The 41983-nt window shown below is 70.7% G+C and carries 39 protein-coding genes (1 of these 39 cut by a window edge); 24 read left to right on the forward strand and 15 right to left on the reverse strand.

The window, feature by feature from the left end; genetic code table 11:
* On the reverse strand, nucleotides 1–1655 hold the 5' portion of the coding sequence (locus QSK17_RS16475; protein ID WP_285705648.1) for a nickel-dependent hydrogenase large subunit. The gene continues 142 nt to the left of window position 1, outside the view; 1655 of the gene's 1797 nt are visible here — the first part of the coding sequence; it begins with the start codon at nucleotides 1653–1655; its stop codon lies off the left edge, out of view.
* Between the two features lie 17 nt (nucleotides 1656–1672).
* Complete coding sequence (locus QSK17_RS16480; protein WP_285705650.1) at nucleotides 1673–2719, reverse strand: NADH-quinone oxidoreductase subunit B family protein; 1047 nt, start codon at nucleotides 2717–2719, stop codon at nucleotides 1673–1675.
* 368 nt (nucleotides 2720–3087) lie between these two features.
* On the opposite strand from QSK17_RS16480, the gene iolD reads away from it, so the two are divergent.
* A complete protein-coding gene (iolD, locus tag QSK17_RS16485; RefSeq protein ID WP_285705701.1) occupies nucleotides 3088–4962 on the forward strand; it encodes a 3D-(3,5/4)-trihydroxycyclohexane-1,2-dione acylhydrolase (decyclizing) in 1875 nt (624 codons plus the stop codon).
* Nucleotides 4963–5358: 396 nt separating this feature from the next.
* Nucleotides 5359–6135: an NERD domain-containing protein gene (locus tag QSK17_RS16490; RefSeq protein ID WP_285705651.1), complete on the forward strand. Its 777-nt coding sequence runs from the start codon at nucleotides 5359–5361 to the stop codon at nucleotides 6133–6135.
* 59 nt (nucleotides 6136–6194) lie between these two features.
* Here QSK17_RS16490 and QSK17_RS16495 read toward each other — a convergent pair whose 3' ends face one another.
* Complete coding sequence (locus QSK17_RS16495) at nucleotides 6195–6440, reverse strand: hypothetical protein (protein WP_285705652.1); 246 nt, start codon at nucleotides 6438–6440, stop codon at nucleotides 6195–6197.
* A gap of 397 nt (nucleotides 6441–6837) precedes the next feature.
* On the reverse strand, nucleotides 6838–7275 hold the full coding sequence (locus QSK17_RS16500; protein ID WP_285705653.1) for a PepSY domain-containing protein: 438 nt from the start codon (nucleotides 7273–7275) through the stop codon (nucleotides 6838–6840).
* Nucleotides 7276–7623: 348 nt separating this feature from the next.
* Here QSK17_RS16500 and QSK17_RS36160 point away from each other — a divergent pair, with 348 nt between their 5' ends.
* Both QSK17_RS36160 and QSK17_RS16505 read left to right on the forward strand, forming a co-directional pair.
* Complete coding sequence (locus tag QSK17_RS36160; RefSeq protein WP_352231807.1) at nucleotides 7624–7752, forward strand: DUF4158 domain-containing protein; 129 nt, start codon at nucleotides 7624–7626, stop codon at nucleotides 7750–7752.
* The gene (locus QSK17_RS16505) at nucleotides 7746–8081 is read left to right on the forward strand and encodes a Tn3 family transposase (RefSeq protein ID WP_285705655.1); all 336 of its coding nucleotides are present in this window, start codon (nucleotides 7746–7748) and stop codon (nucleotides 8079–8081) included. The genes QSK17_RS36160 and QSK17_RS16505 overlap by 7 nt, the downstream gene beginning before the upstream one ends.
* Here the strand turns inward: QSK17_RS16505 and QSK17_RS16510 are convergent.
* A complete protein-coding gene (locus tag QSK17_RS16510; protein ID WP_285705656.1) occupies nucleotides 8042–8998 on the reverse strand; it encodes an oxidoreductase in 957 nt (318 codons plus the stop codon). The two genes, QSK17_RS16505 and QSK17_RS16510, sit on opposite strands and share 40 nt — an antisense overlap.
* Nucleotides 8999–9055: 57 nt before the next feature.
* Between QSK17_RS16510 and QSK17_RS16515 the strand changes: the two genes are divergently transcribed.
* Nucleotides 9056–9709 (forward strand): TetR/AcrR family transcriptional regulator, encoded by a 654-nt coding sequence (locus QSK17_RS16515; protein WP_285705657.1) that lies wholly within the window; start codon nucleotides 9056–9058, stop codon nucleotides 9707–9709.
* A 1-nt stretch (nucleotide 9710) separates the two neighbouring features.
* Here QSK17_RS16515 and QSK17_RS16520 read toward each other — a convergent pair whose 3' ends face one another.
* The 3 genes from QSK17_RS16520 to QSK17_RS16530 are packed head-to-tail and all read right to left on the reverse strand — an operon-like array spanning nucleotide 9711 to nucleotide 11941.
* A complete protein-coding gene (locus tag QSK17_RS16520; RefSeq protein WP_285705658.1) occupies nucleotides 9711–9935 on the reverse strand; it encodes a helix-turn-helix domain-containing protein in 225 nt (74 codons plus the stop codon).
* A gap of 42 nt (nucleotides 9936–9977) precedes the next feature.
* Nucleotides 9978–11255, reverse strand: a complete 1278-nt coding sequence (locus QSK17_RS16525) for a sensor histidine kinase (protein ID WP_285705660.1) — start codon at nucleotides 11253–11255, stop codon at nucleotides 9978–9980.
* The gene (locus QSK17_RS16530) at nucleotides 11252–11941 is read right to left on the reverse strand and encodes a response regulator transcription factor (RefSeq protein WP_285705661.1); all 690 of its coding nucleotides are present in this window, start codon (nucleotides 11939–11941) and stop codon (nucleotides 11252–11254) included. Before QSK17_RS16530 ends, QSK17_RS16525 begins: the two co-directional genes overlap by 4 nt.
* Before the next feature lie 162 nt (nucleotides 11942–12103).
* On the opposite strand from QSK17_RS16530, the gene QSK17_RS16535 reads away from it, so the two are divergent.
* The 3 genes from QSK17_RS16535 (at nucleotide 12104) to QSK17_RS16545 (ending at nucleotide 14028) form a co-directional block, all read left to right on the forward strand.
* Complete coding sequence (locus QSK17_RS16535) at nucleotides 12104–12988, forward strand: hypothetical protein (protein WP_285705663.1); 885 nt, start codon at nucleotides 12104–12106, stop codon at nucleotides 12986–12988.
* Nucleotides 12985–13395 (forward strand): GntR family transcriptional regulator, encoded by a 411-nt coding sequence (locus QSK17_RS16540; RefSeq protein WP_285705665.1) that lies wholly within the window; start codon nucleotides 12985–12987, stop codon nucleotides 13393–13395. Before QSK17_RS16535 ends, QSK17_RS16540 begins: the two co-directional genes overlap by 4 nt.
* 120 nt (nucleotides 13396–13515) lie before the next feature.
* On the forward strand, nucleotides 13516–14028 hold the full coding sequence (locus tag QSK17_RS16545) for a hypothetical protein (protein ID WP_285705666.1): 513 nt from the start codon (nucleotides 13516–13518) through the stop codon (nucleotides 14026–14028).
* Nucleotides 14029–14123: 95 nt separating this feature from the next.
* Here QSK17_RS16545 and QSK17_RS16550 read toward each other — a convergent pair whose 3' ends face one another.
* Together QSK17_RS16550 and QSK17_RS16555 are read right to left on the reverse strand one after the other, a co-directional pair.
* On the reverse strand, nucleotides 14124–15209 hold the full coding sequence (locus QSK17_RS16550) for a M20 family metallopeptidase (RefSeq protein ID WP_285705667.1): 1086 nt from the start codon (nucleotides 15207–15209) through the stop codon (nucleotides 14124–14126).
* A complete protein-coding gene (locus QSK17_RS16555) occupies nucleotides 15206–16237 on the reverse strand; it encodes a LacI family DNA-binding transcriptional regulator (RefSeq protein ID WP_285705668.1) in 1032 nt (343 codons plus the stop codon). Before QSK17_RS16555 ends, QSK17_RS16550 begins: the two co-directional genes overlap by 4 nt.
* A 264-nt stretch (nucleotides 16238–16501) precedes the next feature.
* Between QSK17_RS16555 and QSK17_RS16560 the strand changes: the two genes are divergently transcribed.
* The 6 genes from QSK17_RS16560 to QSK17_RS16585 all read left to right on the forward strand — a co-directional run bounded on the left by QSK17_RS16560 (nucleotide 16502) and on the right by QSK17_RS16585 (nucleotide 22237).
* Nucleotides 16502–17455 carry a substrate-binding domain-containing protein gene (locus QSK17_RS16560; RefSeq protein WP_285705669.1) on the forward strand — a complete coding sequence of 318 codons (954 nt, stop codon included), beginning with the start codon at nucleotides 16502–16504 and terminating at the stop codon, nucleotides 17453–17455.
* A gap of 50 nt (nucleotides 17456–17505) precedes the next feature.
* Nucleotides 17506–18333, forward strand: a complete 828-nt coding sequence (locus QSK17_RS16565; RefSeq protein WP_285705670.1) for an ATP-binding cassette domain-containing protein — start codon at nucleotides 17506–17508, stop codon at nucleotides 18331–18333.
* The gene (locus tag QSK17_RS16570) at nucleotides 18330–19331 is read left to right on the forward strand and encodes an ABC transporter permease (protein WP_285705671.1); all 1002 of its coding nucleotides are present in this window, start codon (nucleotides 18330–18332) and stop codon (nucleotides 19329–19331) included. The genes QSK17_RS16565 and QSK17_RS16570 overlap by 4 nt, the downstream gene beginning before the upstream one ends.
* A complete protein-coding gene (locus tag QSK17_RS16575) occupies nucleotides 19328–20422 on the forward strand; it encodes a phosphotriesterase family protein (RefSeq protein ID WP_285705672.1) in 1095 nt (364 codons plus the stop codon). The genes QSK17_RS16570 and QSK17_RS16575 overlap by 4 nt, the downstream gene beginning before the upstream one ends.
* Before the next feature lie 122 nt (nucleotides 20423–20544).
* Entirely contained in the window at nucleotides 20545–21294 is a 750-nt protein-coding gene (locus QSK17_RS16580; protein ID WP_285705674.1) for a glutamine amidotransferase, read from the forward strand.
* Nucleotide 21295: 1 nt separating this feature from the next.
* Complete coding sequence (locus QSK17_RS16585; RefSeq protein WP_285705675.1) at nucleotides 21296–22237, forward strand: nucleoside hydrolase; 942 nt, start codon at nucleotides 21296–21298, stop codon at nucleotides 22235–22237.
* Nucleotides 22238–22462: 225 nt separating this feature from the next.
* Here QSK17_RS16585 and QSK17_RS16590 read toward each other — a convergent pair whose 3' ends face one another.
* The gene (locus QSK17_RS16590) at nucleotides 22463–23338 is read right to left on the reverse strand and encodes a trypsin-like serine peptidase (protein ID WP_285705676.1); all 876 of its coding nucleotides are present in this window, start codon (nucleotides 23336–23338) and stop codon (nucleotides 22463–22465) included.
* Nucleotides 23339–24201: 863 nt separating this feature from the next.
* Here QSK17_RS16590 and pgm point away from each other — a divergent pair.
* Nucleotides 24202–25842, forward strand: a complete 1641-nt coding sequence (gene pgm / locus QSK17_RS16595) for a phosphoglucomutase (alpha-D-glucose-1,6-bisphosphate-dependent) (RefSeq protein WP_285705677.1) — start codon at nucleotides 24202–24204, stop codon at nucleotides 25840–25842.
* Nucleotides 25843–25991: 149 nt separating this feature from the next.
* Here pgm and QSK17_RS16600 read toward each other — a convergent pair whose 3' ends face one another.
* Nucleotides 25992–27830, reverse strand: coding sequence for a bis-aminopropyl spermidine synthase family protein (locus tag QSK17_RS16600; RefSeq protein WP_285705678.1), 1839 nt, complete (start codon nucleotides 27828–27830; stop codon nucleotides 25992–25994).
* Between the two features lie 313 nt (nucleotides 27831–28143).
* Here QSK17_RS16600 and QSK17_RS16605 point away from each other — a divergent pair, with 313 nt between their 5' ends.
* The 8 genes from QSK17_RS16605 to QSK17_RS16640 all read left to right on the forward strand — a co-directional run bounded on the left by QSK17_RS16605 (nucleotide 28144) and on the right by QSK17_RS16640 (nucleotide 37947).
* Nucleotides 28144–29190 (forward strand): PP2C family protein-serine/threonine phosphatase, encoded by a 1047-nt coding sequence (locus QSK17_RS16605; RefSeq protein WP_285705679.1) that lies wholly within the window; start codon nucleotides 28144–28146, stop codon nucleotides 29188–29190.
* Between the two features lie 138 nt (nucleotides 29191–29328).
* Nucleotides 29329–29772, forward strand: a complete 444-nt coding sequence (locus QSK17_RS16610) for a CBS domain-containing protein (RefSeq protein ID WP_285705681.1) — start codon at nucleotides 29329–29331, stop codon at nucleotides 29770–29772.
* The gene (locus QSK17_RS16615; protein WP_285705682.1) at nucleotides 29769–31061 is read left to right on the forward strand and encodes an ArsB/NhaD family transporter; all 1293 of its coding nucleotides are present in this window, start codon (nucleotides 29769–29771) and stop codon (nucleotides 31059–31061) included. The genes QSK17_RS16610 and QSK17_RS16615 overlap by 4 nt, the downstream gene beginning before the upstream one ends.
* Before the next feature lie 114 nt (nucleotides 31062–31175).
* The gene (locus tag QSK17_RS16620; RefSeq protein WP_285705683.1) at nucleotides 31176–31751 is read left to right on the forward strand and encodes an MFS transporter; all 576 of its coding nucleotides are present in this window, start codon (nucleotides 31176–31178) and stop codon (nucleotides 31749–31751) included.
* A gap of 826 nt (nucleotides 31752–32577) precedes the next feature.
* Nucleotides 32578–33228 (forward strand): copper chaperone PCu(A)C, encoded by a 651-nt coding sequence (locus QSK17_RS16625; RefSeq protein WP_285705685.1) that lies wholly within the window; start codon nucleotides 32578–32580, stop codon nucleotides 33226–33228.
* Between the two features lie 5 nt (nucleotides 33229–33233).
* Nucleotides 33234–34481, forward strand: coding sequence for a Dyp-type peroxidase (locus QSK17_RS16630; RefSeq protein WP_285705686.1), 1248 nt, complete (start codon nucleotides 33234–33236; stop codon nucleotides 34479–34481).
* A 59-nt stretch (nucleotides 34482–34540) separates the two neighbouring features.
* Nucleotides 34541–36472 carry a cytochrome P450 gene (locus tag QSK17_RS16635; RefSeq protein WP_285705688.1) on the forward strand — a complete coding sequence of 644 codons (1932 nt, stop codon included), beginning with the start codon at nucleotides 34541–34543 and terminating at the stop codon, nucleotides 36470–36472.
* 59 nt (nucleotides 36473–36531) lie between these two features.
* A complete protein-coding gene (locus QSK17_RS16640; RefSeq protein ID WP_285705689.1) occupies nucleotides 36532–37947 on the forward strand; it encodes an FAD-binding oxidoreductase in 1416 nt (471 codons plus the stop codon).
* A 35-nt stretch (nucleotides 37948–37982) separates the two neighbouring features.
* Here the strand turns inward: QSK17_RS16640 and QSK17_RS16645 are convergent, their stop codons facing one another.
* The gene (locus tag QSK17_RS16645; protein ID WP_285705690.1) at nucleotides 37983–38231 is read right to left on the reverse strand and encodes a hypothetical protein; all 249 of its coding nucleotides are present in this window, start codon (nucleotides 38229–38231) and stop codon (nucleotides 37983–37985) included.
* Nucleotides 38232–38440: 209 nt separating this feature from the next.
* Here QSK17_RS16645 and QSK17_RS16650 point away from each other — a divergent pair, with 209 nt between their 5' ends.
* On the forward strand, nucleotides 38441–39472 hold the full coding sequence (locus tag QSK17_RS16650) for a sigma-70 family RNA polymerase sigma factor (protein ID WP_285705691.1): 1032 nt from the start codon (nucleotides 38441–38443) through the stop codon (nucleotides 39470–39472).
* Nucleotides 39473–39619: 147 nt separating this feature from the next.
* On the opposite strand, the gene QSK17_RS16655 is transcribed toward QSK17_RS16650, so the two are convergent.
* A complete protein-coding gene (locus QSK17_RS16655) occupies nucleotides 39620–40099 on the reverse strand; it encodes a VOC family protein (RefSeq protein WP_285705692.1) in 480 nt (159 codons plus the stop codon).
* Nucleotides 40100–40325: 226 nt separating this feature from the next.
* A partial coding sequence (locus QSK17_RS16660; protein WP_502889226.1) for an HNH endonuclease signature motif containing protein occupies nucleotides 40326–41983 on the reverse strand: 1658 nt, incomplete at its 5' end.

The following is a 41983-nucleotide window of genomic DNA, read 5'->3' on the forward strand; positions in this document are numbered from 1 at the left end:
TCCGGGCCGTTCTCCTCGAAGATGTGCATGCCCTGCACCGCGTCCTCGTACGGCCCGGGCGTCCCGTAGATGTCCCGGGGGCTCGCGTTCCACGGCGTGGGCGGGTACGGATGGTAGTTCGCGATCTTCCCGTCGCGGATCACCATGTGGTGCGAGAGGACGCCGCGGACCGCCTCGTGGAAGCCGCAACCGATCCCGTCCTCGGGGACGTCGAAGTCGGTGAAGACCTTGGTGCGTCCCGCCCTGACCTCGCCCAGCGCCTGCTCGACGAAGTGGACCGCCATCGCCGCCGCGTACGCGATGAAGTAGGCGCGGGCGCGGTCCCGCTCGATGGTGTTGGACCACTGGGGGATCTTCCACTCGAACTGCATCTCGGGTAGCTGCGCGCTCTTCGGGAGGTTGATCTGCACGCTGTGGCCGGTCGCCTTCACGGTGCCCGTGTCCACGAGGCCGGCCAGCGCGGTGGTCCAGAGCCGGGCGATCGGGCCGCCGCCCGTGTCGAGCGCGAGGTATTCGCCGCTGCGGGAGTCGTACCAGCGGGGGCTCATGACCCAGCTGTAGTTGCCGTTCTCCAGGTCGCGCTTCTGCGGCCGGGGCAGCGTCGTCTGGTTCCACGGGTGCCGCTGGTCGACCGGGTTGCCGAGCGGGTCGTGGGTGACGAACGTCTCCTCGCCCTCCCAGTCGTCGTAGTACGAGCTGCCCAGCAGGATGCGGATGCCGAGATTGATGTCCACCAGGTTCGTCGTCAGCAGTTGGCCGTCCAGGACGATCCCGGGGGTCACGTACATCGCCCGGCCCCAGTCGTTCATCGTGCGGTAGTCGTAGTCGACCACGTCGGGGTTCTGGAAGGTGCCCCAGCAGCCGAGCATGACGCGCCGCCGGCCGACCTCCTCGTAGCCGGGCAGCGCCTCGTAGAAGAAGTCGAAGACGTCGTCGTTCATCGGGACGGCCTTCTTGATGAAGTCCAGTGCCCGCAGCAGCCGCACCAGGTAGTCGGTGAACAGCTGCGGCGTCGCGACCGTCCCCACGCCCCCGGGATAGAGGGTGGACGGGTGCACGTGCCGCCCCTCCATCAGGCAGAACATCTCGCGGGTGAGCCGGCTCATCTGCAGCGCCTCGCGGTAGGCCGCCCCGGTGAACGGGTTGAAGGCGCGCATGATGTCGGCGATCGTGCGGTAGCCGTGGATGTGGCCGCGCGGCGCCTCGGTCGTCTCCGCCCTGCGCAGCAGTCCGGGGTTCGTCTCCTTGACCATCTGCTCACAGAAGTCGACGAACACCAGGTTGTCCTGGAAGAGCGTGTGGTCGAACATGTACTCGGCGGCCTCGCCGAGGTTGATGATCATCTCGCCCAGTGGCGGGGTCTTGATGCCGTACGCCATGTTCTGCGCGTAGACCGAACAGGTGGCGTGATTGTCGCCGCAGATGCCGCAGATCCGGCTGGTGATGAAGTGTGAGTCGCGCGGGTCCTTCCCGCGCATGAACACGCTGTAGCCCCGGAACAGCGACGATGTGCTCTTGCACTCCACGACTTCCTTGTTGCTGAAGTCGATCTTCGTGTAGATGCCGAGGTTGCCGATGATCCTGGTGATCGGGTCCCAGGACATCTCGACCAGCGTCCGCTGTTCCTCCGGCGCCTTCTCCGATCGGATTGCCACCGTGTCGTTCCCCTCTACTACCGTTGCGGCCAGCGCGGGGCGTACCCGCTCGTGAGCTTGGGACGGTTGTGGCGCCAGCGGGGCTCCTCGTTCACCGTCGTGTTCGTGATCCCGCGCAGCCTGCGGATCATCCGCCCGTACACGCTGGACATCGCCGAGGACACCTTCCCGCCGGGCGGCTCGTCCATGAACGGCATGAACTTGTCCGGGAAGCCGGGCATGGTGCAGGCGATGCAGATGCCGCCCACGTTGGGGCAGCCGCCGATGCCGTCCATCCAGCCGCGCTTGGTGACGTTGCAGTTGACCACCGGACCCCAGCAGCCGATCCGTACCTGGCACTTCGGCGAGTTGTAGTCCTTGGCGAAGTCGCCCTGCTCGTAGTACCCGGCCCGGTCGCATCCCTCGTGGACCGTCTTGCCGAACAGCCACGTCGGCCGGAGCCGCTCGTCGAGCGGGATCATCGGCGCCAGGCCGGCGGCCTGGTAGAGCAGCCAGGTCAGGGTCTCCATGAAGTTGTCCGGCTGCACCGGGCAGCCGGGCACGTTCACGATGGGCAGCCCGCCCGCCGAGCGGAAGTCCGCGCCGAGGTAGTCGGCGAGTCCCATGCACCCCGTCGGGTTGCCGGCCATCGCGTGGATGCCGCCGTACGCGGCGCAGGTGCCGGCCGCGACGACCGCCCACGCCTTCGGCGCGAGCCGGTCGATCCACTCGTTGACGGTGATGGGGTCGCCCGTCACCGGGTCGTTGCCCATCGACGTCCAGTAGCCCTCACCGTTGATCTTCTCGTTGGGGATCGAGCCCTCCATGACGAAGATGAACGGGCCCAGCTCTCCGCGCGCGGCGCGGTGGAAGGCCGCCATGAACTCGTCGCCCACCTGCGGGGACAGCACCTTGTTGTGCAGGTGCACCTTCGGCAGGCCGGGGACGAGACCGAGCACGACGTCCTCGATGCTCGGCAGGGTCGCGGCGGTCACCGAGACCGTGTCCCCGTCACAGCTCATTCCCTCCGAGGTCCACAGGATGTGCACCTCGTCCAGGGCAGCGGTAACCGCTGGTGCGCTCATGGCCTACCCCCCTCTTGGCCACAGCGGGCGTCACGCCGTGTGCATCAACGTCTATCAACCTCCGGCGGCCTTGGTAAGTGCGTCCCGCATCTAGTGTGTACGCGCTGACCTGCGGTTATTTGATGCGCGATGGCGCTCTTCATACCGGTGGCGGGGTTTGCGCCGAATCGGCTGGACGATGATGATATGTCAGAATGTCATGACAAATCGTGGCATTGCTGGACGCCGGCGTCGAGCTGGCGATCGTCAAGCGCGGATCGGCCGGCGTGCTGGGCATGACCAGGAGGGAGACCGTGGAGGTGCCGCCGGTCCCGGTGGACGTCGTCAACCGCGGCGAGCCTGCTGGAGATATCGGGAGGTACGTCATCATGAGACTCACCACGGCCCAGGCGCTGGTCTGCTTCCTGTCCCGGCAGTGGAGCGAGCGGGACGGCGTGGAGCGGCGGCTGATCGAGGGATGCTTCGGCATCTTCGGCCACGGCAACGTCGCGGGAGTCGGCCAGGCGCTCGCCGAGCAGGGAGCCGGCACCCGGTCAGCGCTGCCGTACTATCCGGCGCGCAACGAGCAGGCCATGGTGCACACCGCCGTCGGGTACGCGCGGGCGGCGAACCGGCTGTCGACCTTCGCCTGCACCACCTCGATCGGCCCCGGGGCGACCAACATGGTCACCGGGGCGGCGCTGGCCACGATCAACCGGATCCCGGTGCTGCTGCTCCCCGGCGACGTCTTCGCCACCCGGGCCGCCGGCCCGGTGCTCCAGGAGCTGGAGGACCCGCGCTGCTACGACGTGACGGTCAACGACACGCTGCGCCCGGTCTCCCGCTTCTTCGACCGGATCAACCGGCCCGAGCAGCTCCCGTCCGCGCTGCTCGCCGCGATGCGGGTGCTGATCGACCCGGCCGAGACCGGCGCGGTCACGCTCGCGCTGCCGCAGGACGTGCAGGCCGAGGCGTACGACTGGCCGGACGAGCTGTTCCGCGAGCGGGTCTGGCACGTTCCGCGCCCGGTGCCGGAACCCGCCGCCCTGGCCCGGGCCGTACGCGCGATCGAGTCCGCGGAGCGGCCGCTGATCGTGGCGGGGGGCGGCGTCAGGTACAGCGAGGCGTGGGAGGAGCTGCGGTGCTTCGCCGAAAGGCACGGCATCCCGGTCGGTGAGACCCAGGCGGGCAAGGGCGCGCTTCCGCACGACCACCCGCTGGCGGTCGGCGCCATCGGCCACACTGGCACGGAGGCCGCCGACACGCTGGCCCGCGAGGCCGACCTGGTGATCGGCGTCGGCACCCGCTACAGCGACTTCACCACCGCCTCCCGGACGCTGTTCGGCGGCGCCCGGTTCCTCAACGTCAACGTCACCGCGTTCGACGCGGCCAAGAACGCGGGCGAGATGCTCGTCGCCGACGCCAGAGAGGCGCTGCTCGCCCTCGACGCGGCGGTCGGCAGGACGGTCGGCGCGGCCGCCTGGCGGGCCGATCCCGAGTGGAGCGCGCGGGCGGCCCGCCTGGCGGACGGCTGGCGGGCCGAGATCGGCCGGGCCGTCGGCGGGGACGAGCTCACCCAGCCCGTGCTCCTCGGCATCGTCAACGACGTGGTGAACGACCTGCCCGAGGGCGGCGTGGTCGTCAACGCCGCCGGCTCGATGCCCGGCGACCTGCACAAGCTGTGGCGGGCGGCCGACCCGGAGCAGTACCACGTCGAGTACGGCTACTCCTGCATGGGCTACGAGATCGCCGGAGGGCTGGGCGTGAAGCTGGCCCGGCCCGAGCGCGAGGTGGTCGTTCTGGTGGGTGACGGGTCGTACCTCATGATGGCCCAGGAGATCGCCACCGCCGTGCAGGAGGGCGTCAAGCTCGTCGTCGTCCTGGTCGACAACCACGGGTTCGCTTCCATCGGCGACCTGTCGGAGTCGGTGGGCGCGCGGCGGCTCGGCACGGCCCACCGCCTGCGCGGGAAGTCGGGCGAGCTGGACGGCGATCGGCTCCCCGTGGATCTGGCCGCGAACGCGGCCAGCCTCGGCGCGGACGTGCTGACGGCCAGGGACTCGGAGGGCCTGCGGGCCGCGCTCGCCCATGCGGTCGCGGCCAGGACCACGACGGTCGTATACGTCGAGCCCGTTCCGGGCGAGGGCCCGGGCGCGCAGGCCTGGTGGGACGTCCCGGTCGCCGAGGTGTCGACCCTCCCCGAGGCGCGGGCGGCGCGGGAACGCTACGACGAGCACAAGCGCGATCAGCGGCTCTACCTCTGACGGCGTGACCGCCCGCGTTCGCCGCGGGCCGTCACCGACGACCCCGGCGACCTGGACATGATCGCGACGGCCGGGCCGGGGGCCGCGGTCGGGAACGGGCATCCGGACGTCCGGCGACGATCGGCGTCGCGGTGGGCGCCTGCGTGGACGGCACAGTGGGCGCGTTCGACATGTGCGGTGCTGTGGTGGTGCGGGGCGATGGGAGTCGCTTCGCCGTGCGGTGGTGTCATACGGTGCCGATGGTGTCGCTTTGAGCGATGTGTCCAATGGTGACCGATTCGGCATGATGTGTATGGCTTTGCTGGGTTAATTCCCTAACCTGCGTCGAGCGGTGGAGATCTACCGGGTATTGCGTGATCAAGCGCATTTCTCCCACTTCACTCTCGGGGGTGCCTGGTGCCCAGTAGGTCCATCTATGTCGTGCAGGATGAGAAGTTCAAGGGAAGTTCCCCTCAGTGGTGGTACGAGCAGTTCTGGGTCGAGGCGCGGCCCGCGCGGATACGACGGCGCCGCTGGATCGCCGGCGTCGGCGCCGTGGCCGGGCTCCTGCTGTCGATGCGGTTTGCGCTCTCCCCGGTCCTGATGGCCCTGCTCGGCGCCGCCGTCGCCGCCGGAGGCGACCTGCTATTCGTCTGGTGGGATCACGAGTCGACCGCCGTGTGGAGGGGCAAACGCCGCGGCGAGGTCCGCGCCGGCAAGCTCCTCCGGCGCGGCCTGCGCCGGCGCGGTTACAACGTGCTGGACGGCCGCGCCGTACCGGGCGAGGCCTCGATCGACCACCTCGTGATCGGGCCGGGCGGCGTGTGGATCGTGGACAACGAGGCATGGGGCCCCGACGTCTACATCGCCCGGTACGGCGACAAGCTCTTCTTCGACGAGAAGTTCGGCAGTTCGGTGGCCAAGGGCCTGACCGACGCGGCGGCCACCATGTCGACGCTGCTGACCCGCGAGTCCGGCGTCGACGTGACCGTCCGGCCGATCCTCGCGGTGCACGGCGGCAGGCTGTTCACGCCGGACGGGCCGCGCGGGGTGGTCGTCGCCGAGGGGCTCATCCTCGCCTACCCCCGTGTGGTGCCCCGGGTCGTCCTCGCGGGCGGTGACGCGAGCTTCGACGAGAAGGAGGTCGAGCTGCTCACCCGCACCGCCGCCAGGATCTTGCGCCGCGTGTTCTGACGCCGCTCCGTGGTTCTGCAACGGTTCTACGGCGGTCCTACGGCGGTCCTACGGCGGTCCTACGGCGCCGACGCGTCCGGCTCGTCACCCGTTGCGGCGAGCCGGTCGAACAGCTCGATCGCGGCCCGCCGTACTTCGTCGGGCGTGATTCCGTCGAGCGCGACGCGGGCCTGGTCGATATCGCGCGCGGTGGCGCAACTGATCGCGACCGACGCGGCCGCCGCCTGGTGCAGGGACCCGGGCGGCGCGTTGTCCGCCATCTCCCTGGCGCTCGTGGCGACGTCGAGGTTGTCTCTGGGATTCACGGTTCTCCTCATGAAGGCTGGGCGCGTCAGGCCATTGTCAGGCACATGCGGGCCGCCAGAGGTCCGTGCGGCCGAAGTGTCGCGGGTTCGGTGCGTGCGGCCCGGGCGCGGGCACGGCACGCCCGGGACGAGGCGGCGGGTGGTGTCCCGCGCGCCCCGAAGCACCTGATTGACCTGCGGCGACTCCGCTCCGATGATGCCTACCCAGGAGCCGCGCTCCCACGCGCGGCACGCCGGCGGCCCCAGCGCACGCTGGCGGCCCCAGCGCACGCCGGCCCCGGGCCGCCCGGTCAGCGGGGGAGATCAGGGGAGATCAGGGGAGATCGCGTGGTGAGGAACGCCGGCCGCCTCCGCCGCCGGCGGTGACCGTACGGCGGTGAGGGGAGGCGGGAGGACCTCAGTCGTCGTCCCTGCCGTCGTCGTCGCCGGCATGACGGTGGTGGCCGTCCTCGTGGCCGTCCTTGCGCTCGGTCTTGTGGCTGGCCTTGTCGTCGTCCTCGCGGCCGGCCCTGTCGTCGGTCTTGTGGCCGGTTCCGTCGTGCAGGACGGAGCCCTTGACCGCGTCGACGGTGATCTCCCGCTCGGCGCCCTTGGCGGTCCGCACCTCGATGTCCCAGACCTGGCGGCCGTGCTCGTCCTCCAGCTCGGTGGCGGTGACCCAGCCGCCGGGTACCACGGCCAGGGCCGCCCGTACGGCCTGCTCGTTTGAGACGGCGGGAGCCTTCGGCGCGGACGGAGAGGCGGTGGGCGGCTTACCCGCCGCGAAGGCCGCGGTTCCCCCGGCGGCGATGGCGGCCGCCGTGGCGAGTCCTGCGACGATCGTAAGCTTGCGCATTCTGACCTCCGGTGCGAATCGGTGTCCGTGCTGACACCAGAAGACTGCCGGGAGTCGTCATAGCGGTGCGCTTCGGGAGCCCTAACGGCACGTTAATCCGTACGGGTCCGGCGGAACCCCCCGCCCGAGCCCGGTGCGCCGAGCCGGGCGCGGGCAGCGGCCGGGGCCGGTGACGAAACACTCCCTAATCGGGGCATGGCGAGCATCCGAACGAAAAGTCCCGTTAGCGGGTGGCCACAGCTAGCTATTTGATCTTCCTCTCGTCCTGCTTGCCGGGCCTGCCCTACCTTCGGCGTCTATGCCGGTTGAGTTCTTGAGTGATGGTGAGGCGGCCGCGTACGGCCGCTGATCGCCGAGCGACGTGGGGCACACGCCCGCCTCGGCGTAGCCCTCCAGCTAACGACAGCCCGGTACGTCGGTCGCTTTCTGACCGACCCGCTGGACGTGCCCGACGAAGTGCTGGCGCGCCGATGGTGAAGGCGGGCACGCCCGCGCTGGAACGCGGACGGTTATCGCACGTGGTGCAGAACTACCTGTCGGCGGAGACCTACACTCTGGCCAATGGTCCGCTCATCGACGAGCAGGGCAAAATCGGTTTCGCCCAGGCGCTCGGCGGCGGGTTGGTCGCGGCGATCGACGGGATGCGGTTCGTGGTCCCGGTGCCCTCGATCTACACACGCCCGAACAAAAAATTCTTCGATCGCTCGCGCGGTGTCACGTGGCTCAACATGATCAACGACCGGCCGACGTTGTACCCCGATGAACGCTATGGCAGGTGTGTCGCTCTAGCGGCGGATAGGGCGTAGGTGAGGCCGGTAAGCCGTTCGGACATCTGCCAAAGGCGAGCGGCTGTGGCGGTGTCGCGGATGGCGCGCTCGCGAGTTCGACGAGTGGGCTCGCCACCCAGTTGCAGTACACCGTTGGGAACGATGTAGCTGCCGCCGGGCAGGTCCGGCACGGTCGCTGCGTACAGGGAGGTCTTTGCCCCTTCCGGGGTGGGACGGAAGGCCACGCGCACCATCAGGCGCGTGAGGGTCGCATGCAGCCGTCCCCTGCTGCTGTTGGCGCCGCCGGTGAGCACGTTCGTGCGGGTGAGTCCAGGTGCGACGGCCATGCTGCGGAGCTTCTGCCCGGCGGCGTCGGCTCGGCGCTGCAGTTCCATCGCGAAGTAGAGGTTGGCCCGCTTGGACTGCACGTAGGCGAACGCCGTGCGGTAGCGGCGTTCGGCGTTGAGGTTCTCCAGGTCGAAGCGGGCGAAGCGCTGACCTTCGCTGCTGACGGTGACCACCCGTGGATCGGGCGCGGCGAGCAGGTGCGGCAGGAGCAGGCCGGTCAGGGCGAAGGTGCCCAGGTGGTTGATGCCGAACTGCGATTCGAACCCGTCGGCGGTCCGGGCGTAGGGCACCATCGCCACTCCGGCGTTGTTGACCAGCAGATCAAGCCGGCCGCGGTCCCAGCCGGCGGCGAACTCCCGGATGGAGGCCTGACTGCCCAGGTCCAGACGCCGCAGTTCCAGGTGAGCGCCGGACAGCTCATCCTGCATGCGGGCGAGGGCGGCCTGGCCGCGTCTGGGGTCACGGCAGGCCAGCACGACGTGCGCGCCATGGCGGGCCAGCTCGCGGGCGGTGACGTAGCCGATGCCGCTGTTGGCTCCGGTCACTACCGCGACCCGTCCGGTCTGGTCGGGGATGGCGTGGAAGGTCCAGGGGCGAGAGTTACGCATGATGTGCCACCTCAAGGGGACGAATGTATCGCAACTCCGAGTTGCGATACATTCATCTTGTCACCCGCCCTGCGGATATCGCAACTTGGAGTTGCAATGCAGTCTGATCAACCCTCTGCCCGGCCGATCGGCCGCGGCGCCAAAGTACGCGCCGCCGTCCACGCCGCCACGCTCGCCGAACTCGTGGACAAGGGCTATGCCGCGTTGAGCGTCGAGAACGTCGCACAACGCGCCGGGGTCCACAAGACGACGGTCTACCGGCGCTGGGAGGATCGCGAGAGCCTGCTCACCGATGCCCTAGCTGAGCACATGGCGATGGACATTCCTGTTCCCGACACCGGAGCAATCGAGACCGACCTGCGAGCGCTGGCACGCTCGATCGTCCAGACGTTCACCAGCCCGACCGGGCAGGCCATCCTCGCCGCAATGTTCACCGGAGCAGGTCATCTCCCGGAGATCGCCGCAGCACGGCGCCAGGTGTTCGACGACCGCCTCGCCAGAGCCGAACCCGTAGTCGCACGCGCCATCCAGCGCGGTGAACTTCCCGGAGACACCGATCCCGCCGAGCTGTTGAAGACCTTGGTCGCGCCGATCTACCTGCGCCTGCTCATTACCGCCGATCCAGTCGACGAGACGACCGCCGACCAGGCGGTGCACGTCGCCCTGACCGCCGCGCGCGGCGGCGCCCTGCGAACAGATCGCGGCCGCTAGGTCAGGAGCCGTCGCGCCTCTCGATGGACAGGTAGCGATGGAGCGAAGTCTTGGGGATACCGGTCTTGGCGGCGATCTGCGCCAGCGAGTCGCCTTCGGCCTTGAGCAGGCGGGCGTAGTCGATCTTCTCGGCGGGGTGCGCGACGGGGCGCCCCACGTGCTTGCCCTTGGCCTCGGCCACACTGCGGGCGTGCGCGGCGCGCTCGGCGGTGAAGATGCGCTCCATCTCGGCGAACAAAGCCAGCAGGAGGAAGAGCTCGTCAGCCCCCTAATCCGGGGGAGGCCCGAGTTCCACGGTGACCCGGGCGCCCCCGGTCGGCCCGGTCGCCGCGTCGAGGGAGCCGCCCGACCGCTCGGCGGCCCGCCGGGCGATGTCCAGCCCGAGGCCGGTGGACGAGCCTCCACTCACGCCGCGCCGCGCCGGATCGTCCCCGCCGAACCCCGGCCCGTCGTCGGCGACCACGAGCACCGCTCCGCCACCCTGGCGGCGGTCGAGTCGTACGGCGAAGGCGGTGCCCTCGGGCGTGTGCGCGAACACGTTCTCCAGGAGGGCGTCCACGCCGGTGGCCAGGGCCTCGCCGGTGAGCCCGACGGGGAGCGGCGGGCCGGCCAGGTCCCGGGTGACCCGGCGATCCTGGTCCCGGGCGAGCATCGACCAGTAGTCCAGTCGTTCGGAGACGACGAGCGCCGCGTCGCACTCGCCGGAGGCGTCCTGTCGGGAGCGCCGTGCCTCCTTGATCACCTGAGTGACCATCCGCTCCATTGACTCCACCGCGGCGGCCACCCGCGCGGCCTGCTCGCTCTCCGGCAGCGCGTCGGCCTCCAGCCGCAACGCGGTCAGCGGCGTGCGCAGGCGATGGGACAGGTCGGCCACCGCCTCGCGCTCCTGGGCGAGCAGCACGCGGATGCGTCCGGCGAGGTGGTTGAGCGCGATCGCGACCTCGCGCACCTCCGGCGGCCCCTCGACCGGCACGCGTGCGGACAGCTCGCCGGCGGCGAGCCGGTGCGAGACCCCGGCCAGCCCCGAGATGACGCGTACCTGCGAACGGGCCAGCCGGTCGGCGACCACCAGACTGATCAGAAGCAGCCCCAGGCCGAGCAATCCGAGGATCGTCCGGGCCCGGGCCACGCCACGGGTCAGGTCGACGTCGGACACGAACGTGCGGATGACGGCCGTGCGCGCCGAGGTCCCCTGGATGGCGACGAGGATCTCCCGGCCTCCAGGGGCCTGCGCGGTCAGGCTGCGTCCGGTGAAGGCGAGCCGTACCGCGTCCGACTCGGCCGCCGGCGCGCCCAGGACGCGGCCCGAGGGCAGGAAGACCGTGAGCGGGAAGCCGCCCCCGCTGTTGGCCTGCTCCACCGCCAGCTCCAGCCCGGCCTGACCGCCCGCCGAGACCACGGGCACCAGCGACTGGGCGCGCACGAGCGCGTCGGCGGTCGCCCGGTCCGCGGCGAGCACGCCGGCCAGGAACGCCAGCGGCGCGAGGAAGGCGACCAGCGCCAGGGAGATCGTGGAGGCCACCAGGACGAGCAGGCGCCGCCTCATGCGCCGGGATCCACCAACTTGACGCCCACACCTCTGACGGCGCGGATGTAGCGGGGCTCCTGCGCGGACTCGCCGAGCTTGTTCCGCAGCCACGACAGGTGGACGTCCACGGTCTTGTCCGCTCCGCCGTACGGCACCTGCCAGACCTGGGTGAGCAGCTCGCGCTTGCTGACTACCTGGCCGGGACGCGTGGCCAGGTAGCAGAGCAGGTCGAACTCCTTGGGGCGCAGATCCAGCGGCCTGCCGCGCATCGTCACCTCGCGGCCGCGCGGATCGATGCGCAGCTCGCCCACGGTCAGCGGCCGCATGCCGTCGTCCTCGCCGCTGTGTAGGCGGCGCAGCACGGCGCGGATCCGCGCGTCGAGCTGTACGGCGCCGAACGGCTTGACGAGGTAGTCGTCGGCGCCGGCATCGAGCACGCGGGCGATCTCCAGCTCGTCGTCGCGCGCGGTGGCGACGATCAGTGGCACCGAGCTCACCGCGCGGAGCATACGGATGATCTCGTAGCCGTCCACGTCGGGCAGGCCGAGGTCGAGGACGACGAGGTCGGGACGGTTCTCCACAGCCATCCGCAGGCCGGCCATCCCCGTGGAGGCGGAGGTCATCGCGTGGCCGCGCTCGGTGAGGGTTCGCATCAGGGCGGACCGGACGGCCGGATCGTCCTCCACCAGCAGCAGTTGCGCCACGGTGACCACGCTAACCGGGACGCGGCGGTGTATCTGCCCCTTTCCTCCTCGCGTTGAGGCGGAGTTAGGGAACCGTTAGCGTCGCGGTTTGTATCAAAGGGTTGCGACAAGTGGCCGGATCGGGCAGTCTTTGTATCGCTCGGTTGATACAAAGGAGAAAGCATGGGCTCTGTGGTCCCCCTTGGCCTTGTGGCGCTGCTGGTGCCGGTCGCCGGGCTCCTCGCGGTGCTGATATCGCTGAACCGCGTGGTCCGGGTGCCGGTTGGCACTGATCTTTCTGCGCTGCGCGTCACGACGACACGGCTCTTCTGGGCGCGGCTCGCCGGGCTGGTGGCCGGCCTCGCAGCTTCCGGGCTCGTGTTGAGCTGGGACGGCCTCGGCCGGGGGCCCATGCTGGCCGCCCCCGTCCTGAGCATCGGCCTTCTGCTCGGCACGCTGGCGGGAGAGCTCGCCGCGCCACGCCCCCACGGGCCGATCAGGGGTGCGTCACTGGAGATCAGGAGGGCGCGTGACTACCTGCCGAGGTTCTCCGCGTGGCTGGCCGGCGCGCTCTCGCTGGTCGCCGCCGTGTTGCTGTCCGTCACCTCCGTCACGGCGAGCGCCGACGACATGGGGCGTGCCGGGCGGGCGCTGGCCATGAGCAGCCCCGACGGCACGGTGCGCAGCGTGACCGGTCCGTGGCCCGGCTGGTTCTACGCGTGGCCCATGCTGGCTGTGCTCGCGACCGCGTTCCTGCTCTCCGCGTTGGTGGTGCATCGCGTCGTGCAGCGTGGACGCCCGGGCCTCGACGTGGCGGCGAGGGCCGTGGACGACGCGCAGCGGGCCCACTCCGCCCGCGTGGTCACCGCGGCCTACGGCCTCTGCGTGGCCCTGCCGCTGATCGGTGTCGCGCTCGTCGCCGCTGAAGCCCTCTTCAGACACAGCGACTTCGCCGGCTGGGTCGCGCCCGCGGCGTCCGGTCTCCTGGGGGTCGCGCTCTTCGCCGCGGGCTCGGCCACCTGGTACCTGGCCGAGTTGCTCTCCCGGCCCACGATCAGACCATCATGATCGAGGTCGATGTCACCAGTCCCTCACCTCCGTACGAGCAGATCCGGGCACAGTTCGCAAAGCTGATCAAGTGCGGGGTGCTGGCCGTCGGCACTCGGCTGCCTCCGGTGCGTCAGCTCGCCGCCGACCTCGGCCTTGCGACGGGCACGGTGGCGCGGGCGTACAAGGAGCTGGAGCAGGCTGGATACGTCACCGGAAAGCGCGGGGGCGGCACCCGCGTTCTGCCGCAACCCGAACCTCGGATGGCGCGAGCGGAGCTGATCAGGAGCCAGGCCCGCGCCTATCTCGCCGAGGTGATCCGCCTAGGGGGATCCGCCGAGGAAGCGATCGCCACCCTGTCCGAAGTGGTCGCCCTGTCAGACACCGCCGCGGCCGCCCATCCGGCCGACCCCGATCTACATGTTTAGCTCGGCGTAGCCGCCTCGACCGCGCCGACAGCGCGGCTGGACGGACCGACCGGCTGCGGGGGTGGCAAGGTTGGGAGGGATTTAGGGAAGCGTTAGCGTCGGGCCTGGCAGGCTGGCAGCGTGAACCGGCGCTCGCTCATCGGGATCCTCGGCTGGCTGATCGCGGCCGCCGTCGCCACCGTGACCAGCACCTGGGCGATCTCCCTGCTCGGGGAGGGGCTGACCCAGAAGGTGGTGTCGCCCATGAGCCAGGCGGACGTCGACCGGGCGCTCGCCGCCGCCACCGCGCCCGGGCGGACAGTCACGCCGACCCCGTCCCCGACAGGGCGGATCACGGCGCCGACCCCCTCCCCGACAGGGCGGATCATGTCGCCGAGCCCGTCCGTGACCGTGACGGGCGGCGCCAGTCGCGCGTTCACCGTCCCCGGCGGGTCCTTCGTGGCGAGCTGCGACGGTGGTCTGGCCTCCCTGCTGTCGTGGAGCCCCGCCCAGGGGTATGCCGCCGACGACGTGGACCGGGGACCGGATCGGGAGGTCAAGGTGGAGTTCGAGTCGGAGGCCGACAAGGTGACCGTCAAGATCACCTGTTCCGGAGGGGTTCCCGTACCGTCCGCGAAAGTCCACGATGACTGAGCGTCGCACCAGACGCCTCCGGCGTGACAGGTCCATCCGCCGAGGGCGTGACGGCTGGGGCGAGCCGGGCGCCATGCGCGGCAGGGCTTGACTCGTCAGAGACGAGCCAGGGCGCCGGCGTAGATCTCGACCGCCTCCTCGATCCGTGAGATCTCGCAGTACTCGTCGGTGACGTGCGCCTGCTCGGGCTCACCCGGGCCGCAGATCACGGCGGGAACCCCGCCGCAGGCCGCGACCAGCACCGAGGCGTCGGTGAAGTAGCTCGCCGCGGGCCGGTCGCCCGGTGGCCGGGCACCCGCGGCGAGCAACGCCTGGACGAAGGCGTCGTCCGGGTCGGTCCACACCGCGGGCAGGTCGGTCAGCACCTCGAGCGACGTCTCCCCGCCAAGAGCGTTCCCCAGCCGCTCGCGCAGCTCCGCGTGGTCCTGACCGGTGACGGTGCGCATGTCCACGGTCGCCTCGGCGAGATCGGGGACGGAGTTCACGTTGATCCCTCCGTGCACCGTGCCCACGTTGGCCGTCGGCGCCCCGAGCCACGGATGCGCGGGAACGCCGGGGTCGAAGCGCTCCACCGCGCCGATCGCGCGGGCCAGCTTGTAGATCGCGTTGTCTCCCAGATGCGGCATCGAGCCGTGCGCCGTCCGGCCGCGGGCGACCGCCTTCAGCCACAACGCGCCCTTGTGCCCGAGCAGGGCGCGGTTGGCGGTCGGCTCGGCCACGAGCATCGCCCGTGCCTGCCCGACCATCCCGAGGGCGATCATGTCGATCGCGCCCTCGCAGCCGGTCTCCTCGCCCGCGGTGAGGACGACCTCCAGGGCCGCGCGGGGCCCCGAGCCGCGTACGTGCCGTTCGGCGGCGACCACGAGCGCGGCGACCCCGGCCTTCATGTCGCTGGATCCGCGCCCGTACAGCCGGTCGCCGTCCACCTCGGCGGCGTGCGGATCATGCGCCCAGGCCTGGCCGCCCAGCGGCACCGTGTCCAGGTGCCCGGTGAGGACGACCGGCGTACCGGCTCCCCAGCGGGCCACCAGGCCGGTACGGCCGGGCGCGTAGCGATGCTCCCGGACGTCGAAACCCGCCGCCGACAGGCGTCGGGCGAGCGGCTCGGCGACCGCCGCCTCGCCGCCGCCCACCGAGTCGATCCTGATCAGCTCGCGGGCCAGCTCTACCGCCTCACTCACGCGGCTCCCCCTTCCTTTCCGCCGCCGGCGGTCACCGGACGGCTGGTCTCACGTACGACGAGCTGGGGGGCGATCGCGACGCGCTGGGCGGGCCGCGGGGCGCCCATCCGGACCTGGCCGAGCAGGCGTACGGCCTCCGCGGCCATCTCCTCGACCGGTTGGCGGACCGTGGTCAGCGGCGGGTCGCACATCGCGGCGTGGCCGACGTCGTCGAATCCCACGACCGACACGTCGTCGGGCACCCGGACGCCGCCCATCCTGAGAGCGCGCACCAGGCCGACGGCTATCTGGTCGTTTCCGCAGATGACCGCGTCGGGCATGGCGTCACCGCCGAGCAGCAGGCGGCCTGCCTCGATGCCCCATTCGAGGGTGAACTCGCCGAGCAGCGGCGGCGCGGTGGCCACTCCCGCACGGGCGGCGGCGCGCTCGAAGCCGGACAGCCGCGACCGGGCCGAGGAGTTCATCAGGCGGCTGCCCACGAACACCACTCGCCGCGCGCCTCCCTCGGCCACGTGGTCGACCGCCTGCGCCAGAGCCGAGTCGTCGTCCACGCCCACCCAGTCGGCTCCGCCGCCTTCGATGTGCCGGTCGACCTGGACGAGGGGGACCCGCCGGGCGGCGTTCAGCACCGCGGGGACGCTGGCCTCGATGTCGCAGGGGCTGATGATGAGGCCGTCCACCCGCCGGGCCAGCAGCGTGTCGAGCCGCCTGGCCTCGATGTCGGGGCGGTACTGCGAGGCGCACAGCAGCAGATCGCGCCCGGTCTGCTGGAGCTGGTGCTCGACCGCCTCCACGATCGTGGTGAAGAACGGGTTGCCGATGCCGGGCACGATCATGCCGATCGTCCCAGTCGTCTGGTCACGCAGCGCCTTGGCGACCGCGTTCGGCTGGTATCCCAGCTCGGCGGCGGCGCGTGCCACGCGCTCGGCGATGTCCGGGGTGACCTTGCGGCGCCCGGAGAGGGCGCGGGACGCCGAGGCCACGGAGACGCCGGCCGCTCGGGCCACGTCGTGGATTGTCACGCCCATCGAGTAATCACCGTGTAATCGATTTCCCTGTCGCGGTCGGGCCAACCCGGCGGTGCGCCGTGCTGTGAGCTCCATCACTGATGGAGTTCAGCAGAACGATAGATCGTTCTGGGGCTTACGTCACCTTGACGCCCGTTTGGCCTGCTCGCTAGCATCCCAGAAATTGGTAATCGATTACCACACTCCCCACACTTTTCCTTGCGGCTCCTATTGAGCGGCCCCCGAAAGGCTGATCCGATGGCACGATCCATTCGACTCACCCGCATGACCACGGCGACCGCACTTCTCGCGACCGGCCTGCTGGCCGCCGCGTGCGGTGGCACGGACGACTCCGGTACCGCGGCCTCGGGCGGCGGAGGCAAGCCGAAGGTCGGGCTGGTCCAGATCAACCAGCAGGCGATCTTCTTCAACGAGATGAACGCCGGCGCCCAGCAGGCGGCGAAGGAGGCGGGCGTCGATCTGACGATCTTCAACGCCAACGACGACCCCGCCAAGCAGAACGAGGCCATCGACAACTTCGTCCAGCAGCAGTTCGACGCCGTCGTCGTGGTGGCCATCGACGTCGAGGGCATCAAGCCCGCCGTCAAGATCGCCAAGGATGCCGGGCTGAAGGTCGTCGCGGTCGACGCCATCGTGGACTCCCCGTCCGTCGACACCCAGGTCGGCGTGGACAACGCGGCCGCCGCCCAGCAGGCCGGCGCGTTCGTGAACGACTGGGCCAAGGCGCAGAACCTCTCCGAGCCCAAGATCGGCGTCGTCGGCGCGCTCAACTCGTTCATCCAGAACATCCGTAAGGACGACTTCGTCAAGACGGTCGAGGGCGCGGGCTCGAAGATCGTGCAGACGGTCGACGGCCAGAACAAGCAGGAGGCCGCCATGACGGCCGCCGAGAACCTGCTCACCTCCCGTTCCGACATGAACGTCGTCTACGCCACCGGCGAGCCGGCTCTCCTCGGCACCGTGGCCGCGGTGAAGTCGCAGAACGCGGCCGACCGGGTCAAGGTCTTCGGCTGGGACCTCACCAAGGAGGCGATCAGCGGCATCGACGCCGGGTTCGTCGCCGGAGTCGTCCAGCAGGACCCGAAGACCGAGGGCTACGAGGCGGTCAAGGAGGCCAAGGCCCTGGTCGGCGGCGACCAGGCCAAGAAGAAGATCGACGTGCCGGTGACGATCGTGACCAAGGACAACGTCGACCAGTACCGGGCCACCTTCAAGTGAGCGACGAGACGGCACCGGCAACCGGACGGAAAGCAGAGGAGGTGAAACCCGTGGCCTCAACGGACGGCGCCGCCGAGCGCACCGTCGACCGGGTGGTCATGCGCGACATCCGCAAACGCTACGGAATGGTCGACGCGCTGCGCGGCGTGACACTGCGCGTCGGCCCGGGTGAGGTGATCGGGCTCGTCGGCGACAACGCCGCCGGAAAGTCCACCCTCATGAAGGTGCTCGCGGGCGCGGTCGTGCCGGACTCCGGTGAGATCGTCTTCGACGGGCGGACGGTCTCGTTCGCCACGCCGCGCGACGCCCGCGAGCTCGGCATCGAGATGGTCTACCAGGACCTCGCGCTCTGCGACGACATCGACGTGGCCGGCAACCTCTTCCTCGGGCGCGAGCCCCGCAAGGCGGGCGGCCTGCTGCTCGACATCGCGAAGATGCACAAGGACGCCCGCCACCACCTGGACGCGCTCAACATCCGGATCCCGCTCACCGACATCCCGGTGGGCGGCCTCTCCGGAGGGCAGCGCCAGGCCGTGGCCATCGCCCGCGCGGTGACCTTCGGCCCGAAGCTGCTCATCCTCGACGAGCCCACCGCGGCGCTGGCCGTCGCCGAGGTCGAGACCGTACTCGAACTGATCAAGACGGTCTCCGCCCAGGGAGTCTCGGTCATCCTGATCACGCACCGCCTGCAGGACCTGTTCCGGGTCTGCGACCGGCTCTGCGTGATGTACGAGGGCACCCTGCGGGCCGACCTCGACGCCCGGGCTACCAGCCTGGAGCGGCTCGTCTCCGAGATCGTCGCCCACGACCAGATCGACCCCGGGAAGAGCGGGCAGGGGCGGCAGGAGCACGACAAGACCGAGGGAGCGCGACGGTGACCGCCACCAGCGAGCGGGTCGTGACCACGAGGTCGGCCCGCGCCAACGCCCACATCGGCAAGCACGCGCAGACGATCGCGATCGGCGTCGTGCTGGTCGTCCTGCTGATCTTCTTCGCGTTCTCCGCCGACCGGTTCGCCACCACGGGCAACATGTTCAACCTGTTGCGGCAGATCTCGCCCACGCTGATCGTCGCGGTCGCGATGACGTTCGTGATCAGCACCTCCGGCATCGACCTGTCGGTCGGCTCGACGGTCGCGCTGTCGGGATCGCTGCTGGCCATCGTGCTGCAGCACGGCTGGAATCCGACCCTGGCGCTGGTCGCCATCCTCGCGCTCGGCGCGCTGATCGGCTTCGTCAACGGCTGGTTCTCGTCGTACCAGAACATCCCGCCCTTCATCGTCACGCTGGCCATGCTGTCGATCATGCGGGGCACCGCGCTGCGCGCCACCGAGGGGTACTCCACCCCGATCGACGGCGAGCTGTGGATCGTCCAGCTCGGGCAGGGCCGCGTCGCCGGGATCCCGGTCCCGGTCATCTTCGCCGTCGTCATCGCGGCGGTCGGCTGGCTCACCCTCACGCGTACGCCGTTCGGGCGGTACGTGATCGGCCTCGGCTCCAACGGCGAGTCGCTGCGCCGCACCGGCGTGAACACCCGGAAGGTCGGGCTGGCCGTCTACGTGCTCACCGGCCTCGCCGCCGCCCTCGCCGGCGTGCTGATCGCGACCCGGCTCAGCTCCGGCTCCTCGAACGCGGGCACCGGGTTCGAGCTGGAGGTCATCACCGCCGTGGTCCTCGGCGGCACCAGCCTGTTCGGCGGCAGGGGCAGCATGCTCGGCACCATCCTGGGCGCGCTCACCCTCGGCGTCATCGCCAACGGCCTCGTGCTGCTGCACGTCTCGCCGTTCTACGTCCAGATCGTGCAGGGCTCCATCCTCCTGCTGGCGATCTTCGCCAACAGCAAGGTCTGGGCCAGATTCGGAGCGGTGCGGAAATGACCCCTGTGACCGGGAACGCCGGGCACGCCGGGACCGCGAGCACCGCGAGCACCGCGGTGACCGTGACCACGGTGCTCGGCGCGGTCCCCGTCAAGGAGCTCGGCATCACGCTCTGCCACGAGCACCTGCGCAACGACGGCGCCAGCGCCTGGCACCCGGCCCACGAGGGCGACTCCGAGGGCGAGCTGATCGCGGATTCGCCGCTGCGGATGGAGTTCCTCGGCCGGCTGCGCAACGATCCGTACCTCTCCCGCGACAACGTGTCCCTCGACGACACCGACGTCGCGATCGAGGAGGTGGCGCGGTTCGCCGCCCGCGGCGGCCGCACTCTGCTCGAGGTGACCCCCGAGGGCATCGGCCGGGCCCCGGCCGAGCTGGCCGCGATCGCCCGCGCCACCGGTCTGAACATCGTGATGGGTTGCGGCTTCTACCTGGAGCGCACCCACCCGGCGCGGGTCCGCGACATGAGCGTCGCGGACGTCGCCGACGAGATCGTGCGCGACCTCACGGAGGGCGTCGGCGGAGTACGCGCCGGCGTGATCGGCGAGATCGGCGTCTCCCCGGACTTCACCGCAGAGGAGGAGAAGGTCCTCCGCGGCGCCGCGCGGGCGCAGGCCCGCGCCGGGGTGCCGCTCTCCGTGCACCTGCCCGGCTGGGTACGGCACGGCCACCGCGTGCTCGACGTCATCGCCGAGGAAGGCGGCAGCATTGGGGCCACCGTGCTGTCGCATCTCAACCCGAGCGGGCGGGACCGCGACTACCAGGTCGCGCTGGCCACCCGCGGCGCGTACCTCGGGTACGACATGTGCGGCATGGAATACGACTATCCGGGCGAGGGCCAGTCCCCGTGCGACGACGACAACGCCGCCGCGATCGCGTGGCTGCACCGCGCCGGGCTGGGCCACCGGGTGCTGCTGTCCCAGGACGTGTTCCTCAAGACCATGCTGGTCCGCTACGGCGGCACCGGTTACGCCCACATCCTGACCCACTTCGTGCCGCGGCTGCACCGCCACGGGCTGACTCCCGCGGACACCTCGCGGATGCTCGCGGACAACCCGCGCGACCTCTTCCTGGCCGCCGCGGCGCGCTGACAGCTCGCCGCGCGCTGCCATCCCGCGGCGCGCCGGCTGTGCCGCGGCGCGGCGCGGCCCAATGCGCCGCGTCCCCATTCCACACCCCGACACAATCGACACCCACTGAAGGAGACATCCCCATGACCCGCGTGCTGGTCGCCGGCGAATCGTGGGTGAGCGTATCGACCCACTACAAGGGCTTCGACGCGTTCACCTCGACCACCTACCACACCGGTTTCGAGCCGCTGCGGGACGTTCTGGTCGCCGACGGCGTCGAGGTCGACCACCTCCCGGCGCACGACGTGCCCAAGCTGTTCCCCGGGACGCTCGACGCCCTCTCCGCGTACGACGTCATCGTGCTCTCCGACATCGGCGCCAACAGCATCCTGCTGCACCCCGACACCTGGCTGTCCTGCGGCAAGACGGTCAACCGCATCGAGCTGCTCGCGGACTGGGTGGAGCAGGGCGGCGGCCTCGCGATGGCGGGCGGCTACCTGAGCTTCCAGGGATTCGAGGCCAAGGCCGCCTACAGCGGCACCGCCGTCGAGCGGGTGCTGCCCGCCCGGATCTCCCGGTACGACGACCGGGTGGAGACGCCGCAGGGCGTGCCCGGCGCCCTCGTCGACCCCTCGCACCCCATCGTGGCCGGACTTCCCGCCGAGTGGCCCGCGCTGCTCGGGTACAACAGGTTCGAGGTGCCCGAGGACGCCACGCTGCTCGCCACGGTCGGCGGCGACCCGCTGCTCTCGGTACGCGAGGCCGGGGCCGGCCGCACGCTGGCGTGGGCGTCGGACATCGCGCCACACTGGTGCCCTGAGGAGTTCATGGCGTGGGAGGGCTACGCGACCCTGTTCACCCGCGCCGTCCGCTGGCTGGCCAAGGAGATCTGACGTGCCCATCCCGGTGATCCTGGACTGCGACCCCGGCCATGACGACGCCATGGCCATCCTGCTCGCGGTGGCCAACCCGGCGATCGACCTGCTCGCCGTGTCCACTGTCGCGGGGAACCAGACCGTGGAGAAGACGGCGCTCAACGCCAGGCGGATGCTCAGCCTGGCGGGGGTCACCGGGGTGCCCGTCGCGGCCGGCTGCGACCGGCCGCTGACCGGGACCCTGGAGGTCGGCGACTACGTGCACGGGGAGAGCGGGCTGGACGGCCCGGCGTTCGGCGAGCCGAATGTGCCTCTCGACCCGCGCCACGGCGTCGAGCTCATCCACGACACCCTCGCGGCGGCGGACGAGCCGGTCACGATCGTGGCCATCGGGCCGCTGACCAACATCGCCACCCTGTTCCGGCGCTACCCCGGCGACCGGGACCGGATCCGCGAGATTGTGATCATGGGGGGCTCGACGGAGCGGGGCAACCACACCCCGTACGCCGAGTTCAACATCGTCACCGACCCGGAGGCCGCGGCCGAGGTGCTCGACAGCGGCGTCCCGACGACGTGGGTGGGGCTCAACGTCAGCCACCAGGCACTGGTCACCCGCGACGTCCTCGACCGCATCGCCGCGCTCGACACCCCGCTGGCCCGCGTCTGCGTGGAGCTGCTCACCTTCTTCGGGTCGAGCTACCACCAGGCGTGGGGCTTCGAGGCGCCGCCGCTGCACGACCCGATCACCATCGCGTACCTGATCGACCCTCAGGTCATGACGTACGCGCGGGTGGGGCTGCGGATCGAGCTCGAAGGCGCGTACACCAGGGGCGCCACGGTCGCGGACCTGCACGGGCGGATGGACTGGGAGCCCAACGCGAACGTGGGCCTGATCCTCGACCGGGACCGCTTCTGGGACCTGATGATCGGCGCGATCGAGACGTTGGGCGCCTCAAAGTAGCCCACGACTTGTAGAGACGCCTGTCGGGGATCCTCCGGGATCACCCGGTGGGCCGAGATCAACGCGCACGTGTGACGCACGATCAGGAAAAGCGCCCCGCCGCCATCCAGGCGACGGGGCGCAGTCGTGCGGGGATTCAGCGCTTGGCCGGCCACGTGCCCCCGGGGCGGATGCCCGTCAGCGCGCGCCGATCGGTGTGCGGACCCGGCTGGGTCCGGCGGCCGTCTACACGATGGTGCCGCTCCAGAGGTTCTTGGCCGCGCTGTAGACACCGAAGAACTCGCCGTCGAAGTACGGGGAGACACTGGTGTCGTAGCGGTTGTCGCCGTCGGTGTCGGAGACGCTGATCGTGATGCCGTTGAGGTAGCCGGAGCGGTTGCCATTGCTGTAGTTGTACAGCCAGGCGGAGCCGAGGGAGCCTTCACCGGTGAAGGGGGAGTCGACGCCGATGAGCTGCTCGCCGTTGATGTCCGGAGCCATGGCGTTGAAGGTCTTGCCGTAGCTCCGTTCGAGGGTCTGGCCTGTGTAGGGCTGGGTTCCGTCGGGGTTGGGTCCGGCCGGGTAGCCGAAGACGTCGATAGAAGAAGTCGTCGTCTGGTTGTAGGCGAGGCCCTGCCCGCCGACGTTTTCGACCAGCCTCCCGCTGTCGGTCAGCATGCCGGAGGAAGACAGGACGACGCCGTTGTACACAGTTACGAAGGCGAAGTCGCGGTCGTAGTCCTCGTACACGTCGAAGTCGTAATGGACGAAGGCCTGCTTTCCGACGTAAAGGCCCCACGGGGTGGTTCCCTCGGAGTAGCCGGGAACGAAGACCCACTTGTCGAGCATGGCGCCGGCGCTCTGAGTGTCCTTCACACAGTGACCGGCCGTGGCGACGAGGTTGCGGTAAGGCGACATCATGGCGGTGCCCGCACACCAGTGCGGCTGTCCGTCGGCGCCGAGGAAGAACACCTTGCCCGAGGTCGTGGGCAGTTTCCCCTTCGGCGAGGTCGGGCCCGGCGCCGGCGGGACCACGCCGGGCTTGCCGTCCGGGACGATGGGGGTGGACGTCTGCTCACTGTGGGCCACGGTCTGTACGGCGTAGGGCGTGGCGCTCTTCAAGTTGGCGGCTCCATCGGCGAGCCAGAACGTCGCGACCTCCCGAGCGGTCGCCGCAGTCGAGGCCAGGGGGGCCGCTACCACGTCCGCGGCCTGAGCCGGTGCGGAGACGACAGTGGAGCCCAGCAAACCTAAGCCAGCGCCTAACGCGACCAGTGCCCGCCTCATGCTTGATCTCTCCGTCCAGTCATGGGGCGTCCTTCGCGGGCCCCGTCAGCATGGAAAATCGGCCCGGGTGATCAGCGTGGCCGGGCAGGAGGATGATCTTACCCATTGTCGAATATCTTGTGAAGAATCCGCTCTTGCGGACGCGAACCTGCACATTGCACAGGCTGTTCGGGTACGCGACCGGCCTGAGTACGGCGAGGGGGCGCTGGGCGGGGTTATTTCGATAGATGGTGATCTGGCTTTTCCAGTCGCCCCCGCTCGACCACTGACGGCGGAGGCCGGGGCCTCCGCCGGATCAGCCGGCGGCCTCCTCAGGAGGCGCGAAGACGCGGAGCTCGGTGCCTCCCGGTTGGGTGGGTTCTTCCACCTTGTCACGCATGAGGCCCATCGACGCACACCTTGAGGATCGTCCCGGACCGTGTGTCCGCTGTATGTTCGAAGGCCTGCCGATCTTCTCCGGCCGAGGCCGTCCCGCATCGGGACGGGCGCGGTGAGAACACCGGGGACGCCGCCGCGAGCGGCTCGTCCACAAGGTGAGGCGCGGGCATCGGGCGGCCGGTGGCGATGCGGCAGACTGATCTGTAGGTCTTGTGAGTGTTCTGTTGTGACCGGCCAACACGCGGGCCAGCGTGGCGGCCCGCGTGAAGGCCGGTGTGCCGGCCCGAGTGGGGCCGGCATTGAAGGAGCGTGAGAAGCCCATGGCCCATGAGCGTGCGGGACTGCCCGCCCGGCCGTCCGATCTCGTCGACGTGGCCCGTCTCGTCACCGCGTACTACGCGCTGCACCCGGACCCCGAGCAGGTGGGGCAGCGGGTGGCCTTCGGGACGTCGGGGCACCGCGGTTCGGCGCTGAACACGGCGTTCAACGAGGACCACATCCTTGCCACCAGTCAGGCGATCTGTGAGTTCAGGGCGATGAAGGGGGTGGACGGGCCGCTGTTCCTCGGCGCCGACACGCACGCCTTGTCCGAGCCCGCGCGGGTGTCCGCGCTTGAGGTGTTCGCCGCCAACGGCGTGACCGTGCTGATCGACAGCAGGGACGGCTACACGCCGACCCCGGCCGTCTCGCACGCCATCTTGACCCACAACCGCGGCCGTACATCCGGCCTGGCGGACGGGGTCGTGGTGACCCCGTCGCACAACCCGCCCGCCGACGGCGGCTTCAAGTACAACCCGCCGAACGGCGGCCCGGCGGACACCGACGCCACCGGGTGGATCCAGGACCGGGCCAACGCGCTGATCGCGGGCGGGCTGAAGGAAGTCAGGCGCGTGCCGTACGCGCGGGCCCTGGCAGCCGAGACGACCGGCCGGTACGACTTCCTGTCCGCGTACGTGGACGACCTCGGGTCGGTGCTCGACCTGGACGCGATCAGGAACGCGGGCGTGCGGATCGGCGCCGACCCGCTCGGCGGCGCGTCCGTGGCCTACTGGGGAGAGATCTCCGAGCGGCACCGGCTGGACCTGACCGTGGTGAACCCTCTCGTCGATCCGACCTGGCGGTTCATGACGCTCGACTGGGACGGCAAGATCCGCATGGACTGCTCCTCGCCGTACGCGATGGCGTCCCTGATCGCGAACCGGGACGCCTACGACGTGTCCACCGGCAACGACGCCGACGCTGACCGGCACGGCATCGTCACCCCCGACGCCGGGCTGATGAACCCCAACCACTTCCTGGCCGCGGCGATCTCCTATCTGTACGGCCACCGGCCCGGCTGGCGGGCAGCCGCCGGGGTCGGCAAGACCCTGGTCAGCAGCAGCATGATCGACCGGGTCGCGGCCGGCCTGAAGCGGCGTCTCGTCGAGGTCCCCGTCGGGTTCAAATGGTTCGTGCCAGGGCTGCTCGACGGGTCCCTCGGGTTCGGCGGCGAGGAGAGCGCGGGCGCGTCCTTCCTCCGCCGCGACGGCTCGGTGTGGACCACGGACAAGGACGGCATCATCATGGCGCTGCTCGCCGCCGAGATGCTCGCCGTCACCGGGCGCTCGCCCAGCCAGCTGTACGCCGACCTGGTCACGCGCTTCGGGAACCCGGCGTACGCGCGGGTGGACGCGCCCGCCACGCGCGAGGAGAAGGCGGTGCTGTCCAGGCTGTCCGCCGACCAGGTCACCGCCGACACCCTCGCGGGCGAGTCGATCACGGAGGTGCTCACGACCGCGCCCGGCAACGGGGCGCCCATCGGCGGGCTGAAGGTCTGCACCGCCAACGCCTGGTTCGCGGCGCGTCCCTCGGGCACCGAGGACGTGTACAAGATCTACGCTGAGTCGTTCCACGGTCCCGAGCACCTCGGCCAGGTGCAGGAGGAGGCCCGCGAACTCGTGAGCGACGCCCTGCGCGCCTGACGCTCACCGGCATTCAGCGCCTGACATTCGGCGCCTGACACGCTGCGCCTGACACCCGGGAGGACAGCCGGGTGTCAGGCACGCGGCCCCGCCTCGACGTCCCGGCCGTCCTCGGCCGCGCGATCGCGAAGCGGCCGACTTCACCCTGGTCAGAGGCGCAGCGAGGCGGCCACGGCGGAACGCAGTTCTCGCAGCCGGTGCGCGGGCAGCTCCAGAGGCGTGACGTCGGCGGACCACGGAGCGGCGCCGGCGATGATCGAACGAGCCTGCTTCTTGGTCGGCCCGCCGGGAAGCCTGGTCAGAGCCTCACGCCAGGTGTTGGCCAGCTTGCCGTGCGCGTTGTCCAGGATCCGGCGCAGGATGATCTCTCCGGTGTCCGCCTCGTCCTCCCGCGGCTGCGGCCGTCGCACCGCGTCCAGGACGTGACCGTGCGCGGTGAGCTCGTAGACGGGTGAGAGTGACTCGGACAGCGCCGCGAGATCCCCGGGAGGCCCGCTCAGGTAGGCGCGTACGTGGTGCGCCCGAGTGGCCAGCAGCAGCCGGAGCAGTGCGCCCTCCACCCCCGCCGGTACGGCTATCGCCACGCGTTCCGGAGCGGCGGCATACGGCTTGGCGAGCCAGGTGGACAGGCGGGCCCTCGGGACGCGGGGGAGCACGTCCTTCGGCCAGTCGCCCACCAGGACTCCGGGCGCGAACTCCACCAGGGCGTCGGTTCCGGCCGCCGCCTTGGCCGGGCCCGGCTCCGCGGGCGCCGCTTCGGCGGGCTGGGGCGTCACTGTGCGGGACTCCACCGACTGGGACTCCACCGACTGGGGACCCTGGGTGTAGATCGCGGCGGCGAAGCGCTCCGTCCGCGCCGCCACGGCGGGCCGGGTCTTGGTCGTCGGACGGAGGACGTACAGATCGGCGGCCGAGCCGATGGCCTCTGCCCCGAAATATCGGTTAAAGTCCGGATACATCGCCTCGTAGGCGAGGTTGAGATCATGGAGGGCGTTCTGGACCTTCAGGGCGAGCATCGGCGTCCGCTCGCTTGCGCCGTACGCCAGAAGGATCCGGCCCTGCTCCACATCCCGCAGCCCCTCGCAGGCGCGCGCGACGAACAGGCCGATGCCCTCCGGCGTGTACGGCGGGTCGGTGATGGCCAGGTCGGCGTACTCGTGGACCGACGGCGGCAGACCGAGACGCAGATCCGCCCAGCGGGTCCGCACATCGAGGCCGAGCCGCGCGGCCTGCTCGCCGATGTAGGCGAGGATGCGCTCGTCGATGTCGACCACCGTCACCTCGACGTCGGGGTGGAGCAGCGCCACCGCGAGCGAGGTCAGATCGTGGTCGCCCACGCACAGCAGCCGCGCGCCCGGCAGCCAGAACCTCGCCCCGAGCAGCAGCGCCCGGCGCACGACCGTCTCCGGCGTCGCCGCCACGTGGTCCAGCACGTGCAGGCCGCGCGGGGCCTCCGCGATCAGCCGCTCCATCCGCGCGAGCAGGTCCGCGTGCTGGGGGAGCAGGTGGCCGACCGGGTCGGCGGGCAGGCCCGGCACCGCCACGGACTCGTCTCCGAGCAGCTCGCGACACGCGCGGACCTCTCCGGGGGCCAGGCGGAACCGCTCGCCTGAACGTTGGATCGGGACCTCGCGCAGCAGCGCCTCGATCCCCCGCCTTGAGGTGGCGGTGACCCGGACCAGATCGGCCAGCGTCCACCAGCCGCCCTCACAGAGCAGCGTCAGGGCCTGGCGGAACCGCCGCGCGTCCACCCCGGAGAGGAGCCCCCGCGCCCCTTCCCGGCCGATGTCCGCCCCGGTGTCCCTGCCGGCGTCCCCACTGGTGTTCGCACTGGCGTCCCGCCTGCCACGGTCCCCGCCGTGATCTCGGCCACGGTCCGTGCGGTGATCCGCGCCGTGATCGGTGCTGCGATCCGCCCCGTGGTCCGCGCCGTGGTCCGCGCCGTGATCTGCGCTGTGACCTGTGCCCTTGTATGTGCCCTGATCCACCTCGTCACCCTATCGACGGTGCCGAGGACCGCCGCCCGTGCCCGCGCGGCGGCTCACGCGGTGATCCATCCGATGATCCAATGTGGCCGGGTCTCCTGAACGGCCTCCGCCTCCGGCCCTTAACCTGGTCGTCCAGTGGACGTATCGCCTGTTCCGGGATGACGTCCCTTGTTACAGTGACGGCGGCGCGCGGGGGAGGCCTGGCCGGCAGGCAGCCGCGTCCGGTGACATTTCGGAGGCACACAGTGACGCACGGCCAGAATCGCCAGCCAGGATTCACCTGTTCCGGCGGACGCCGGCGGCCGGAGCCCGCGTGACCCGAGCACAGCCGCTGATGGCGATGCTGCCCTTCGTGATGATGGGCATTATCGCCGCCGCCGACATCCTCGCCGGGTCGCAGTACGTCTTCCTTTCGCTGCTGGCCATCGGTCCGGCGTTCGCGAGCCTGGTGGGCGGCGTCCCCCGCACCATGCTGATCGGCTGCATCGCCCTGCTGCTGTCCCTGCTTCTCGCCGTCTACAACAACCTGCTGCGCGCCCCCGAGAGTGACCTGAGCATCATCTCGATCATCGGCGTGACCGTCGCCAGCACCCTGGCCACGATCGGGCGGCAGCGGCGCGAGCGGGAACTCGCCAACGTGCGCTCCGTCGCCGAGGTCGCCCAGCGCGTCCTGCTGCGCCCGGTGCCGCGGCGGGCCGGGCACCTCCGCGCGGCCGTCTCCTACACGTCCGCGGCGGCGGAGGCGCGCATAGGCGGTGACCTGTACGAGGTGGTCACTGGCCCGAACGGCGTCCGGGTGATCGTCGGTGACGTTCAGGGCAAGGGCCTGGAGGCGGTGGAGACCGCGGCGCTCGTCCTCGGCGCGTTCCGGGAGGCCGCGCACGACGAGCCGGATCTCCTGGGGGTCAGCGCCCGCGTGGAGAAGGCGCTCAACCGGCGACTGACAGGGGAGGACTTCGTCACCGCGATCGTGGCGGAGGCTCGTCCCGACGGGACACTGACCCTGCTCAACTACGGCCATCCGGCGCCGCTGATCCTTCGGGCCGACGGTCAGGTCGCCTTCGTCGAGCCTGATGTCTTCGCGCCGCCCCTCGGCCTGGCCGTACTGGGGGTGGACGGGCCGGCCCCGTTCGAGATCCCGTTCGCCGCGGGAGACCAGGTCCTCCTCTACACCGACGGCGTCATCGAGGCGCGCGACCGCACGGGCCGGTTCTACCCGCTCGCCGACCGCGCCCACCTGCTGAAAGAGGACGACCCCGAGGCGGCCCTCGAGTCGCTCCGGCTCGACCTGGTCGCGCACGTGGACGCTCCCCTGCACGACGACGCGGCCATGCTCCTGCTCCGCTGCCGGAGGGTCTGACCCGGCCGGGCAGGGGGCCGCCGATCGCGTACGTCCGGGGATCCCCGTTTTCTTTGACGGGTCGTGGCTTGATAGGTTCCCGGGGGGTGAGCCGGGAAGTCTGGTCGGCGCTGCTCTCGCCGACCCTGGAGGACCCCCATGCGAGCTCGCGATCTCACCACGGACTTCCCGACGGTCACCCTCGACACGCCGACGATCGAGGCGGCGCGGTTACTCGCCGACCAGGATCTCCCCGGCCTGATCGTGGTCGACGAGGGCGGGCGGCCGCGCACGGTCCTGCCGGGCACGCAGGTGCTGCGGCTGGCCGTGCCGCGCTACTGCCAGGACGACCCGGCGCTGGCCAGGGTCGTGGACGAGGCGCACGCCGACGCGTTCCTGCGCTCGCTCGCCGGCCGCACGGTCCGGGAGTGCCTCCCGGAGGAGCCGCGCGAGCTGCCGGTCACCGATCCCGACGCCACGGTGCTGGAGATCGCCGCGCTCATGGCGCGGACCAGCAGCCCGCTGGTCGCGGTCGTGGACGGCGGCCGCCTGCTCGGAGCGGTCACACTGCAGACCCTGCTCGACCGGGTTGTCGCTTCATGACGGTTACCGCATGGCTGTCGGTCGTGGCGTTCGTCTGCACGTACGCGCTGATCGCGACGGAGCGGATCCACCGGGTCGCGGCGGCGCTGGGCGGCGCGGGGATCATGCTGCTCATCCACGCCACCGGAGCTCAGTCGGCGTTCTTCTCCGAGCGCACGGGGATCGACTGGAACGTCATTTTCCTGCTGCTCGGCATGATGATCATCGTCGGGGTGCTGAAGCAGACGGGCATCTTCGAATATCTGGCCATCTGGGCGGCGAAGCGGGCGCGGGGCCGCCCGTTCCGGCTCATGGTGCTGCTGGTGACGATCACCGCCTGCGCCTCCGCGCTGCTCGACAACGTCACGACGGTGCTGCTGATCGCTCCGGTCACGTTCCTCGTCTGCGAACGGCTCGCGTTGAACGTCGCGCCGTTCCTCATCGCCGAGGCGATGGCGTCCAACATCGGTGGAACGGCCACGCTGGTCGGCGACCCGCCCAACATCATCATCGCCAGCAGGGGCGGGCTGACGTTCAACGACTTCCTCATCCATCTCGCCCCGCTCATTGTGGTCCTGATGGTGGTGTTCATCGGGCTGTGCCGGATCATGTTCCGGAACTCGTTCCGGTACGACCCCGACCGGGCGGCGGAGATCATGGCGCTGAACGAGCGGGAGGCGATCGCCGACCGCAGGCTGCTGTGGCAGAGCCTCGTGGTGCTCGCGCTGGTGATGGCCGCGTTCGTGCTGCATCCGGTGCTGCACTATGAGCCGTCCGTGGTGGCGCTGCTGGGCGCCGGGGTGCTGGTCGCCGCGACCCGGGTCACCACGGAGGAGGCGATCCGCGAGGTCGAGTGGCCCACACTGGTGTTCTTCGCCGGGCTGTTCGTCATGGTCGGAGCGCTGGTCGAGACCGGCGTCATCGGCAAGATCTCCGAGGCGGCGGTCGGAGCCACCGAGGGCCGGCTCGGATTCGCCACGATGCTGCTGCTCTGGGCGTCGGCCGGGCTGTCGGCCATCGTGGACAACATTCCCTACGTCGCGACGATGAGCCCGATCGTGGCCGACCTCGTCCAGGCCAACGGCGGCAACGGGCCGGCGCAGGCGCTGTGGTGGGCGCTGGCGCTCGGCGCTGACCTCGGCGGCAACGCCACCGCCGTCGGCGCCGCCGCGAACGTCGTCGTCCTGGGCATCGCCGCCCGGAACCGTACGCCGATCAGCTTCTGGCAGTTCACGAAATACGGCTTGATCGTCACCATTGTCACCGTCGCCATCGCGACGCCGTATCTGTGGTTCCGCTACCTGATGTGACCGAGGTGAGCCCGGTGGTGAGCCCGGTGGTGTGGTCGATGGTGTGGTCGATCTCCGCCGAACCGCGGGAGCGGTTGGGAGACCGGCCACTCCTCGTGGGACGATAACGGCAGTATGTCTGCCATTACGCCCTTCCGTCTTGCGCGCACCACGGCCTTCGCCGCGGTGTGTGTCGGGCTGGGCGTGATCGCGCACCTGTTCGGCGGGGGTTCGCTCTCCGGGCCGCTCTCCGGGCCGATGGTCGCCGGGGGTCTCGCCCTCGCGTTCGCCGCGGCTCTTCCCTGGACCGGGCGGGAGCGCGGCCTGGCCGTGATCCTGCCGCTGCTCGGCGGCCTCCAGGTGGCTCTGCACCTGCTGTTCGCCGTCGGAACCGCGACGTCGTACGGCCAGGCGAGCGAGGTCGGCGCGCACCTCCACTCCGGACTGGTGCCGGGCCTCGGCATGCTCATCACGCACGGCTGGGCCGTCGGCCTGACGGCGTTGTGGCTGTCCCGCGGCGAGGCCATGCTGTGGTCGCTGCTGCGGCGGCTCGCCGCCCGGCTGTTCCTGCTGCTGGACATCCTGCTCGTCCCCGCGTCCACGCCGTTCCACGCCTGCCGGTCCACCGAGCCGGAGATCCTCCGTACCCGGTCGCTGCGGCACGCGGTGAGCCGACGAGGCCCGCCCGTGGTCGCCGCCGCCGCGCACTGACGTCGCTGTGCACTGGCTTCACGCTGCACTGGCTTCACACTGCACTGGCTCGCTCTGTGGGAACGGCTCGCGGAGGCGCGCGCCGTGAAACACGCTGAACTCCGTAGCAACATGACCGCGATGTACCGGCATATCGGCATGTGGCGGACCTGGCCGAACCTTGTCAAGTGGCCCCTTCACGGTCACGCGTTCGGACATGTCCTGACATGCACTGGGGTACGTGGAAGGTCGCGAGGCCGGTCGCATCCCGCGGTCGGCTCAGCGAGTTCGGCGAGTGCGGTGAGTGTGGTGAGTGCGGTGATCCGGCCCTGAGTGGCCGATTCCGCGCCTCGGGCCACGCCGTCGGCGGCGTTCGGTCCGTTCCGCTCAGCCAGCGCGGCTCAGTCAGCCCTGTGCGGTCGGTCCTGCCCAGCGAGTCTGATCGGTCGGTCCTGAGCAGTGGGGCCGCGGGTCAGTCCTGCCGGTTCGTTCCCGGTGGTCTTGCCCGTCAGTCCAACTGGTCGGTCCAACTGCTCGGCTCGACTGCTCGGCTCGACTGGTCGGTCCACTTGGGCGGTCCACTTGGTCGGCGCCGCCCCGTCACTCGTGCGCGGCCAGTGCGGTCCGTTCTCGACCGGTCAGCACACAGTCGATCAGGTCGCGCAGCGGTCGGCATGAACCGCCGACCGGCTCGCGGAGCCGCCTCGTTCGTACGGCCGGTCGCCTGACCAGCGACCGGCGGCGATCCCGCCACCCGGCGGATCGCCCTCCCTGACAACCTCACATCCGGTACGGCACAGCCCCGGCACAACCGGCACGCCATCCGGGTCGAAGAAAGGCAACGGCAATGTTCCTTCGTCGCATCGCACCCGCCGCGATCCTCATCACCGTGATCAGCGCCTGTGGCTCGCAGCCCGCCGCCCAGCCCGAGAACCAGGCCGCGGTCCAGCCTGCCGCCGAGTCCACCCCTCAGGCCGCTCCCGGCTCCGCGATCACCGTGACCGACCCGTGGGTGAAGAGCACCAAGTCGGGCATGACCGCGGCCTTCGGCACCCTGGTCAACAACGGCGACACCGACGTGACCGTGATGTCCGCGGCCTCCCCGCTCTCGCCGGACGTCGAGCTGCACGAAGTCGTGGAGTCCGGCGGGAAGACGATCATGCAGCCCAAGAAGGGTGGCTTCGTGATCCCCGCCCACGGCACGCACCAGCTGGAGCCGGGCGGCGACCACATCATGATGATGGGCGTCACGAAGGCGGTGAAGCCCGGTGACCAGATCGCCTTCACGCTCGCGTTCAAGGACGGCGCGACGCTGGAGTTCACCGCGATCGGCAAGGAGTTCGCCGGTGGCAAGGAGAACTACCAGCCCGGAACGGGCCACGGAGGTTCGCACACCGACGGCTCCGGCGACTCCCACGGCAGCGACCACGGCAGCGACCACGCCGACGTCGGCGATGCCGCCGGCGCGATGGGCGACATGAGCAAGGAGCACAGCTGATCGTCATGAGTGAGCCCCGACTGAGCCGGAGGGGACTACTCGCGGGAGGCGCCGCCACAGCGGTCGGCGCCCTCGCCGCGTGTGCGCCCGCCGGTTCCCCCACAACCCCTTCCTCCCGCTCCTCCGCTTCGGCCCCCGCCGCCCCCGATGTCACCGCCTCTCCCGCCGCCTTCTCGGCGGGTAAGGCCGTCGAACCCTTCCACGGGAAGCACCAGAGCGGGATCGAGACGATGCCGCAGGCGTACGCCGCCTTCCTCGGCCTGGACCTGCGCGCCGGCGTCGACAAGGAGGCGATCGGGCGGCTGATGCGGCTGCTCACCGACGACGCCCGCCGCCTGACACAGGGACGGCCGGCCCTGGCCGACGTCGAGCCCGAACTCGCGGTCGATCCGGCCCGGCTGACGGTCACGTTCGGTTTCGGGCCCGGACTGTTCAAGGCGGCGGGGGTCGAGCACCTGAAGCCGAAGACGGTGGCGCCCCTGCCCGCGTTCAGCATCGACCGGCTGGAGAAGCGGTGGAACGACGGTGACCTGCTGGTGCAGATCTGCGCCGACGACGGCGTCACACTCTCGCACGCCCTGCGCATGATCGTGAAGGACGCGCGGGCCTTCGCCAAGGTGCGCTGGACCCAGCGGGGATTCCGTAGGAGCCCGCAGGTCCAGGCCCCCGGGACGACCCAGCGCAACCTGATGGGCCAGCTCGACGGGACCGTCAACCCGGCCCCGGGCACGGCGGACTTCGACCGCGCCGTCTGGATCAGCGACGGGCCTGAGTGGCTGCACGGCGGAACGACGCTGGTGCTGCGCCGCATCCACATGGATCTCGAGACCTGGGACGCCGCGGACCGGGTGGCCAGGGAGTTCAGCGTGGGACGCCGCCTCGACAACGGCGCGCCCCTCACCGGCAGCGCCGAGCACGACGAGCCGGACTTCGCACGGCTCGGTCCGGCCGGATTCCCGATCATCTCGGAGTACGCCCACATCAGGCGGGCGCGCGTCCAGGATCCCGGCATGCGGATCTACCGGAGGCCGTACAACTACGACGAAGCGGCCACCTCCGACGGGAAATCCGCTTCCGGGTTGCTGTTCGCGTCGTACCAGGCCGACATCGCCCGCCAGTTCGTTCCCATCCAGCAGATGCTGGACGAGGCGGACCTGCTGAACGCGTGGACCGTACCGATCGGCTCGGCCGTCTTCGCGATCCCGCCCGGCTGCGCGCCGAACGGCTGGGTCGGCGACGGGCTCCTCGCCTGAGACGCGGCCCCGGGATGTTTCGGCGGTCGGCGAAACGTCCCGGGCCTAGCGTCGAGGGCATGACATCAGGAACTCCGCCCAGGTTCGAAGGCGGGCAGTGGATCGTCAGCCGGCACGCCGAGGTGTGCGCGGTGCTCTCCGACGAGCGGTTCGTCGTCCCCGTCCCCGCGTGCGCTCACGATGGGACGGAGCTGGGGATGAGGTGGCTGCGCGGCGCGGTCAGCCGCTTCAGCAACGGCCGTCGCCACGCGGCCCGGCGTCGCGACGCCGTCGACGCGCTCGCGTCCCTGGACCTGGTACGGCTGCGTGCCATGGCCGGCGAACAGGCGCGGGAGTCGCTTCTGGCGGGCTCGGGCCTTGACACGATCTCCAGGCGGGTGCCAGTGGCCGTACTGGCGACCGCACTCGGCGCTCCACGCGGTGCCGAGGTCGCCGAACTCGTCGGTGTGATCGCCGAGGCGTACTTCCCCGGGACCGGGCCCGACGCCCCGGCGGACGAGGCGCTGGTACGGCTGGCGCACCTGCTGGGCGACCCGAATCCGCAAGTTCTTGCCACCACCGTCATGCTGCTGGTCCAGGCGTGCGACTCCACCGCCGGACTGATCCGCGACGCCGCCCGGCACCTGAGCGGACATCCTGATCCGGCTGGGATCGACGACCTACTGGCGGAGACCCTGCGCCATGATCCGCCCGTTAAGGCCATGCGGCGCGTGGCCACGGAACGGGTGACGCTCGGCGGCGTCGACGTCGAAGCAGGTGCGGTGGTCGTGCTCGACCTGGTCGCCGCCAACAGGGACGCTTCGGTGTTCGCCCACCCCGACCGGTTCGCCCCGGGGCGCTCCTCGGCTCATCTCACGTTCGGCCATGGCCTCCGGCCGTGCCCCGGCGATCACATGGCCCTGGCCCTGGCGGCGGGGGTCCTCGACGCGCTCGCGGAAGACCGCTGCACCCGCCGCACCCGTCGCACCCGCCGCACAGCGCGTACGGCGGGCGGCCGGGACTTCGGGCTGTTCAGGGAGATGCACCACGGGCGGGGGCCGTTGGTGTTGCCCAACGCGTGGGACTTCGCGTCGGCGGCGATGTTGGTCGAGGCCGGCTTCGCGGCAGTGGGGACGACGAGCCTCGGCGTGGCGGGGGCGGTCGGGAAGCCGGACGCGGCAGGGGAGACGAGGGAGGAGACGGTGGCGCTCGCCCGGCGGCTGACGGGGCTGCCGTGCATGGTGACCGTGGACATCGAGGGCGGTTTCGGGGGAAACCCGCGGCAAGTGGGTGACCTGGCGGCCGAACTGGCCGCGGTCGGCGTGGTGGGGGTGAACCTGGAGGACGGGCGGCCTGACGGGGGTCTCGCCCCCGTGCCCGCCGTGCAGGATCTGATCGCGGCGATCAAGGCAGCGGTGCCGGACATGTTCGTCAACGCTCGGACCGACACGTTCTGGCTCGGCACCGTCCCGGCGACCGAAGAGGATCCGGCCGGATCGGCCCGGCAGGCGATGGTGGAGGAGGCCCTGGCCAGGGGCCGGGCCTACGCGGAGGCGGGAGCCGACGGAATCTTCGCACCCGGGGTGGCGGAGGAGGGGGACATCCGGGCACTCGTGGGCGGTGTCGACGTGCCGGTGAACGTGCTGTTCCTGCCGGGGAGGCACACCGTGAAGAGACTGGCGGAACTGGGGGTGCGGCGGGTGAGCTGCGGCTCGTTGCTCTTCCGGGCGGCGCTGGAGGCCGCGGTGACCACCGCGCTGGCCGTCGCGGAGGGCGAGCCCGTCGCCGCCGGCCTCCCCACTTACGACCGGATCCAAGCCCTCCTGACCCCCAGACAGGGCTCCGACGCCGCGGCGCGCGCTACCGAGTTGATCGATGCGACCGCCAAGGCACTCGGACGTCCTCGGACGGCACAGGGCCGGCGTGACCTCGAAGAGTCTCGAAGAGTGCGGTGCAGTCCCGCTACAGGTGATTTCCAAGAAATCAGCAAGCGCCGGGTGAGAGAAAGGTGACACACGGCCGCCAGGCCGCCGACGTCAGGCCCGCGGGCCAGGAGAGAAAGAGCAGGACGATGAGCGTCATCACCGGCGACCCGGCGGGGCTGTCACGCGAAGCGGAATCGCTTCGACGGGAGGTGGACGGCCCGGTGCTGCTGCCCGGGGACGAGGGCTTCACCACCGAAGTGACCGGATTCAACGTGGCGATCCGCCACACCCCGGCCCTGGTGGTCGGCGCCACCGGCGTGGGGGACGTCCAGGCCGCCGTGCGCTTCGCCGCCCGCCAGGGGCTGCCGGTCGCGGTCCAGGCCACCGGCCACGGCGCCGTGATGCCCGTCGACGGCGCCGTGCTGATCACGACCGGGCGGATGCACGCCGTCACGGTGGACCCGTCGGCGTGTACCGCCACGATCGCCGCGGGCACGACGTGGGCCGAGGTCATCGAGCACACCACGCCGCACGGCCTGGCGCCGTTGTGCGGCTCGGCGCCGGGCGTCGGGGCGATCGGCTACACCCTCGGCGGCGGCACCGGGCCGATCGCCCGCACGTACGGCTTCGCCGCCGACCACGTGCGCGAGCTCACCCTCGTCACCGCGGACGGCCAAGCCCGGACTGTCGACGCGGTCCGCGAGCCGGACCTGTTCTGGGCACTGCGCGGCGGCAAGGGCAGCTTCGGCGTGGTCACCTCGATGACCATCGATCTCTTCCCCGTAGCCACGCTGTACGGCGGCGGGATCTTCTTCCCGGCGGAGGACGCGTCACGCGTGCTGCACGCCTACCGCGACTGGGTCGGCACCCTGCCGGAGACCACCACGACCTCCGTCGCGCTGCTCCGGCTGCCGCCGCTGCCCGAGCTGCCCCCGATGCTGCGCGGCCGGTTCGTGGCCCACCTGCGGTTCGCGCACATCGGCGAGGCGCACGAGGGGGAGCGGCTGCTCGCCCCCATGCGCGCCGTCGGCAGCCCGCTCATCGACGCTGTCGCCCCGATGCCCTTCGCCGCGATCGGCTCCATCCACCAGGACCCGACCGACCCCATGCCCTCCTGGGAGCGAGGGGCGTTGCTCCGCGAGCTCACCGCGGACACCGTCGACGCGATCCTCGCCACCGCCGGGCCGGAAGTGGAGGCGCCCTTCGCCGTGGTCGAGGTGCGCCACCTCGGCGGGGCGCTGGCCCGGCCCGCGCGGCCGGAGAACGCCGTCGGAGGACGGGACGCCGCGTTCTCCCTGCTGATCATCGGCGCTCCCGTGCCGGAGCTCTTCGCGTCCGTGATCCCCGGCGCCGCCGGGGCCCTGATCGGCGCCGTGGAACCGTGGCTGACCGGAGGATGCCTGCTGAACTTCCAGGGAACGGCGACGCGCCCCGAGGAGATCGCCCGGGTCTGGCCCCGGCCGGTGCTGCGCAGGCTCGCCCGGCTGAGGGAGGTCCACGACCCCCAGCGCGTGTTCCGGTTCGGCCACGCCGTACCCGATCTCCCGGAGGGCGAGGACTGACCCTCCGGGAGGGCCTCCACGGGGCACCGTGAACGTCAGGCGCCCAGATCGTGTACGACGTTGTCGAGCCGCTCCGCCAGCAGGTCGAGCTGCTGGTCGGTGATCGTGTCCCCGTGGAGGTGCGCCGTCAGGTCACGGCGGCGGGCGATGATCAGCCTCCGGTGCACCTCGTCGATCTCCGCGTCCGGCAGGACGAGGCACTCCCCGCGGACGAACACCAGTGCCGTGTCGGGATCCGGCGCCTCGATCAGCCGCCGGACGCACTCTCGGTCGATGAAGGCCATCACATTCCTCCCTCTGTCGCGGGCATCGTGTCGCGGTCGCCGTGTTGTGGTGCCGTGTCGCCGCCGTGTGGTGGCAGGCGTCCGCTACCCGACGGGCGCGGGCGAAACTCGCCGAGATGGAATGCCGGGGAACCTGCTGGGTAGGCGGACGTGGAAGAACCCGGGGGAGCCGCCTGGGATGCCACCTGGGGAACGAAGAGGTGACCAGGATGCGCGGACATGCGGGCACCGGCCGCGCGGAGCCGCACGAGCCCTTCGACGAGCAGGACCTGCTCGGCCAGTACCTGCGCCAGATCGGCAGGACGCCGCTCCTCACCGCCCAAGAGGAGGTGGATCTCGCCAAGCGCATCGAGGCAGGGCTGTACGCCGAGCACCTGATCGAGCAGGCGGAGGCCGGTGCGGCAGAGGCCCCAGAGCGCGGCGACACCACTGGGAAGGATCTGGCGGGCGCCGTCCCTGAGCCGAAAGCCTCCGAGCGGAGCGACCTGGAAGAGCTGAAGGAGCTCGTCAGGGACGGCGACACCGCCAAGGACCACATGCTCCGCGCCAACCTCCGGCTCGTCGTCGCCGCCGCCAAGAAATACGGCCACCGGGGATGGCCGCTCCTGGACGTCATCCAGGAAGGGAACCTCGGCCTGATCAGGGCGGTCGAGAAGTTCGACTACGCCAAGGGCTTCAAGTTCTCGACCTATGCCATGTGGTGGATCCGCCAGTCCATCGAACGCGGCCTGGCGGACAAGAGCCGCACGGTCCGGCTTCCGGTGCACATCCTCGAACAGCTCTCCAAGGTGACCCGCGCGGAACGTCACCTCGAAGGCCACCTCGGCCACGAGCCGACCGAAGAGGAGGTGGCCGCGGCCGCCGGGCAGTCCGTCGAGACGCTCGCCGAGCTGCGCCGCCTGGCCCACGACACAGTCAGCCTGGACATGGTCGTCGGCGAGGACGGCGAGACGAGAATCGGCGACCTGATCGCCGACGCCGAGGTCGTCCCCGTCTCCGAGGTGCTGGAATGCCGGGTGCTCGCCGAACAGCTGCGGTCCCTCGTCGACATGCTGCCCGACCGTGAGGCGTACATCGTCACCCTGCGGTACGGCCTCGGCGACGGGAGGACGCACACCTACCAGGAGATCGGCGACCGGCTCGGGCTCACCCGGGAGCGGATTCGCCAGCTCGAACGGCAGGCTTTGCGGTCGCTGCGGCAACCGGAGCATATCGAGCCGCTGCTTTCCTGGGCGGGCTGATCCGGGGTGGCCTGGGCGCCCTCCGACGGCCCTCCGACGCGACGAGCTGGCGCGCCTCGCTTCCCCGTCACGAGACACTGGTGATCGTGGTCGACAACGGTGCCGGGGCGCCGCGGCCGTCACCTGGCTGAGTTCTCGATGCACGTCTTAACGGACGTCCTGGCGCAACGGGTGGTCGACAGGGACCTCGACCAGCACGATGCGTACGCCATCGGGGTCCTCGATCCACATCTCGGCGAGTCCCCACGGCTCCGTCCGGGGCGGGCGGACTATGGTCACCCCCGCGTCCCGTAGCCGGCGATGCTCCGCCTCCAGATCGCGTACCTGGAGCCAGATCTCGACGCTGTGACCACCGCTGTGACCACCGCTGTGACCACCGCTGTGACCACCGCTGTGACCACCGCTGTGACCACCGCTGTCACTGCCGTGCCCAACGTGCTCGTCACTGTGCTCGTCACTGTGCCCGGAGACTTCCAGGAAGCCCTGCCCGAGAAAGAACACGATGCCCCGCCCCTGCGGGGGCCCGAACTCGCGGTAGACGGCCAGACCCAGCACGTCTCGGTAGAAGTTCTGGCTCGCACCGAGGTCCAGAGGGCGGATCAGTATCCGGCTGCTCAGTACTTCCATGCGTCGGATCCTTCCCCCGGAACACGCAGGTGGCTCAAGGCGATCGCCCCGTTCGCGTCACCTCGCCGAGGGCCATCCACAGGGTCTGATCATTGCTCACTCGCCGTATGGCCCTGCCGAGCTTTCGACCCCCGACTGGCCACTGGATCAAGGCGGCCGTCAACGCCTGGCGGGACCGCCGCGATCGCTGAACCGACCCCTCCATTCCCACGCGAGCAGTACCTGATCAGGCAGGACGGCGACCGATGTAGGTGAATGCCCATCGGTTGTCGCCGACGCGGTGGAGTTGGTAGCGGTCGGGGTGTTGGTAGCGGTCGCGGTTGTGGAATTGGCAGGTGGGTCCGAGGTTGTCGAGGTCGGTGGCGCCTGCGTCGCTCCAGTTTTGGACGTGGTCGATCTGGCAGAGGTGGGCGGGTAGGTGGCAGTCGTCGACCATGCAGGTGGTGTAGCGGGCGAGGATGGCTCGCCGCTGTGTTCTGGTGGCGCGGCGGACGGTGCGTCCGACGTCCAGGACCTGTCCTTCGGCGTTCATGACCAGGCGGGTGAGGCTGGAGGTGGATGCCAGTCGGTGGATGTCGGTGACGGGGAGGAACTGTCCGGTGGCCAGCAGCAGTCCGGGCAGCGTCCGGCCCGAGATCAGCCCGCCAGGGGTCACCCAGTCAGACACCCGCCCCGTCCGCGATGTGCTCCGCCTACCGCGTGGCCCACTCGCCGTGTCCCGTGACGTGCTTCGCCTGTCCCGCGATGTACTCGCTGTATCTCGCGATGGGCCGCCCGTGGCTTGCGTCCGGTCTCGTCCGTCCGCTGTCGTGCACGCGTTATCCCGGGTCGTGCCACGACCCTTGCCGGACGGCCCGCGTTCCTGCCCGGGCGTGTTCCGCTCGCTTGCGGACGGCTCCCGTTCGCGCCGTGCTTTGACCGGCTCTTGTCGTGGCGTGGGCGGCTCATCTGTGTCTGATGCCGAGGCTGTAGCGGGAGGTCCGCTCTCGGTCCTGGCGCCAGCCGCACTCGCGGCCGCGGTGGTTGCGCCGCTGAGGTGAGCAGCCGTGTGACGCGTCTGGGTGTCATCGGCGGCCGAGTCGCCAACGGCTGCCGCTGCTCCATCGGTGGCCGCCTCTTGGCCGGTCGTCTTTCCGGCAGCCGTGTCTCGGTCCGCCGCATCCTGCGGCGCGGCCGTGCCTTGCATGGTGGCGTCCTGCCTGGCGGTGTGCTGCCCGCTCTGGGCGTGGTCAGTACTCTCCCGGGCTGCCGCGCCCTGGGTGGTGGTGCCGTGGCCGGCTTCGTCGCAGTCGGCGCTCTCGCGGGCAGCGGTGTTCTCGCGGGCTGTCATGTCTTGTGCGCCGCTGGCCGGGGCGGCCGTGTCGCGGGCAGCCTCCTCGGAGCCGATGCTGTCGTGGTCGGCACTGTCCGGGGCCGCCACGTCCTGCGTGGCCGCAGCTTGCGCGTCGGCGCCAGGGCCGGAGACACCACGGCCGGAGACGCCGTGGTCGGAGGCTGCCATGTCGTGCGTGGCCGCCTCTTGCGTGTCGGCGCCCTGGGCCGGGGTGCCCTGAGCCGGGGTGCGCTGGGCCGGGGTGTCGTTGCCGGGGGCTGCCGGTGGGTCGTCGGGGAGGGACTCGGCGTTGATCAGAACCAGCAGCTCGGTGCCGATCTGGTGTTCCAGCAGCGCGATCAGCGTGTCGGCGTTCCGCACCCGCAGCGGCCGATCATCACCCTCGGCCTTGGGCTTGGCGTACGCATCCAGCAACGCCCGAAGCCGCGCGCCCGCCTCCCGGGGCAGCCGGAACTCCCCCTCCAGGCCGCCGGTGGAGCTTTCCCGCACGAGCAGGAAACGCTGCCGGTAGTCGGCCTCGGCGTCATCGGCCTCCCCATCAGGGTTCAGCA

It is taken from the genome of Microtetraspora sp. NBRC 16547 (assembly GCF_030268965.1).
Lineage (GTDB): Bacteria > Actinomycetota > Actinomycetes > Streptosporangiales > Streptosporangiaceae > Microtetraspora.

Coding starts and splice junctions, on each gene's coding strand:
- QSK17_RS16480 (WP_285705650.1), bottom strand. CDS start 2,719: ATGAGCGCACCAGCGGTTACCGCTGCCCTGGACGAGGTGCACATCCTG.
- iolD (WP_285705701.1), top strand. CDS start 3,088: ATGAGACTCACCACGGCCCAGGCGCTGGTCTGCTTCCTGTCCCGGCAG.
- QSK17_RS16500 (WP_285705653.1), bottom strand. CDS start 7,275: ATGCGCAAGCTTACGATCGTCGCAGGACTCGCCACGGCGGCCGCCATC.
- QSK17_RS16505 (WP_285705655.1), top strand. CDS start 7,746: ATGGTGAAGGCGGGCACGCCCGCGCTGGAACGCGGACGGTTATCGCAC.
- QSK17_RS16510 (WP_285705656.1), bottom strand. CDS start 8,998: ATGCGTAACTCTCGCCCCTGGACCTTCCACGCCATCCCCGACCAGACC.
- QSK17_RS16520 (WP_285705658.1), bottom strand. CDS start 9,935: ATGGAGCGCATCTTCACCGCCGAGCGCGCCGCGCACGCCCGCAGTGTG.
- QSK17_RS16525 (WP_285705660.1), bottom strand. CDS start 11,255: ATGAGGCGGCGCCTGCTCGTCCTGGTGGCCTCCACGATCTCCCTGGCG.
- QSK17_RS16535 (WP_285705663.1), top strand. CDS start 12,104: ATGGGCTCTGTGGTCCCCCTTGGCCTTGTGGCGCTGCTGGTGCCGGTC.
- QSK17_RS16540 (WP_285705665.1), top strand. CDS start 12,985: ATGATCGAGGTCGATGTCACCAGTCCCTCACCTCCGTACGAGCAGATC.
- QSK17_RS16555 (WP_285705668.1), bottom strand. CDS start 16,237: ATGGGCGTGACAATCCACGACGTGGCCCGAGCGGCCGGCGTCTCCGTG.
- QSK17_RS16560 (WP_285705669.1), top strand. CDS start 16,502: ATGACCACGGCGACCGCACTTCTCGCGACCGGCCTGCTGGCCGCCGCG.
- QSK17_RS16575 (WP_285705672.1), top strand. CDS start 19,328: ATGACCCCTGTGACCGGGAACGCCGGGCACGCCGGGACCGCGAGCACC.
- QSK17_RS16580 (WP_285705674.1), top strand. CDS start 20,545: ATGACCCGCGTGCTGGTCGCCGGCGAATCGTGGGTGAGCGTATCGACC.
- pgm (WP_285705677.1), top strand. CDS start 24,202: ATGGCCCATGAGCGTGCGGGACTGCCCGCCCGGCCGTCCGATCTCGTC.
- QSK17_RS16610 (WP_285705681.1), top strand. CDS start 29,329: ATGCGAGCTCGCGATCTCACCACGGACTTCCCGACGGTCACCCTCGAC.
- QSK17_RS16615 (WP_285705682.1), top strand. CDS start 29,769: ATGACGGTTACCGCATGGCTGTCGGTCGTGGCGTTCGTCTGCACGTAC.
- QSK17_RS16620 (WP_285705683.1), top strand. CDS start 31,176: ATGTCTGCCATTACGCCCTTCCGTCTTGCGCGCACCACGGCCTTCGCC.
- QSK17_RS16625 (WP_285705685.1), top strand. CDS start 32,578: ATGTTCCTTCGTCGCATCGCACCCGCCGCGATCCTCATCACCGTGATC.
- QSK17_RS16630 (WP_285705686.1), top strand. CDS start 33,234: ATGAGTGAGCCCCGACTGAGCCGGAGGGGACTACTCGCGGGAGGCGCC.
- QSK17_RS16635 (WP_285705688.1), top strand. CDS start 34,541: ATGACATCAGGAACTCCGCCCAGGTTCGAAGGCGGGCAGTGGATCGTC.
- QSK17_RS16640 (WP_285705689.1), top strand. CDS start 36,532: ATGAGCGTCATCACCGGCGACCCGGCGGGGCTGTCACGCGAAGCGGAA.
- QSK17_RS16645 (WP_285705690.1), bottom strand. CDS start 38,231: ATGGCCTTCATCGACCGAGAGTGCGTCCGGCGGCTGATCGAGGCGCCG.
- QSK17_RS16650 (WP_285705691.1), top strand. CDS start 38,441: ATGCGCGGACATGCGGGCACCGGCCGCGCGGAGCCGCACGAGCCCTTC.
- QSK17_RS16655 (WP_285705692.1), bottom strand. CDS start 40,099: ATGGAAGTACTGAGCAGCCGGATACTGATCCGCCCTCTGGACCTCGGT.